The sequence below is a fragment of the Streptomyces alfalfae genome, assembly GCF_004127445.1.
In the GTDB taxonomy this organism is placed as follows: domain Bacteria; phylum Actinomycetota; class Actinomycetes; order Streptomycetales; family Streptomycetaceae; genus Streptomyces; species Streptomyces alfalfae.
The window spans coordinates 111,831-169,501 of sequence record NZ_QEXM01000051.1 but is presented as its reverse complement, the minus strand read 5'-3'; the positions used below and the strand labels follow the sequence as shown (position 1 = coordinate 169,501).

Sequence of the window (57,671 nt, the reverse complement as noted above, 5' to 3'; positions counted from 1 at the left end):
CTTTCCCTGGGACCGGCTCTCCGACGACCCGCTGGGCCAGTTCCTCGAACTGCGCGACGGCGTGCGCCTCGAAGTGGCGTCGATGACGCCGCTGCGCCCTCCGCGCGGACGCGGACGCTCCGACGACCATTAGGCTTGCCGGTCGTGACCATCCGGCTTCCGCTGTTTCCGCTCGACTCGGTGCTGTTCCCCGGCCTCGTGCTGCCGCTGAACGTCTTCGAGGAGCGATATCGCGCCATGATGCGCGAGCTGCTCAAGACGCCCGAGGAGGAGGGGCGCCGGTTCGCCGTCGTCGCCATCCGCGACGGCTCGGAGGTGGCGCCGAGCGCGCCAGGGCTCCCCGACCAGACGGCCGTGCCCGAACACGGCCCCGCCGCGGGCTTCGGCCCCGACCCCGCCAAGGCCTTCCACACCATGGGCTGCGTCGCGGACGCGACGACGATCAGGGAGCGGGACGACGGCGGCTTCGAGGTCCTCGCCACGGGCACGTCCCGCGTCCGGATCCGTTCGGTCGACGCCTCGGGGGCCTTCCTGACCGCCGAGGTCGAAGAGGTGCCCGAGGAACCCGGCGAGGAGGCGGGCCCGCTCGCCGAGGGCGTCCTGCGCGCCTTCAGGTCGTACCAGAAGCGCCTGGCCGGGGCGCGGGAGCGCTCGCTGTCCAACACCGGCGCCGAGCTGCCGGACGAGCCGTCCGTGGTGTCGTACCTGGTCGCCGCGGCGACCGTGCTGGACACCCCCACCAAGCAGCGGCTCCTGGAGGCGGCGGACGTCGCGGCGCGGCTGCGGGACGAGCTGGCCCTGCTGCGTTCGGAGACGGCGATCATCCGCAATCTGCCGTCCCTGCCCGCGCTGGACCTGACGCGCGGCACCACCAGCCTGAACTGACGTTCGCGAGGCGCGAGAGGGCGCGAGACTGTGGCGAAGAAGCAGAAGAAGCAGACGGGCGGCGCGGGCGGCACCCCGGCGACGGTCGCCCTCACCGCGGCCGGCGCCGCCTTCACGGTGCACTCCTACGAGCACGACCCGACCCACCCCTCGTACGGCGAGGAGGCCGCCGAGGCCATGGGCGTCTGTCCGGAGCGGGTCTTCAAGACGCTGGTCGCCGAGGTCGACGGCGAGCTGACCGTGGCCGTGGTGCCCGTCTCGGGCTCCCTCGACCTGAAGGCGCTGGCCGCCGCGGTCTCCGGCAAGCGCGCCGTGCTGGCCGACCCGGCGGCGGCCGAGCGGACCACGGGCTATGTGCGCGGCGGCATCTCCCCGCTCGGCCAGCGCAAGAGGCTGCGCACGGTCCTCGACGACTCCGCCGCGCGGCACCCCACGATCTGCGTCTCGGCGGGCCGCAGGGGCCTGGAGGTCGAGCTGGCACCGGGCGACCTGGCGGAACTCACCGCCGCGGTCCTGGCCCCGATCGGCCGCGCCTGACGGCCGGTCCGGGCCGCCCGCCGGGTACGACGTGAAAGCGCCCTCGACAGGGTCGCCGGGCGCGACTAGCACCGAGGGCATGTCGAAGAAGACGCGCATGCGGAAGTGGCGGGCGAAGAAGCGCAGGGCCAACCACGGCAGGCGGCCCGCATAGGCTCAGTCCCGCGGTCCCCGCGGGCGGCTGTCGTCGTCGAGGGGCTGCCCGTAGAAGTCCACCGGCGGATACGGCTCGGGGTCGCGCGGTCCGAAGAGCGCGGTGAGGCCGAGGTGCACGGCGAGCGCGGCCACCGGCCAGGCGAGGAGCGTGCCCTTGGCCTTCAGTTCGAGCGGGGCGTCGAAGACGACGCCCTTGCCCACGGCCCTGGCGTGCGCCACGACGTCCGTCTCCGGGCCGAGCCACACCCCGGCCCGCCACGCGAGCAGGGCGCCCAGCAGGCCGCCGAGCGCGAGACCGGCGACCAGGGGTATCCCGCCCTGCCTGCGCAGCAGGAAGACGACGACGCCGCTGAGGACGCCGAAACCGAGCGCGAGCAGGGTGAACGTTCCCTCGACCCCGATGGCCTGCTCGCCCTCGGTGTCCTTCAGATACACCGCCTCACCGTCGGAGACGAGCGGCACGCGCGGCGCCAGCCACATCCACGCGAGGCCGAGAAGCACTCCGCTGACGGCCACCACGGCCGCGATCACCGCGGCCTGCCGCACTTCCGTCTTCATGCCGGGCCCGTCCTCCTCGTGTCCGGAAGGAGCTGCGGCTCCCGACGGCTGCGCGGGGGCCTGCCAGGGGTCGTGCGGGGGTTGGGGTGTCAGCGGTGCGGTCACCCACACATCGTGCCAGTAGTACCTGTGCGGCGCGTCACCGGACGGCCGCCCGGCGGTACGCCCAGGTGGCGACGGCGAGCGAGGCCACACCGACGCCCGCGCAGACCGCCAGGTCCAGGGCGACGACGGCCCAGTCGGGGTCGGGTCCGAAGGTGTTGGCGAACGCCTCCACGCCGTACGTGGAGGGCAGCAGGTCACGCGCGTACTGCAGGAGCGTCGGCATGCGGTCTGCCGGCAGGACGCCCAGCAGCAGCGCCGCGGACATGCCCATCTGACCGAGCAGCGTGGCCAGTTCGGGGCGGGGCGCGAGCAGCCCGAGAGCGGCGCCGAGCCCCGAGAGGGCGGCTCCGGCGAGCGGGATCACCGCGATGAGCACCCAGAGGTGGGTGAGCGGCAGCCCGAAGAGGCCGCAGCCCACGATCGCCGTGACGATGGTGCCGGGCACGGTGAACGAGGCGTAGGCGGCCGCGGCGCCCAGGACCACGGCGGCGGGCGGCACGGGCAGCGTCGCGTAGTGGTCGAGGCCGCCGTCGGCGCGGAGCCGGCCGAAGTACTGGGCGAGCAGGTTGAGCGCGACGAACGCGACGACGAGCACGGCGGAGCCCGCGACCACGGCCCGCGCCTCACCGCCCCCGTCCACGACGCCCCGCATCAGGATCATGATGCCGACGGACTGGAACGTCGCCACGAAGAGCAGCGGGATCCGCGCGACCCTGGCCCGCGAGAGCTGGGCCCGGTAGACGGCCGAGAGGGCGGGAAACAGCCGGGCGGGCGGCCCGAGGGCCGCGGGGCCCGCGGGACGGGCCTCGGTACGCCCTTCCTCCCGCACCACGGCATCAAGCGGAACGGCACTCACCGCAGAACCCCTCTGTAACTGTCCGTACTCTCCGTACGCATACGAATCGACTCGGGCAACCCGGCTCCCTCACCCCTTCACCAGTCCCCGGCCGCTGCCGCCCAGGGCGAGGTACACGTCCTCCAGGCTGGGGGTGGCCAGGGTGAAGTCGTCGAGGGCGGCGAACGCGGCCCCGCCGGTGACCGCCGCGACGGCGGCACGGGCCTCGTCCGGCGCCAGTCGCAGGGCCCAGCGCCGCCCCGACTCCACCGCGGAGGACCGCAGCGCGGCGACCTCCGGGACGTCGAGCGGGGCCCGCTCGCGCCACACCAGCTCCACCCGCACCTCGTCCGCGACCTGCTCCTTGAGCCCGGCCGGGGTGTCGCAGGCGATGACCTTGCCCTCGTCGAGCACGGCGACCCGGTCCAGGACGGTCTCCGCCTCGATGACGTTGTGCGTGACGAGCACCACGGTCGTCCCGTGCTCGGCCCGCCGCGCGTCGATGGCGGCCCAGACGGCCCGCCGGGCCACGGGGTCCATCCCGGTGGTGGGCTCGTCGAGGACGAGCAGTGGGCGCTCCCCCACCAGCGCGGTGGCGAAGCAGGCGAGCCGCCGCTGCCCTCCGGAGAGCTTCTTCAGGGGCCGTGAGGCCAGCGGGGCGAGCCCCAGCTCGTCGAGGACGGCGTCCCGCTCGGCCCGCGCCCGGTGCACGTCGAGCCCGCGCAGCCGCCCGGTCGTCTCGACGGCGAGGGACACGGTCAGCTCGTCGAGGGCGGTGGAGTCCTGCCCGAGGTAGGCGAGGAGCCGCGCGGCCCGCTCGGGGTGGCGCACGATGTCGTGGCCGAGGATGTCGACGCCGCCGCTGTCGGGCCGCATCAGGCCGGTCAGCTGGCGTACGAGGGTGGACTTGCCGGCGCCGTTGGGCCCGAGCAGCCCGAAGATCTCACCGCGCCGCACGGTCAGGGTGATGCCGTCGGTGGCGCGGACCTCGGGGGTCGCGGGCCTGCCGCGCCTGCCACGGGCGGCGGGGTAGGTCTTGACCAGGTCGCGCACCGCGCAGACGGCGTCGATGCCGTGTTCCTTGCGGCGTTCCTGTCGGACAGCCGGTGCCGGGCGCGTACTCACGAAGGACGAGACTACGGGGTCCGCGGGCGCGGGTGACGCCCGGGGCGTCCCGTACGCCCCGAATCAGTCTCCTGCGCGGTCCCCCGCGGTGGCGTGCTCGGCGGCCGTGCGCGCGTCGACCTCCCGCCAGAATCCCGCCCGGATCGCGTACCGGTCGTGCTCGTCGATCTGGTCGTCCTTGTGGGCGAGCAGGCCGAACCGCGCGGCGTACCGGAGGAGCTCGCCGTCGACGCGGTGCGGGATGCGGGGGTACATCGCCGAGAGCTTCTGCAGGTTGTGCTGCTCGGGCAGGCGCGCCATCCAGCGCCGCGCGAACACCTGTCCGACCTCGTAGGGGTCGCCGCCGACCGTGGTGATGTCCTCCTCCCGGTCGGCCCAGCGCTGCTCGGCCGTCGTGAGCTGGGCGAGGGTCGGCAGGGCCGCGGCCTCGGGGCCCTCGGGTGCGCCGCCGGGCCGCTCGACCCAGCCCTTGTCGGAGGACCAGCGCAGCGTCGCGTTGGGCGGGTGCTGCGGGGCCTGGACGCCCGGGGCGCGCAGGGCCGCCAGGTCCTTGGGGGTGGGCACGGCCTTGCCCGCGGGGCCGCGGTGCTCGGCGGTCCCCCGGCCGTTGGCCCCGGCTTCGGGGGTGTGTCCGGCGGGGGGCTCCTCCTCGGTGTGCTGCGCGGCGGCGGCGAGGGCGGACTCCGGGAGCGGCGCGGAGAGGATGGCGGCGATCTCGGGGCGCGGCACGGGCGGCGGCGCGCAGACGCCGGTCAGTTCCTTGGGGCGGACGGCCTTGGTGATCCAGGCCCGGTCGAGCACGCGCCGCTCGTCGGCCTCGGCGACGAGGTCCTCGGACTGGTTGTAGTCGCCGTCGGCGGCCTGCACGGCCCAGAGGTGGACGGCGACGCCGTGCTCCTTGGCGGCCATCATGCCGGGCAGCAGATCGCCGTCACCGGTGACGAGCACGACGTCGGAGCAGGCGCGGTTGCGGGCCAGCTCGGTCAGCTCGGCGTGCATGGCGGCGTCCACGCCCTTCTGCGCCCAGCGTCCGTCGCTGCGGGTCAGGGCGCCGAGGCGGACCGTCACGCGCGGCATGACGCGCAGCCGCCGGTGTTCGGGCTGCGGCACGCGGTCGGGGGCCCCGTCGAACCAGTAGATGCGCAGGAGCGGGCGTTCGGTGTCGGCTTCCGCGCGCTCGCGCAGGCCCTGGACCAGGGCGGTGTGATCGACGGTGATGCGGGATCTGGAGGGCTCTCCCGCGAGGAGACTCGCGGCCGCGCCCAGCAGATACCCGGCGTCCACCAGGACGATGCAGCGGTCCACGCGATCCACCCTCTTTCCCTGGAGATTCCCCGGCGTTCCCGGAAGTTCCTTTGAAAAGTGCCCGGAGGTTCCTGGACGTTCCCTCGAAGGCCCACGAACACACCCTGTTACGGCGACGAATCAGGGGTGCGGGTCCGCGTCGGGTTCTCCTTCGAGTCTGCCCGACCCGGCGGAGGTTAACGGGCGGAACTCGATCTTCGGCGTGGCGTGTCCACGGTTCCCTCACCGACACCCCTTATCACGCAGGGTAATTCTCTGAAATGCGTCAATTGTCCTCATATGCGAGTCTGAACGCGTCATGGCCCCCAGATCCCCTTCAGGAGGAAGATCACCATGGCCAAGAACAAGAATCGCAAGCAGGGCAGCCAGCAGGACCGCGCCTCGGCGTCGGAGCGGGCCACGGAGCAGGCCAAGACGTCTGCCATGGAAGCCGACTCGCGCATCCAGTCGCAGGCCCAGGGCAGCCCCGCTGATGTTGCCCGTAAGCACCAGCGTCGCTTCGGCCACAACTGACGGTCGTACAGGCACGCGTGAGGGGCGCACCCGCTTTCGGGTGCGCCCCTCGTCACGTTCACACGCGCGTGCCTCGCGGCGGCGTCCGTCAGCCCGCCAGGCAGGACGGGCCGAGCAGCACCTTCAGGTCGCCGAAGAGCGCGGGGTCGGGCTTCACGCGGTGCCGGTCCAGGCGCAGGACCGTCGTCTTCTGGGCGCCCTGCAGCTTGATGCGCACCTCGCTGTTGCCCCGGTGGTGGCTGAGGACCTCGCCGAGGCGGGTGACCATCGGCGGGCTGACCTTGACCGTCGGGATGGTGATCACCACGGGCGCGTTGGCGCCGGCGTTCGACAGGTCGGGGACCTGGAGCTCCATCGCGACGAGGCGGGGCACGTCCTCGCGCTTGTCGAGCCGCCCCTTGACGAACACCACGGCGTCCTCGACCAGTTGCGTCGACACCAGCTGGTAGGTGGCCGGGAAGAACATGCACTCGATGGAGCCCGCGAGGTCCTCGACGGTGGCGATGGCCCAGGCGTTGCCCTGCTTGGTCATCTTGCGCTGGAGGCCGGAGATGATGCCGCCGATGGTGACGACCGAGCCGTCGGAGAAGTCGCCGCCGGTGAGCTGGCCGATGCCCGCGTCCGCCTTGTCGGAGAGCACGTGCTCCAGGCCGAAGAGCGGGTGGTCGGAGACGTACAGGCCGAGCATCTCGCGCTCTTGGGCGAGCAGGTAGGTCTTCTCCCACTCGTCCTCGGAGAACTCCACGTCGAGCCCGAAGCCCGGCTCGTCGCCGCCGGTCTCGTCGCCCATGCCGCCGAAGAGGTCGAACTGCCCCTCGGCCTCCTTGCGCTTGACCGCGACCACGTTGTCGATCATCGGTTCGTACTGCGCGGTGAGGCCCTTGCGGGTGTGCCCCATGGTGTCGAAGGCGCCCGCCTTGATCAGCGACTCCGTGGTGCGCTTGTTGCAGGCGGTGGCCTCGACCTTGTCGAGGTAGTCGGGGAAGGAGGTGAACTTCCCCTTCGCCTTGCGCGAGCGGATGATCGACTCGACCACGTTCGTGCCGACGTTGCGCACGGCCTCCAGGCCGAAGAGGATCACGTCGTCGCCCTGGGCGGCGAAGTTGTGCACCGACTCGTTCACGTTCGGCGGGAGGACCTTGATGCCCATGCGCCGGCACTCGTTCAGATAGACGGCCGACTTGTCCTTGTCGTCCTTCACCGAGGTGAGCAGCGCGGCCATGTACTCGGCCGGGTAGTTCGCCTTCAGATAGGCGGTCCAGTAGGTGACCAGGCCGTACGCGGAGGAGTGCGCCTTGTTGAACGCGTATCCGGCGAAGGGGACCAGGACGTCCCACAGGGCCTGGATCGCCTCGTCGGAGTAGCCGTTCTTCCTGGCGCCCGCCTGGAAGAGGACGAAGTTCTTCTCCAGCTCCTCGGGCTTCTTCTTGCCCATCACGCGGCGCAGGATGTCGGCTTCGCCGAGGCTGTAGCCCGCGACGATCTGGGCGGCCTTCTGCACCTGCTCCTGGTACACGATGAGGCCGTAGGTGAGGCCGAGCGTCTCCTTCAGGGGCTCTTCGAGCTCCGGGTGGATCGGCGTGATCTCCTGGCGGCCGTTCTTCCGCTCGGCGTAGTTGATGTGCGAGTTCATGCCCATCGGGCCCGGCCGGTACAGGGCCGATACGGCGGAGATGTCCTCGAAGTTGTCGGGCTGCATCTGGCGCAGCAGCGAGCGCATCGGGCCGCCGTCGAACTGGAAGACGCCCAGCGTCTCACCGCGGCAGAGCAGTTCGAAGGTCTTGGGGTCGTCGAGCGGGAGCGAGAGCATCTCCAGGTCGATGCCCTTGTCGTTGCGCACCATCTTGACGGCGTCGTCCATGATGGTGAGGTTGCGCAGGCCCAGGAAGTCCATCTTGAGCAGGCCGAGCGACTCGCACTGGGGGTAGTCCCACTGCGTGATGGTCACGCCGTCGGTGTGCCGCGTCCACAGCGGGGCGTGGTCGACGATCGGCTCGCTGGACATGATCACGCCGGCCGCGTGCACGCCCATCTGCCGGACCAGGCCCTCCACGCCCTTGGCGGTGTCGATGACCTTCTTCACGTCCGGCTCGTTCTCGTACATCCCCCGGATCTCGCCCGCCTCGCTGTAGCGCGGGTGCTTGGGGTCGGTGATGCCGGAGAGGTCGATGCCCTTGCCGAGGACGTCGGCGGGCATGGCCTTGGTGAGGCGGTCGCCCATCGCGTACGGGTATCCGAGCACGCGCGCGGAGTCCTTGATGGCGTTCTTCGCCTTGATCTTGCCGTACGTGCCGATCATGGCGACCTTGTCGGCGCCGTACTTCTCGGTCACGTACCTGATCACCTCGACGCGCCTGCGCTCGTCGAAGTCGATGTCGACGTCGGGCATGGAGACGCGCTCGGGGTTGAGGAACCGCTCGAAGATCAGTCCGTGCGTGATCGGGTCGAGGTCGGTGATGCCCATGGCGTACGCGACGATCGATCCGGCCGCGGAGCCTCGGCCGGGGCCGACCGCGATGCCGTTGTTCTTCGCCCACATGATGAAGTCGGCGACGACCAGGAAGTACCCCGGGAACCCCATCTGGATGATGATGTCCATCTCGTACTCGGCCTGCTTCTGCCGGTCCTCGGGGACGCCGCCCGGGTAGCGGCGCTCCATGCCGCGGCGGACCTCCTCCTGGAACCAGGTGACCTCGGTGAAGCCCTCCGGGATGTCGAACTTCGGCATCAGGTCGCGCTTCTCGAACATGCCGGTGGTGTCGATCTGCTCGGCCACCAGGAGCGTGTTGCGGCAGCCCTCCTGCCAGGCGTCGGAGGAGTCGATGGCGTACATCTCGTCCGTCGACTTGAGGTAATAACCCGTGCCGTCGAAGCGGAAGCGGTCGGGGTCGGAGAGGTTCTTGCCGGTCTGGATGCAGAGCAGGGCGTCGTGGGCGGTCGACTCGTGCGCGTACGTGTAGTGCGAGTCGTTCGTCACCAGGGGCGGGATGCCGAGCTTCTTGCCGATCTCCAGGAGGCCGTCGCGGACCCGGCGCTCGATCTCGATGCCGTGGTCCATCAGCTCCAGGAAATACCGGTCCTTGCCGAAGATCTCCTGGTACTCCGCGGCGGACTTCAGCGCCTCGTCGAACTGGCCGAGGCGGAGCCTGGTCTGGAGCTCGCCCGAGGGGCAGCCGGTGGAGGCGATGAGCCCCTCCGACCACTGCGAGATCGTCTCCTTGTCCATGCGGGGCCACTTCTGCAGCCAGCCCTCCGCATAGGCGTCCGAGGAGAGCCGGAAGAGGTTGTGCAGCCCCGTCTTGTTCGCCGCCCAGATCGTCTTGTGGGTGTAACCACCCGAACCGGAGACGTCGTCGCGCTTCTGGTGCGGCTGGCCCCACTGGATCTTCCGCTTGTTCCTGCGGGACTCCGGCGCCACATAGGCCTCGATGCCGATGATCGGCGTCACGCCGGCCTTCTGCGCGGAGTGGAAGAAGTCGTACGCCCCGTGGAGGTTGCCGTGGTCGGACATGGCGATGTGCGTCATGCCCATTTCATTGGCCGCATTGAACATGTCCTTGAGCCGCGCGGCACCGTCAAGCAGCGAGTACTGGGTGTGCACGTGCAGGTGCGTGAAGGGCGGCTTGGTCACGGCGGAAGGCCTCCGAAGGAATGCTGCGGCGCGAAGCGGCGCCTCGGTCAGGGGTGGCGGTCGGGCGACGGGTGGGAGACAGCCTGCGGGCGGTCTGGGGGGACAGCGACGAAGTCTAATCCGGGGCGCCGACAACGGACGGGCACTCGGGAGTACGGTCGTGCGTTGGAAGGGCGGGAGGACCGCCCCCGGGGGGTGAAAAAAATCTCCGCCCCGCACGCACGTCCACCCCGCCCACAGGTTCTGTCCCGTAGCCCCGTCCCACCCCTTGTCACCACCCCGTATCAGGAGGCACCCAGCGATGTCGGTCCCGCAGCCCACGGCTGAGCAGCGCGGCGAGGAGATCCTCGCCGTCTTCGGCACGGCGTTCGGCGAGCTGCTTGCCGCGGACCCCGCCGCTTTCCGGGTCAAGTTCCGGAAGATGGCCTCCTCCGCCTTCGCGTTCTACCGCGGCACGGCCTCCCTGTTCTACGCCGACCTGGAGCGCGAGCAGCACGGCGGGCCCTACCTCGACGACCGCACGGGCCGGGTGTGGATCCACGGCGACCTGCACGCCGAGAACTTCGGCACGTACATGGACGCCCAGGGCCGCCTGATCTTCAACGTGAACGACTTCGACGAGGCGTACGTCGGCCCCTTCACCTGGGACCTCAAGCGCTTCGCCGCCTCCATGGCCCTGATCGGCTACTCGAAGGCGCTCAGCGACGAGCAGATCACCGACCTGGTGCGGATCTACGCCGCGGCCTACCGCGAGCGCATCCACGACCTCGCCACGGGCGCCAAGAGCGACGAGGTGCCGCCCTTCACGCTGGACACCGCCCAGGGACCCCTCCTGGACGCCCTGCGCGACGCCCGCTCCCTGACCCGCTTCGGGCTGCTCGACTCGATGACCGAGATCCGCGACTTCGAGCGCCGCTTCGCCGCGGGCGGCGGCTCCATCGAGCTCGACGCCGCCACGCGGTACAAGGTGCTCGCCGCCTTCGACGGCTATCTGGAGACCCTGCCGGAGTCCTCCCTGACCCGCCCCGACTCCTACCGCGTCAAGGACGTCGTGGGCCGGCGCGGCATCGGCATCGGCTCCGCGGGCCTGCCCTCGTACAACATCCTCCTGGAGGGCAACAGCGACGCCCTGGAGAACGACGTGGTGATCTACCTCAAGCAGGCGCAGACCCCGGCGGTCTCGCGCCACATCACCGACCCGGCGATCCGCGGCTACTTCCAGCACGAGGGGCACCGCACGGTCATCTCGCAGCGCGCGCTCCAGGCGCACGCCGACCCCTGGCTCGGCTGGACCGAGCTGGACGGCGCGGGCCAGCTCGTCGCCGAGGTCTCGCCGTACGCGGTGGACCTGGACTGGTCCGACATCGACGAGATCGAGGAGATCGCGTCCGTCGTCGCCGACCTGGGCCGCGCCACCGCCACGATGCACTCCGCCGCCGACGACGAGAGCGGGCACTCCGAGCTGGTGCCGTTCTCCACGGAGCGCGCCATCGACGCCGCCATCGCGGCCGACGAGGCGGGCTTCGGCGACCTGCTGGTGGACTTCGCGCACGCGTACGGCGCGCGGGCGCGGTCCGACCACCAGATCTTCGTCGACCTCTTCCGCAACGGCCGCATTCCGGGCCTGTAGGCCTCCGGAGGCGGCCCCGGGGGCCCATGCGGAATTCATAGGCCCCCTTTAAGGACCCCCTACAGGAACACGTGACACACTCCTGTCGCGATGGACATATCCGGGACCCAGCTACGAGCCGTGCGCGCGGCGCTCTTCACGGCACTCGCCGTGACGCTCTCCGCCGCGTCCCACGTGCTGCTCTCCCGGGTCCCTCTGCCGCTGACGACGGTCGCGGCGATCGCCGCCGCCGTCTTCGTCCTCGCGTACGCGCTGGCGGGCCGCGAGCGGGGCTTCGGGCGGATCGCCGCCCTGCTGATCCCGCTGGAGCTGGCCGCGGACACGGTGTTCACCGCGGGCCAGCACGTCTGCTACGGCGAGGCGGGCGGCCCCGTGGCGGGCCCCCTGCGCTCCGTCGGCTTCGACGTGCTGTGCGGCGGTACGCCCGTCGGCACGCCGCTGGCGCGAATGACCGCCGAGGGGCACGGCGGCGCCGCGGCCCTCATCGCCGACGCCGACCCGGGCGCCGCCTGGCTTCTCCTCGGGGCGCACGTCGGCGTGGGCCTCCTCGCGGCGGCCTGGCTGCGGCGCGGCGAGCGGGCGCTCGGCCAGCTGCTCGGCGCCGTCGCGGCGGCCACGTTCCGGCCGCTGCTGCTCGCGATCGCCCCGGTGGCGACCGCCCGGCCTCCCCTGCGGCGGCTGCCGCGCCCCGAGCGCCGGGCCCACGCCTTGCGCACGCGGCTGCTCGTGCACTTCGTCGGGCGGCGTGGACCGCCGTGCCGGGCCCTCACCGCCTGAGCACGTCACACCCCACGCAGTCATCCACACGGAGAAGCACATCATGAGCAAGCGCAACAGCCAGGCCGCCAAGTCCGCCGCCCGCGAGCGGATCCGCGCCCAGCAGGAAGCCGAGCGCAAGCGCGAGAAGCGCAAGCGGGCGACGATCGTCGGCGTCTCGATCGTCGCGGTCCTCGCGATAGCCGGCGGCGTCGGGTACGCGGTCATGCAGTCCAACGCGCCCTCGAAGTGGGAGGAGGCCGCCGACGCGAAGGTGGTCACCCCCGCGAACTCCTCGGGCAAGGACGGCACCACGGTCACCATCGGCGAGTCCGACACCAAGAACACGGTCCACCTGTACGAGGACCCGCGCTGCCCCGGCTGCGCCGCCATGGAGCAGTCCATCGGCTCCGCGATCGACAAGGGCATGAAGGACGGCGACTACAAGCTGTCCTTCACCATCGGCACGTTCCTCGACAACAACCTCTCGGGCGAGGGATCCAGGAACGCCCTCAGCGCGCTGGGAGCCGCCCTGGACGTCAGCCCCGAGGCGTTCCTGGAGTACAAGACCGCCCTGTACTCGTCGAAGTTCCACCCCTCGGAGTCCACCGACGACTTCGCGAAGGACGACTACCTGATCAAGGTGGCGAACTCCGTGGACACCCTCAAGGGCAACAAGAAGTTCAAGAGCGCCGTCGAGAAGGGGACCTTCGACCCCTGGGCCCTGAAGATGAGCGACTCCTTCCAGTCGGCCAAGGGCGTGGAGTCCACCCCGACCATCAAGGTCAACGGCAAGGTGATCGAGACGCCGAAGACCCCCGATGACTGGAAGGCCGCCCTGAAGAAGGCGGGCGTCACGAAGTAGCGGCCCGGGCGTCCCCGGTCAGGGGCGTGGCATCAGGGGGGCGAACTTGTCGAGTTCGCCCCCCCGGAGCGATTACCGCTGCGTAAGGTGATCGCCCGTGACCAGTCGAAACGATCTTCACCAGTCGCTCAACTCCCCGGCTCCCGACCGCCCGAGCCGCCGTACCGTCGTCAAGGCCGCCGCCGCCACCGCCGCGCTCGGCGTCCCGCTCGCCGCCGCCGTCCCCGCGCAGGCCGCGGCGGGGCCCGCCTTCCACCACGGGGTAGCCTCCGGGGACCCGCTGCCCGACGGCGTCCTGCTGTGGACCCGGGTGACGCCCACCCCCGACGCCGTGCCGGGGTCGGGCAAGGGGCCCGACGTCACGGTGCGCTGGGAGATAGCCGAGGACAAGGGGTTCACCCGGGTCGCCGGCCGCGGCAGCACCACCGCGCGGGCGGCCTCGGACCACACGGTCAAGGCCGATGTGAGGGGCCTGCGCCAGGCGGCCACCTACTACTTCCGGTTCTCCGTGAGCGGCGCGGACGGCGCCGGGGACGTCCACTCCCCCGTCGGCCGCACCCGCACCACCCCCGCGCACGACGCCGCCGCGCCGGGCGTCCGCTTCGGCGTGGTCTCCTGCGCCAACTGGGAGGCCGGCTACTTCTCCGCCTACCGCCACCTCGCGGCCCGCACCGAACTCGACGCGGTCCTCCACCTCGGGGACTACATCTACGAGTACAAGAGCGGCGAGTATCCCTCCGCCGAGAACGTCGTACGGCAGCACGAGCCGCGGCACGAGATCATCACGCTCGCCGACTACCGCACCCGGCACGGCGCCCACAAGACCGACCCCGACGCGCGGGCCATGCACGCCACGCACCCGGTCATCGCGATGTGGGACGACCACGAGTTCGCCGACAACGCCTGGTCCGGGGGCGGCGTGAACCACTCGCCGGAGACCGAGGGCCCCTGGGAGCGTCGCATGGCGGCGGCCAAGCAGGCGTACTTCGAGTGGATGCCCGTGCGCCCCTCCACCGAGGGCACCGTCTACCGCCGCGTCCGCTACGGCAAGCTCGCCGACCTGCACCTGCTCGACCTGCGGTCCTTCCGCTCCGAGCAGGCGGGCACCGGCAGCGGCGAGGTGGACGCCCCGGACCGCACGATCACGGGCCGCGCCCAGCTCGACTGGCTGAAGGCGGGCCTCGCCTCGTCCGACGCCGCCTGGAAGCTGGTCGGCACCTCGGTGATGATCTCGCCGGTCGCCTTCGGTTCGCTCCCGGCCCACCTCCTCGAACCGCTCGCGGAACTGCTCGGCCTGCCCAAGGAGGGCATCGCCGTCAACGTCGACCAGTGGGACGGCTACACCGACGACCGCAAGGAACTCATCTCCCACCTGCGGGACAACGACATCCGCGACACGGTCTTCCTCACCGGCGACATCCACATGGCGTGGGCGAACAACGTGCCGGTGAAGGCCGCCACGTACCCCCTGTCGCCCTCGGTCGCCACGGAGTTCGTGGTCACCTCGGTGAGCTCCGACAACGTCGACGACATGCTGCGCGTCGCCCCGCACACGGTCTCGCTGGTGGCCGTGGCCGCCGTCAAGGCCGCCAACCGCCATGTGAAGTGGCTGGACATGGACTCGCACGGCTACGGGGTCCTCGACGTCACCGCCGAGCGCTCGCAGATGGACTACTACGCCCTCTCCGACCGCACCGACCCCGACGCGACGTCCTCGTGGCTCCGCTCCTACCGCACGCTCAGCGGCACGCAGAAGGTCGAGCGGGTGCACGCCCCGGTGCGCTGAGGCTCCCGGGGAGCGGTCAGAGCGTCTCCAGGAAGCCGAGCGCCGTGCGCCACGTCACCTCCGCGGCCTGGGCGTCGTAGTCGTCCAGGCCGGGGTCGGTGTAGAGGTGCCCGGCGCCGGCGTAGCGGTAGACCTCCACGTCGGCTCCGGCCCTGCCCATCCGCAGGTACCAGGCGCTCAGCCAGTCGTCGGTCTCGAACGGGTCGGGCTCCGCCACGTGCAGCTGCACCGGCAGGTCGTCCACCGAGGCGTTCTCCGCGATGTCGGAGGTGCCGTGCAGCAGGAGCAGGCCGCGCGCTTTGGCGTCCCCGAGCGCCAGGGTCTGCGCGGTCGCGGCGCCGAGGGAGAAGCCCGCGTAGACGAGTCCGCGCTCGGAGTAGGGCGCGGCGGCGAGGATCGCCCTCTTCAGGAGCTCGTCCTTGCCGACCTCCGCGCTGTACGCCCTTCCCGTCTCGACGTCGTCGAACGTGCGGCCCTCGAACAGATCGGGGGTCCACACCTCGTGGCCCGCGGCGCGCAGCCGGTCGGCGGCCTCGTGCACGGCGGGCCGCAGGCCGTACGTCGAGTGGAAAAGCATGATGTTCATGAGGCCATCGTGCCATCCGGGACGACCCCCCTCCCGGGCCAGGCTTCGCGTCGGTGCCCCTACCCTCGAAGGCATGGAGAACGTACTGCGTCCGTTGATCGTGATCGGCGGCTCGGTCGTGCTCACGGTGGTCGTCGGCTGGCTGGCCGACGTGCTGTTGCGCCGAGCCGACGAACGGCATCACGAAACCCCGCTCTGGGGGCTGCTGCGCCGCTGCCGCGTGCCCCTCCACCTCACCCTGTGCACCGCCCTGCTGCGCGGCTCCTACGACCAGGCCGATCTCACCCGGCAGAACTCGAAGGCCGTGGGCCAGATCCTGACCCTCGTCCTCATCGGCTCCGCCGCCTGGCTGGTGATACGCATCTCCGCCGCGGTCGTCGAGTCCTCGTACGCCCGTTACGCGGCGGCCCACCGCGACCCCGCCCGGGTCCGCCGGGTGCGCACGCAGGTCACACTCATCCAGCGCGTGGTCGCGGCCATCGTCGGGACCGTGGCCGTCGGCGCGATGCTGCTGACCTTCCCCGCGATGAAGGCGGCGGGCACCTCGCTCCTCGCCTCGGCGGGCATCATCGGCATCGTCGCCGGTGTCGCCGCCCAGTCCACCCTCGGCAACCTCTTCGCCGGCCTGCAGATCGCCTTCGGCGACATGGTGCGCATAGGCGACACCGTCGTCGTGGACGGCGAGTGGGGCACCGTCGAGGAGATCACCCTGACCTTCCTCGCCGTGCGCACCTGGGACGAGCGCCGGATCACGATGCCCGTGTCGTACTTCACCTCGAAGCCCTTCGAGAACTGGTCGCGCGGTGGCGCGCAGATGACCGGCACCGTCTTCTTCCACCTGGACCACTCGGCGCCGGTCCACCAGATGCGCGAGAAGCTCAGGGACATCCTGCGGGACTGCGCGGCCTGGGACGGCCGCGACTGGGGCCTCGCCGTGACGGACACCACGCCGACCACGATGCAGGTACGCGCCCTCGTCACCGCGAAGGACGCCGACGACATCTGGACGGTGCGGGTCACGGTGCGCGAGCAGCTCATCCAGTGGCTGACCGCGCACCACCCCTACGCGCTGCCGCGGGTCACCACGGCCTTCGCCGAGCCGTCACCGGGCGCGAGGCCCTCCGACAACGGCCACGGCCCGCGCTCCTTCTACGAGCAGGCGCCGCGCACGGGCCGCGGCTGACCGCCCCCGCCGCCCGCGGTCCACGCCTCAGCGCAGACTGCGCACGTCCAGGTGGTGCAGCACCCGGTCCACGACCTCGGGGTCGGCGCCGGGCTCGCTGCGCGCCGCGAGGACCTCGTGGCGGGCGGCCGACATCATCTCGCGCTGGATGCGCTGCACGGCCTTGATGCGGTCCGCGCGCTTGGCGTACCGCTCGCGCCGCTCGTCGTCGATTATGTCGGGGCTGATCCTGGCCCCGATGTCGAAGGCGCCGCGCTGCAGCCGCTCCGAGACGTCCTCGGGCAGCTCCTCGACCTCCTCGATCTCCTTGAGGCGGCGCTTGGCGGCGCGGGCGGCGCGCAGCGCGAGGTCACGCTCGATCTCCCGCTCCACGTCGCCGTCGGCGCGCACCCCGAGCTTCTTGACCAGCAGCGGAAGCGTGAGGCCCTGCGCGACGAGGGTCGCCATGATGACGCAGAACGCGATGAAGACGATCTCGTCGCGGGCCGGGAAGGGAGCGCCGTCGTCCGTCGTGAGCGGAATGGCGAGCGCCAGGGCCACGGACGCCACGCCGCGCATGCCGGCCCACCACATCACGACGGTCTCGCGCCAGGTCGTCGGGATCTCCTCGTCGATGTCCCTGCGTTTGTGCAGCCGCTTGGCGAGCCACGTCGCGGGCAGCAGCCACAGCAGCCGTACGCCGACGACGACGCCCACGATCGCCGCGCCCCAGCCGGCCATCTCCCACTCACGGCCGCTCGCGACGCCGAAGACGTTGTGCAGTTCCAGGCCGATGAGGCCGAAGGCGGCGCCGGTCACCAGGGTGTCGACGATCTGCCAGAAGGTCTGGCCGGTGATGCGGCCGAGCACGTCGTCGGCGTCGGCGGCGTGCTCGGCGAGGTAGAGCGCGGTGGTCAGGACGGCGAGGACACCGGAGCCGAGCAGTTCCTCGGCGAGGACGTAGCTGACGAACGGCACGAGCAGGGACAGCCCGGTCTGCAGCGTGGCGTCGCCGAGCAGCCCCATGACCTTGTTGGTGATCCAGCCGAGGACGAGCCCCACCAGTACGGCGACCACGGCGGACAGCACGAGCTGGCCCACGGCGGACGGCCAGGAGAAGGTGCCGCTCACCGCCGCCGCGATCGCCACGTGGTAGAGGACGATCGCCGTCACGTCGTTGAAGAGGCCCTCGCCCTCCAGGATCGACACGAGCCTGCGGGGCAGCCCGAGCGAGCCCGCCACGGCGGTCGCGGCGACCGGGTCGGGCGGTGCGACGAGCGCCCCGAGCGCGACGGCCGCGGCGATCGGCAGGCCGGGCACGACGGCGCTGGCCACCGCGGCGACCACGGCGGTCGTCACGAACACCAGCGCCACGGCGAGCAGGAAGATGGGCCTCCGGTTGGCCGCGAACTGCCGCCAGGAGGTGCGCTGCACGGCGGCGTAGAGCAGCGGCGGCAGCACCAGCGGCAGAATGTAGTCCGGCGGGATCTCCACGTTGGGCACGAACGGCAGCAGGGCCATGCCGATGCCCGCCAGCGTCATCAGGACCGGCGCGGGCAGCCCCAGCCGGTCCCCGAGGGGCACGCTGACGACGGCACCCAGCAACAAGATGAGCAGCAGCGCCAGCTGGTCCACGGTGCGCCCTCCGGCGGTTCGTAACAGGGACGATCAGGACCTCAACCCTGCCACGCGGCGCCCGCGAACCGGATCAATGCCCCCCGTTTCCCCCCACGCGCCGACGGCCCGCGTTCGGGAGCCTCGGCCCCCTAGACCAGCGGCTTGCGCATCGCCCGGTGCGGGATGCCCGCGTCGGGGAAGACCGGGCCGTACACCTCGTACCCCAGACGTTCGTAGAAACCCAGGGCGTGGGTCTGGGCGTGCAGGTCCACCGCCGTCAGGCCACGCGCGCGTGCCGCGTCCTCGATGGCCGCGACCAGCCGCGCGCCGACGCCGAGCCCGCGCGCGGTCCGGCGCACCGCGAGCCGGCCGAGCGCCCCGATGCCGCGCTCCCCGCCGTTCTTGGCGGCAGCGGCGGCGCCGGTCAGGAGGCGGCCCGTGCCGAGCGGCGTGCCGTCGTCGCGCACGGCGAGGACGTGGACCGCGCCGGCGTCGTATGCGTCGTACTCCAGGTCCTGGGGGACCTGCTGCTCGACCACGAAGACCTCCTTGCGGACCGCGAAGCAGGCCTCCAGGTCGTCGGGGCCCTCGGCGACGCGGACCGTCACCTCGCTCACGAGCTCTCCGCCCGCACCCGGTCGAGGGCCTGCTGGAGGTCGTCGGGGTAGCTGCTCTCGAACTCGGCCCACCGGCCGTCGCCCGGGTGCTCGAAGCCGAGCCGGACGGCGTGCAGCCACTGGCGGGTGAGGCCGAGCCGCTTGGCGAGCGTGGGGTCCGCGCCGTACGTCAGGTCGCCGACGCAGGGGTGGCGGTGCGCCGACATGTGGACGCGGATCTGGTGGGTGCGGCCCGTCTCCAGCTTGATGTCGAGCAGGGAGGCGGCGCGGAAGGCCTCGATGAGGTCGTAGTGCGTCACGGAGGGCTTGCCCTCGGCCGTGACCGCCCACTTGTAGTCGTGGTTCGGGTGGCGGCCGATGGGGGCGTCGATGGTGCCGCTCATGGGGTCGGGGTGGCCCTGCACCAGCGCGTTGTACCGCTTGTCGACCGTGCGCTCCTTGAACTGGCGCTTCAGCGACGTGTACGCGCGCTCGGACTTGGCGACGACCATCAGGCCGGAGGTGCCCACGTCGAGGCGGTGCACGATGCCCTGGCGCTCGGCGGCGCCGGAGGTCGAGACGCGGTACCCCGCGGCGGCGAGGCCGCCGATCACGGTCGTCCCGGTCCAGCCGGGGCTCGGGTGCGCGGCCACGCCGACCGGCTTGACGATCACGACGATGTCGTCGTCGTCATGCACGATCTCCATGCCCTCGACGGGCTCGGCCACGATCTGCACCGGCGCGGCCGCCTGCGGCATCTCCACTTCCAGCCAGGCGCCGCCGTGCACCCGCTCGGACTTCCCGACCACCGAGCCGTCGACCGAGACCTTCCCCGCCGCGGCGAGCTCGGCGGCCTTCGTGCGGGAGAAACCGAACATGCGCGAGATGGCGGCGTCTACGCGCTCGCCCTCCAGGCCGTCCGGCACGGGCAGGGTACGGATCTCGGGAATCGTGCTCACCCATTGAGTATGCAGGAGCCCACCGGCACTCCCGCACCGCAGGCCTTGGCGGCGGGCCCGCCGCTGGGCCGCGCCGGGGGCCTCAGCCCTCGCGAACGGCGCCGTCAGTCCTTGTGGACGGTGCCGTCCGGGTCGAGTCCGCGGAAGGAGAGCAGCACGATCAGGATGCCGCCGCAGACGATCGCCGAGTCCGCGAGGTTGAACACCGCGAAGCCCTTGGGGGCGATGAAGTCCACCACCGCGCCCTCGAACACGCCGGGTGAGCGGAAGATCCGGTCGGTGAGGTTGCCGAGCGCCCCGCCGAGCAGCAGGCCGAGCGCGATCGCCCAGGGCAGGCTGTACAGCTTGCGGGCGAGCCGGGCGATCACCACGATGACGCCCGCGGCGATGCACGTGAAGATGATCGTGAAGGCCTCGCCGAAGCCGAAGGCCGCGCCCGCGTTGCGGATGGCGTTGAAGCGCAGCCACTCGCCGAAGACGTCGATCGGCTCGTGGTGCTCCAGCTTCGCCACCACGATCATCTTGCTGATCAGGTCGAGGGCGTACGCGACGACGGCCACGGCGAAGAGCACGGCGATCCTGCGCCTGCCCCTGGCCGCGGGGCGGTCCTCGCCCGAGCCCTCGCCCGGCTCCCGGGCCTCGGCGTCGCCGGAGGCGCCCGCCGCCGTCTCGTCCGCGTCCGGGCCGGACCGCTCCGGCTCGGGCCCGGACGCCTCGGAGATGTCCGGCGTACCGATGATGCGCTCCGCCTCTGCCACGTGAGTCCCTCAACCGTTAGGTACCTGACTGGGGACGAGGGTACGGCACACGCGTACGGGCGCAGGCGTCAAGGCCGCGCTCAGGAGCGCCGTTCCTGCTTCTGCTTGCACTCCACGCACAGGGTCGCGCGCGGGAAGGCCTGCATGCGCGCCTTGCCGATGGGGTTGCCGCAGTTCTCGCAGAGTCCGTACGTGCCCGCGTCGAGCCGTTCCATGGCGCGCTCGGTCTGCTCCAGCATCTCGCGCGCGTTGGCGGCCAGCGCCATCTCGTGCTCGCGCGTGATGTTCTTCGTGCCGGTGTCCGCCTCGTCGTCGCCCGCCCCGTCGCCCGAGTCCCGCATCAGGCCCGCAAGCGCCGTCTCCGAGGACGCGATCTCGCTGGTCAGCCGCAGGGTCTCGCTCTGCAGCCCCGCGCGCGCCTCCTCGACCTCTTCCGGGGTCCACGGGTCCTCGCCCGGACGGACCGCGAGCTCGCCGGGTTCCGCCGCGGCGGCACGCGCCTTGGGGACCGCCGTCGGCTTCTTCGCCGCGGTCGCCGTGCCCGGAGTCTTCTTCGCAACCACTGTCGCGGCTCCCGTCGTCTCCGCGGCCTCAGCCGCACCTTCGGCCGCGGACGCGGCCGACTTCTCCGGGCTCGGCCCGGCCTCACGTGTCCTGCCCGCGCCCTGCCCGGCCGTGTCCGGCTCCGGGGCGCCCCTCTCGACGTCCGCCTTCTTCACGGGGCCCGGCTTCCCGTCGGCGTCCCCGCTTCCCGCCTCGCGGAGGGCGGCTTCCCAGGCCGCTTCCCTCGCCGCCTCCTCGGCCTCCGCTTCCCCGGCCTCCGCCGTGGCGCCCGCTTCCCTGGCCGCCGCCTTCTTGGCGGGGGCCTTCTTGGCGGCCGTCTTCTTGGCGGCCGTCTTCTTTGCCGCCACCTTCTTGGCGGCCGTCTTCTTCGCCGCGGTCTCCTTGGCCGCCGCCTTCTTGGCCGGGGCCTTCTTCGCCGCCGCCTTGGTGGCCGTCTTCTTCGCGGGGGTCTCCTCGGCCGCCGCCTCCTCGGCCGGGGCGGACGCGGACCTCTCGCCCGCACCCCCGTGCGCGGACCCGCGCGGCGCCCCGTCGCCCGCGGTGGATCTGCCGGACGCCGACTGCTGTACGGCGGTCTTCTTCGCCACCATGGCCGCGGCCCCTTCACATATTGTGATCTTGCACGCGAATCGTGCTGGGACGATAAATCGACTCCAGGCCCGCGGCAACGGGGCACGCCGCCCGATCCGCCCGCCCCGCGGCTCCCGCGCGGCGAGTCTGCAAGCGTTGTGCCCAGCTCTCCGGCGGGTAATCCGCCGCCGGGCGCCCGCGGCGATCACCTCGCCCCGCATGTCGCCATTCGGGTCACCCGGCGCCACGGCCCCCGCGCCCCGCACGGCTTCCGGAAAACCGGTCGGCCACGCCTCCCGGAGAGCCGTACACTGGGCGGCAGCGAGAAGCGTGGATGGGGACGAGTAGCGGCGTACGCAGCCATGAGCGACCCGGGGACGGTGCGAGCCCGGGGGCCGGCGCGACGTGAAGATCACCCCGGAGCCGCCGGAAGAACGCCGAAGCGCCACAGCGTCAGGCCAGTAGACCCGGTTTCGCGACCCCAATGAGGGGGCTCACCGGCACGGACCCCGTGCCGGAGGGCCAAGGAGGGTGGTACCGCGGGAGCGCGCCGCACGAGGCGCACACGGCTCTCGTCCCTCCGACGGAAGGCAGCACATCCGCCGGAGGACTCGTTGAACACGCCGCCGCAGTACCGCCAGGTGCCCGCCCAGGTCGACCTGCCCGCCCTCGAGCACGCCGTGCTCGACTTCTGGCGCGAGCAGAAGATCTTCGCCAAGAGCCTCGACCAGTCCGAGGGCCGCCCCGAGTGGGTGTTCTACGAGGGCCCGCCCACCGCCAACGGCATGCCGGGCGCCCACCACATCGAGGCCCGCGTCTTCAAGGACGTCTTCCCGCGCTTCCGCACCATGCGGGGCTATCACGTCGCCCGCAAGGCCGGCTGGGACTGCCACGGCCTCCCCGTGGAGCTCGCGGTCGAGAAGGAGCTCGGGTTCAACGGCAAGAAGGACATCGAGGCGTACGGCATCGCCGCGTTCAACGCCAAGTGCCGCGAGTCCGTGACCCGGCACACCGACGCCTTCGCCGAGCTGACGACCCGCATGGGCTACTGGGTCGACCTCGACGACGCGTACCGCACGATGGACCCCGAGTACGTCGAGTCGGTGTGGTGGTCCCTGAAGGAGATCTTCGACAAGGACCTGCTCGTCCAGGACCACCGCGTCGCCCCCTGGTGCCCGCGCTGCGGCACGGGCCTGTCCGACCACGAGCTGGCCCAGGGCTACGAAACGGTCGTGGACCCTTCCGTCTACGTCCGCTTCCCCCTCACCTCCGGGCCCCTCGCGGGCGAAGCCGCCCTCCTGGTCTGGACGACGACCCCCTGGACCCTGGTCTCGAACACCGCCGTCGCCGCGCACCCCGACGTCACGTACGTCGTCGCGACGGATGGCACGGAGAAGCTGGTCGTGGCCCAGCCGCTCGCCGAGAAGGCCCTCGGCGAGGAGTGGACGGTGACCGGCGAGACCTTCACCGGCGCCGAGATGGAGCGCTGGACCTACCAACGTCCCTTCGACCTCGTCGAGTTCCCGGCTCCGGCGCACTACGTCGTGAACGCCGAGTACGTGACGACGGAGGACGGCACCGGTCTGGTCCACCAGTCCCCCGCCTTCGGTGAGGACGACCTCAAGGTCTGCCGGTCGTACGGTCTGCCCGTCGTCAACCCGGTGCGTCCCGACGGCACCTTCGAGGAGGACATCCCCCTCGTGGGCGGCGTCTTCTTCAAGAAGGCCGACGAGGCGCTCACCAAGGACCTGGACGAACGCGGCCTGCTCTTCCAGCACATCGCGTACGAGCACAGCTACCCGCACTGCTGGCGCTGCCACACGGCCCTGCTCTACTACGCGCAGCCGTCCTGGTACATCCGCACCACGGCCATCAAGGACCGCCTCCTGGAGGAGAACGAGAAGACCAACTGGTTCCCCGACTCGGTCAAGCACGGCCGCTTCGGCGACTGGCTGACCAACAACGTCGACTGGGCCCTGTCCCGCAACCGCTACTGGGGCACCCCGCTGCCCATCTGGCGCTGCGAGGAGTCCCACCTGACCTGCGTCGGCTCGCGCGCGGAGCTTACCGAGCTGACGGGCGCCGACCAGTCCGCACTCGACCCGCACCGCCCGTTCATCGACGCGATCACCTTCGCCTGCCCGCAGGAGGGCTGCGGATCGACGGCCACGCGCGTGCCCGAGGTCATCGACGCCTGGTACGACTCGGGTTCGATGCCGTTCGCCCAGTGGGGCTACCCGTACAAGAACAAGGAGCTGTTCGAGAGCCGGTACCCGGCGCAGTTCATCTCCGAGGCCATCGACCAGACGCGCGGCTGGTTCTACACGATGATGGCCGTCGGCACCCTGGTCTTCGACGAGTCGTCCTACGAGAACGTGGTCTGCCTCGGCCACATCCTCGCCGAGGACGGCCGCAAGATGTCCAAGCACCTGGGCAACATCCTCCAGCCGATCCCGCTCATGGACCAGCACGGCGCCGACGCGGTCCGCTGGTTCATGGCGGCCGGCGGCTCCCCGTGGGCGGCCCGCCGCGTGGGCCACGGCACCATCCAGGAGGTCGTCCGCAAGACGCTCCTGACGTACTGGAACACGGTCGCCTTCCAGGCGCTGTACGCCCGTACGTCGAAGTGGGCCCCCGGCGACGCCGACCCGGCGCCCGCCGACCGCCCGCTCCTGGACCGCTGGCTGCTCAGCGAACTGCACGCGCTCACCGACCAGGTCACCCAGGCCCTTGAGGGCTACGACACCCAGCGCGCGGGCAAGCTCCTGTCCGTCTTCGTGGACAACCTCTCCAACTGGTACGTGCGCCGCTCGCGCCGCCGCTTCTGGCAGGGCGACAAGGCGGCCCTGCGCACCCTGCACGAGGTCGTCGAGACGGTCACGCGCCTGATGGCCCCGCTGACACCGTTCATCACCGAGCGTGTCTGGCAGGACCTGGTCGTGCCGGTCACCCCGGACGCGCCGGAGTCGGTCCACCTGTCCTCCTGGCCCGAGGCCGACCTGTCGGCGATCGACCCGGAGCTCTCGAAGCAGATGGTCCTCGTGCGCCGCCTGGTGGAGCTCGGCCGTGCCACGCGTGCGGAGTCGGGCGTCAAGACGCGCCAGCCGCTGTCCCGCGCGCTGGTGGCGGCCTCCGGCTTCGACTCGCTGGGCCCGGAGCTGCGCGCCCAGATCACCGAGGAGCTGAACGTCTCCTCCCTGGCGTCGCTCTCCGAGGTGGGCGGCTCCCTGGTCGACACCACCGCGAAGGCCAACTTCCGGGCGCTCGGCAAGCGGTTCGGCAAGGGCGTCCAAGCGGTCGCCAAGGCCGTGGCCGAGGCCGACGCCGCCGCGCTCTCCCTGGCGCTGCGCGAGGGCGCCGCCTCGGTAGAGGTCGACGGCGAGACGGTGACGCTCGCCCCGGACGAGGTGATCATCACGGAGACCCCGCGCGAGGGCTGGTCCGTGGCGTCCGACTCCGGGGCCACGGTCGCGCTCGACCTGGAGATCACCGAGGAGCTGCGCCGGGCGGGACTGGCCCGTGACGCGATCCGCCTGATCCAGGAGGCCCGCAAGAACAGCGGCCTCGACGTCGCGGACCGCATCGCCCTGCGCTGGACCTCGACGGACCCGGCGGTGCTCACGGCGCTGTCCGAGCACGCCGAGCTGATCGCGGACGAGGTCCTCGCGACCGACTTCGCCCAGGGCGAGGCGGACGAGACGTTCGGACAGCCGTTCACGGATGACTCCCTGAAGCTGACCTTCCGCCTCCGCAAGGCGTAAGCGCTCGCACGACAGGCCCGGTCCCGCGGGACCGGGCCTGTCGCGTGGCCGGCCCGGGACGCCGGGCAGCCGCCCGCGCCCGGCAGCCCGCACGCGCAAAAGGGCCGGGCCCCCAGAGATCTGGGGGCCCGGCCCTGAACGCTGCCGACGCCTCTACGGCGTGGGATCGCCCGTCAGTTGTCGTCCTCGTCGATGAGGAAGCCACGCATCGGCGACGGAGCCTGCTGCATCGGCTGCTGGCCCTGCGGCCGCACCGGCGCCATCGGCTGGGTCATCGCCGGGGACATCTGCTGCTGGCCGCCGTACGACGGGCCGCCGGCGCCCTGGTTGCCGCCCATGGACTGGTTGCCGCCGTAGGACGGGGCACCCGCGCCGGCCGGAGCCATCGACGGCGCCGGGGACGGCGGCAGCGAGGCGGTGGCCGGAGTGCGCGGCGGGGCCAGCGAGTCGTCGGCCTGGGTCTCCAGCTGACGGAGCTGCGACTCCAGGTAGGACTTCAGACGCGTGCGGTACTCGCGCTCGAAGCCGCGCAGGTCCTCGACCTTGCGCTCCAGCGTGGCGCGGGCGGACTCCAGGGAGCCCATCGCGACGCGGTGCTTCTCCTGCGCGTCCCGCTCCAGGGCGTCGGCCTTGGCACGGGCGTCACGCTCGAGACCCTCGGCACGCGAGCGCGCCTCGCCGACGATCTTGTTGGCCTCGGAGCGGGCCTCCGCGATCGCCTGGTCGGCGGTCTGCTGCGCCAGGGAGAGCACCCGGGCGGCGCTGTCGCCACCGGGGCCCTGACCGGGCTGCGGCATCTGCGGAGGACCACCGTGGCCGCCCATGGGACCACCCATGGGGCCACCCATCGGACCCTGGCCCATCGGACCGGGACCCTGCGGACCGCCCTGGGGGCCGTGACCGCTCGGACCTGCGGGCAGCTGCGGTGCGCCGCCGGGCAGCTGAGGCGGGCCGCCCATGGGGCCACCCATCTGCTGCTGCGGCGGGACCGGCTGCGGACCCGATATAGCGGCGGGCACCGGGGCGCCGGCGGGACCTCGCTGGTCCTGCGGCGGCCCGTCGGGACCCTTGCGCATTCCGCCCTGCTGCTGGTTCTGAGCGGCGGCACGGGTGGCCGCGGCCAGCTTGGCGCGCAGGTCCTCGTTCTCGCGGAGCAGGCGGGTCAGTTCGGCTTCGACCTCGTCGAGGAAGGCATCGACCTCGTCCTCGTCATAGCCTTCTCGGAGGCGGACGGTCGTGAACTGCTTGTTCCGCACGTCCTCGGGGGTCAACGGCATCTCTTCACCTCAACGTAGTCGTCGGCATTCGGCAAGAACGTAGCTGACATCGAGCTCACAGCTGCCTCACGACGGAGATCAGGATGTAGACGATGATCATCAGTACGAAGAAGGACAGGTCGAGCGCCACGCCCCCGAGACGCAGCGGCGGAATGAACCGCCGCAGAAGCTTGAGCGGTGGATCAGTGACAGTGTAGGTGGCCTCCAGAACGACCACCATCGCCTTACCGGGTTGCCATGAGCGGGCGAACTGGAAGACGTAGTCCATGACCAACCGGAAGATCAGCACGATGAGGAAGCACATCAGCGCGATGTAGAGCACCTGCAAGAACACGCTCATGTCCGCGTTTCCCTCTCCCCTGCCAACTCGTGCTTCGTCGTTCCGGTACTGCGTCTGCGGCAACCACTGGGACCACTGTGCCTCAGCTCTGGTTGAAGAACCCGCCCTCTGCGATGCGAGCCTTGTCCTCCGCCGTTACATCGACGTTAGCAGGCGACAACAGGAACACCTTCTGCGTCACGCGTTCAATGCTGCCATGGAGACCGAAGACGAGACCGGCGGCAAAGTCGACAAGTCGCTTCGCGTCCGTGTCGTCCATCTCGGTCAAGTTCATGATCACCGGAGTGCCCTCGCGGAAGTGTTCCCCGATGGTACGGGCCTCGTTGTACGTCCGAGGGTGCAGCGTGGTGATGCGGTAGGGCTCCCGCTCGGACACGACCTTGGGCATGATCACCGGTGCGTTCTTCTCCAGGCTCTGGCGTTCAGGTGTGATGGATGCCACGGGGGCGATTCGTGCCGGACGTCCCGATTCCGCGGCGAGTGAAGTGGAATGGGCCGCCGGTTCACGAGGGGCGGGGGGCTGCACCACTCGTACCGATTCGTCCCGTTGGGGCTGATGCGGCTGACGCGGCGGGTCGTGCCGCCTGCGCTCCCGCTCGGGCTCCGGCTCGGGCTCGAACTCGTCATCGGGGTCGAACCCCGGACCGTCGTACCCATCGTCCTCCACGAGGCCGAGGTAGACCGCCATCTTGCGCATCGCGCCGGCCATGCTCTGAGTCCTCCGCTCTGTGGTGGATCGGCTGTCGTCACCAACTGCCCGCGATCCACGAGGTATCCCCGCCGGATCAGCGGGAATGACCATATTTTCTGCTGTGGTCCGACTTCTTGGCGACGTTACCCGAGCCCGGGTCGGACTCCGAGTACCGCCGTACCGACGCGTACATGTGTCGCTCCCGCCGCTACGGCCTGTTCGAGGTCCGCACTCATCCCTGCCGACACCATGTTCGCAGCCGGATGAGTCGCGCGCATGACGGTTGCCAATTCCCCCAGCCGCTCGAACGCCGCCTGCTGCCGCCCGGCGTAGGGCCCGGTGAGCGGCGCGACGGTCATCAGACCGTCGAGACGCAGCCCCGGCGCACCGGCCACGGCCGCGGCCAACTCCTCGATGCCACCGGCCCCGACGCCCCCGCGCTCACCGCGGCCGTGCTCCTCGGCGTCGAGCGCCACCTGGATCAGGCAGCCGATCTCACGCTCCGCGCGAACAGCGGCCGCCGAGAGGGCAGTGACCAGCTTGAGGCGGTCAACGGACTGCACCAGATCGGCATAACCGACCACAGAACGTACCTTATTGGTCTGCAACTGGCCCACGAAGTGCCAGGTGAGTGGCAGGTCCGCGCACTGCGCGGCCTTGGGCGCCGCGTCCTGGTCGCGGTTCTCCGCGACATGGCGCACGCCCAGTTCCGAGAGGATGCGCACATCACTCGCGGGGTAGGTCTTCGTGACCACGATCAGGGTCACTTCCTCGCGCTCGCGGCCTGCCGCGGCGCACGCCGCGGCGATGCGCTCCTCGACCTGCGCCAGATTCGCCGCGAGTTCGCTTCTACGGTCCGTCATGCCCTATCAGTCCAGCCAGACATAGCCCGCCAGACGACCGGTCGTGCGGTCGCGGCGGTACGAGAAGTGGTCACCGGATTCCAGCGTGCACGCCGGGGAGCGCCCCCGGTCGTGCACCCCGAGCCGTTCGAGCTGGGCGTGCACCCCCGCGGTCACGTCGACCGCCGGCGTGCCCCAACTCGTCTCGGCGTACGCCGCGGGCTCGACGGCGGCGACGTCGGCGCGCATCGCTCCCGGGACTTCGTAGCAACGCCCGCAGACGGCGGGCCCGGTGCGGGCGACCACGCGGGCCGGGTCCGCGCCGAGCTCCACCATCGCCTCGACGGCGGCGGGAACGACGCCCGCCACCATGCCGGGCCGCCCGGCGTGCGCCGCCGCGGCCACCCCCGCCACCGGGTCGGCGAGCAGGACGGGCGTGCAGTCGGCGGTCAGCACGGCGAGGGCGAGGCCCCTGCGGGCGGTGACCACCGCGTCGACGGCCGGGATCTCGGCGTCGTCTCCCCAGGGCCCGTCGACCACGGCGACGTCACGGCCGTGCACCTGGTTCATCCAGACCACGTGACCGGCTTCGATGCCGAGGGACGTGGCGGCGAGTGCGCGGTTGGCGCGTACCGCCTCCGGGTCGTCGCCGACCGCGCCGCCGAGATTGAGCTCCTCGTACGGAACGGCGCTCACCCCGCCCCACCGGTCGGTGAAGGCGAAGTGCGCGCCGTTCGTGGTGCTGTGCTCGCTTATCACTTCGTGAAGTCCGGTATCACTTCAGGAAGTCCGGGACGTCCAGCTCTTCGGCCTGGCTGTCCTGGTAGGGACGGGCCGGCGGCACCTGCGGCGGCGCCACCGGCGCGGACGGGGTGTCAGCGGACGGCGCCGTCTCCACGGGCTCCGGGGCGGACGGCTCGTCGCGCGGGGTGACGCTGCCGAGGCCGCCGAAGGCCGGACGGGATGGTTCGGCGGGCCTGGCGGGAGCGGCCGCGGGCGGCGCCGGCTCCTCCCGCTTGGCGGGACCGGAGGCCGAGCCGAGAACGGTGTCCCGCTTGGACGGCGGCTGCCCGCCGTCGAACCCGGCCGCGATGACGGTGACCCGGACCTCGTCGCCGAGCGCGTCGTCGATGACCGCGCCGAAGATGATGTTGGCCTCGGGGTGCGCTGCCTCGCTGACCAGCTGGGCCGCCTCGTTGATCTCGAACAGACCGAGGTCGGAGCCGCCGGAGATGGAGAGCAGCACGCCGCGCGCGCCGTCGATGGAGGCCTCCAGGAGCGGCGAGGAGATCGCCATCTCCGCGGCGGCCACCGCGCGGTCGTCGCCGCGGGCCGAGCCGATGCCCATGAGCGCCGAACCGGCCTCGGACATGACCGACTTGACGTCGGCGAAGTCGAGGTTGATCAGGCCGGGCGTGGTGATGAGGTCGGTGATGCCCTGGACACCGGAGAGCAGGACCTGGTCCGCCGACTTGAAGGCGTCGAGGACGGAGACCTGCCGGTCCGAGATGGAGAGCAGCCGGTCGTTGGGGATGACGATGAGGGTGTCGACCTCTTCGCGCAGCTCCGCGATGCCGTCCTCGGCCTGGTTGGCGCGGCGGCGGCCCTCGAAGGTGAAGGGCCGGGTGACCACGCCGATGGTGAGGGCGCCGAGCGAGCGCGCGATGTTGGCGACGACGGGTGCGCCGCCCGTGCCGGTGCCGCCGCCTTCACCGGCGGTGACGAAGACCATGTCGGCCCCCTTGAGGACCTCCTCGATCTCCTCGCGGTGGTCCTCGGCGGCCTTGCGGCCGACGGCCGGGTTGGCGCCGGCGCCGAGTCCGCGCGTGAGTTCACGGCCTACGTCGAGCTTGACGTCGGCGTCGCTCATCAACAGGGCTTGCGCGTCGGTGTTGATGGCGATGAACTCGACGCCCTTGAGACCGACCTCGATCATCCGGTTGATGGCATTGACACCACCGCCGCCGACACCGATGACTTTGATGACTGCGAGGTAGTTCTGCGGTGCTGCCACGTCGAAGGCCTCTCGCCTCGAGTTACGTGTCGCCGTTTCGCTCTGGGGCGATGCGACGACTGATGCCGAATGGGACGGTCCGAACGCCGACCCGAACCCTAACGCTGAAGTTTAGGGTTACCAGTGTGCCTGTTCCCTGGACTCTTCCGAACAGGACACTAAGTCGACAAGTGGCGCACGTTCAACGAACACGCCGAACCTCCCGTTTTTCTTTTCACCCTATGTGATCAGCCGTAGCGCTGCCGAATCAGGGTGCTGGCCTGCGATGACGGCCGTCAACTCGCTGCCGATGCAGGGGCGGTGGGGACACTCACATCGAAGTGCCGGGCCTTCGGCGTCGCTTTCATCAGCGCCACGAGCGTGGCGGCTTTCGCGCGCCCCTTCTCACCGCTGCCCCACTCGACGACGCGGTCGCCGCTCAACTCCAGCGAGATGGAGTCGTACGAACGGACCTTGACGGTGCGCGTGTCGCGGGCGACGGATTCCGGCAGGTCGCCCGCGACCTCGACCGCCTCGCGCAGCAGCCGGTCGGCGCCGAACCGGCGCAGGCTCGCCGCCCCGCTCTCGCGGTCGAGCGCCCATTCCAGCTTCGGGATGCCCTTGGGCGCGCGCTCGACCGTGGCGAATCGCACCCCCTTGGCGTCCACTTCGATGAACTTTCGTCCCTTTTCGAGGAGGAGAACCGGCTTGCGCTCCGTCACTTCGAGGCCGATTTCGTGCGGCCATGTCCGACTGACGTCAACCGAGTCGATTCGGGGCAATTCCGAACGGATCCGCTCTTCAAGAGCGCTCGTGTCGACCGAAATCAGCGGGGCGTCGACGGGGGCGTCCGCCGCGTCGAGGACCTGCCGCGGCGTCAGCACCTCGGTGCCCGAGACCTCCACCCGCTCCAGGCGCAGCCACGGCGAACCGTAGAGCACCCAGAGGACGCCGGTCGCGAGGAGGGCGACGAGGAACAGGACCACGAGGAGGCGGCGGGCGCGCGGCGGGCGGGGCGGGCCGGACTTCTTCTGCTGCCGTTCGGCGGTGGTCGGTCCGGCCACGGTCCCCTGCCTTCTCACGCGTTGCGGCGTGACGCAATCGCCTCGTACACCATGCCGACGAGCAGTTCGTCGGCGTCCCTGCGGCCGAACTCGGAGGCGGCGCGGGACATCTCGTACAGCCGGTGCGGGTCGGCCAGTACGGGCAGGACGTTGCCCTGCACCCACTCGGGCGTCAGTTCCGCGTCGTCGACGAGCAGTCCGCCGCCCGCCTTGACCACCGGCTGGGCGTTCAGCCGCTGTTCGCCGTTGCCGATGGGCAGCGGGACGTAGGCGGCCGGGAGCCCGACGGCGGAGAGTTCGGCGACGGTCATCGCGCCCGCGCGGCAGAGCATCATGTCGGCCGCGGCGTACGCGAGGTCCATCCGGTCCACGTACGGTACCGGGATGTAGGGGGGCATCCCCGGCATCTGCTGCACCTGCGGCAGTTCGTTCTTCGGGCCGACCGCGTGCAGGATCTGGATGCCGGCGCGCTGGAGCACCGGCGCGACCTGCTGGACGACCTCGTTGAGCCGCCGGGCGCCCTGGGAGCCGCCCGAGACGAGCAGGGTCGGCAGGTTGGGGTCGAGGCCGAAGGCGGCGCGCGCCTCCGGGCGGACCCGGGCCCGGTCGAGCGTGGCGATGGTGTGGCGCAGCGGGATGCCGATGTAGCGGGAGTTGCGCAGCTTGCTGTCGGGGGTGGCGACGGCCACCCCGTGGGCGTACCGCGAACCGATCTTGTTGGCCAGGCCGGGCCGCGCGTTGGCCTCGTGCACGACGATGGGCGTGCCGGTCCGCTTGGCCGCCAGGTAGCCCGGCAGGGCCACGTAGCCCCCGAAGCCCACGACGCAGTCGGCCTTCGTGCGCTCCAGGATCTGCTCGGCCGCCTTGATGGTGCCGCGCAGCCGTCCCGGGACGGTGATCAGTTCAGGGGTGGGCTTGCGCGGCAGGGGTACGGCCGGGATCAGCGCCAGTTCGTAGCCCCGCTCGGGTACGAGTCGGGTCTCGAGTCCACGCTCCGTGCCCAGGGCCGTGATGCCCACGGTGGGGTCCTGCCTCCGCAGGGCGTCCGCGAGGGCGAGCGCGGGCTCGATGTGGCCGGCGGTCCCCCCGCCGGCGAGTACGACATGCACCGAAATTCACCGCTCTCCGGACGAACGCGCCTTGACGCGCCGTCGCATCGTGTTCCATCTCACCCGAGGTTGCCGCATGGCCAGGGCCGCCTTCGCAGCGGGGTCCGATCGCGCGAAAGCGATGAGGAGCCCGACGGCGAACATGGTCGGCAGCAGCGCCGAACCCCCGTAGGAGAACAGCGGGAGCGGGACACCGGCGATCGGCAGCAGACCGAGCACCGCACCTACGTTGATCACGGCCTGCGCCGTGATCCAGGTGGTCACGCCTCCCGCGGCATACCTGACGAAGGGGTCCTCCGTGCGTCCGGCCACGCGGATACCCGCATAGCCTAGAGCCGCGAAGAGGGCGAGCACCGACAGCGTCCCCGCCAGGCCGAGTTCCTCCCCGGTGATGGCGAAGATGAAGTCGGTGTGCGGTTCCGGCAGTTGACCCCATTTTTCCACACTCGCGCCGAGACCGGAACCGAAGAATCCGCCGGAGGCCAGGGCGTAGATGCCGTGCACGGCCTGCCAGCACTGGTCCGAGGGGCCGGGGTCCGTGGCGCCGATGCAGGCGAGTCTGGCCATGCGGTTGGGGCTCGTCTTGATGAGGATCACACCGAGGAGCACGGCGACGCCGAGCACGCCGGCGAAGAGCCGGGTGGGCGCGCCCGCCAGCCAGAGCAGGCCGAAGAGGATCGCCGTGAGAATGATCGCGGTTCCCATGTCGCCGCCGAGCATGATGAGGCCGAGCAGCATGAAGGCGACCGGGACGAGCGGCACCAGCATGTGTTTCCACTGCGTCAGGAGCCGTTTGTCGTATTTCCGTGCCAGCAGATCGGCGCCCCACAGGACCAGGGCGAGCTTGCCGAACTCGCTGGGCTGGAGCTGGAAGGGGCCGCCCAGGTAGATCCAGTTCTGGTTGCCGTTGACGCTGCGCCCTATCCCGGGGACCTGGACGAGCACCATCAGGAAGACGGACACCGCGAGTATCGGATAGGCCAGCGCCCTGTGCAGCTTGACGGGCATCCGCATCGCGACGAGCAGCAGTCCGGTGCCGAGCACGGCGGCCACGAACTGCTTGCGGAAGAAGTACGACGCGGGCAGGTCGAGCTGCAGCGCCTGGATCATCGAGGCCGAGTAGACCATCACCAGACCGAGCACGGTGATCAGCAGGCTGCTGCCGAAGATCAGGTAATACGCGGTCAACGGCCGGTCCCAGGCCCGCCGGAGCCTGGTGACGAGCCGCCGCGGCCCGCTCTCGCCCGGCGGGTGGGAGGCGCCTCTGGCGCGTACGGGAGCCGGTCGTTTGGCGACCCGCACGGAAGACCTGGCCACGTTCCCTCCCAAGGATGTGCCCGGCGCCCGCCGGACCTTCGGACCCGGTCAGGCGCGCGTGGAGCCGAGTTCGCGGACCGCGTCCGCGAACGCCTCCCCACGCTTGTTGTAGTTGGTGAACATGTCCATCGACGCGCAGGCCGGGGCCATCAGGACGGTGTCCCCGGGCTCGGCGAGCTCCGCCGCCCGCCGTACCGCCTCGGACATCGCCCCAGTGTCGGTCCGGTCGAGGTCGACGACAGGGACCTCGGGGGCGTGTCGCGCGAGGGCTTCGCGGATGAGCGCCCGGTCGGCGCCGATCAGGACGACCCCGCGCAGCCGCTTGGCGGCGCCTTCGACAAGCTCGTCGAAGGTGGCGCCCTTGGCGAGGCCGCCGGCGATCCAGACGATCGGCTCGTACGCCGCCAACGAGGCCTGGGCCGCGTGGGTGTTGGTGGCCTTGGAGTCGTCCACGTAGGCGACGCCCGCCACGTCGGCGACGTGCTCGATCCGGTGGGCGTCGGGGCGGAAGGCGCGCAGCCCGTCGCGGACGGCCGTGGCCCGCACGCCGAAGGCGCGCGCGAGCGCCGCCGCGGCCAGGGCGTTGGCGATGTTGTGCGGCGCGGGCGGGCGCACGTCGGAGATCTCGGCGAGCTCCTGGGCCTGCTTCTGGCGGTCCGGTACGAACGCGCGGTCGACGAGGATGCCGTCCACGACGCCGAGTTGCGAGGGGGCGGGCGCGTTCAGCGTGAAACCGATGGCGCGGCAGCCCTCTTCGACGTCGGCCCCGCGGACCAGGTCCTCCGTCGACGGCTTGCCGGTGGCGTAGGCGTTGTAGACGCAGGCCACCTGGTTGCCCTCGTAGACGCGGCCCTTGTCGGCCGCGTAGGCCTCCATGGAGCCGTGCCAGTCGAGGTGGTCGGGGGCGAGGTTCAGGACGGCCGCGGAGTGGGCCCGCAGGGAGGGCGCCCAGTGGAGCTGGTAGGAGGACAGCTCGACGGCGAGCACGTCGTACGCGTCGTCGCCCTCCAGGACCACGTCCACGATCGGGGTGCCGATGTTGCCGACGGCGGCCGTGCGCAGGCCCTCCGCCTCCAGGATCGAGGCGAGCATCTGCGTGGTCGTCGTCTTGCCGTTGGTGCCCGTGACGGCGAGCCAGGGCGCGGCGTCGGGGCCGCGCAGCCGCCAGGCGATCTCGACGTCGCCGACGACGTCCACGCCCGCCTCGGCCGCCGCCGCGAAGAGCGGCGCCGACGGCGGCCACCCCGGAGAGGTCACCACCAGGTCGGTGCCGGGCGGCAGCGTCGCCGCGTCCCCCAGGCGTACGGAGATGCCGTCGGCCCGCAGCGCGGTGGCGCGCTCCTCGTGCCCCGCCGACGAGCCGCCGTCCACGACGGTCACCGACGCGCCGAGGCCGGCCAGGGCGCGGGCGGCGCTGACGCCGCTCACGCCGAGGCCGGCGACGGTGATGTTCTTGCCCTGCCAGTCGGACCCAGTGGTCACTTTTCGGCTGCCCATCCCGCGTAGAAGAGTCCGAGGCCGACGATCACGCACATGCCCTGGATGATCCAGAAGCGGACCACGACAAGGACCTCGGACCACCCCTTGAGTTCGAAGTGGTGCTGCAGTGGCGCCATGCGGAAGACGCGCTTGCCGGTCAGCTTGAACGAGCCGACCTGGATGACCACCGACATGGTGATCATCACGAAGAGGCCGCCGAGGAGCGCGAGCAGCAGCTCCGTGCGGGAGCAGATCGCGAGGCCGGCGAGCGCGCCGCCGAGGGCGAGCGAACCGGTGTCACCCATGAAGATCTTGGCGGGCGAGGTGTTCCACCACAGGAAGCCGAAGCAGGCGCCCATCAGCGCGGAGGCCACGACCGCGAGGTCGAGCGGGTCCCTGACCTCGAAACACGCCTGGGGGTTGGTCAGCGTCGTGGCGTTGGCGCAGGACTCCTGGTACTGCCAGACACCGATGAAGGTGTACGCGCCGAACACCATCACCGAGGCGCCGGTGGCGAGGCCGTCCAGACCGTCGGTGAGGTTCACGCCGTTCGACATCGCGAGGATCATGAACAGCGCCCAGACCACGAACAGGACCGGGCCGATCGACCAGCCGAAGTCCGTGACGAACGACAGCTTGGTGGAGGCCGGGGTCTGGTTGCGGTTGTCCGGCCAGTTGAGCGCGAGCACGGCGAAGCCGATGCCCACGATGAGCTGACCGGCCATCTTCGCCTTGGCGCGCAGACCGAGCGAGCGCTGCTTGACGATCTTGATGTAGTCGTCGAGGAAGCCCACGAGGCCCATGCCGGCCATCAGGAAGAGCACCAGGAGGCCGGAGAGCGTCGTCTCCGTGCCGGTGATGATCTTCGTGAGGAAGTACGCGATGAGCGTGGCCAGGATGAAGGCGATACCACCCATGGTCGGCGTGCCGCGCTTGCTGTGGTGCTCGCGCGGGCCGTCGTCCCGGATGAACTGGCCGTAGCCCTTGCGGGCGAGCAGCTTGATCAGCAGCGGGGTTCCGACCAGGGTCAGGAAGAGCCCGATCACACCCGCGAAGAGGATCTGCCTCATCGGCCGGAGACCTGCCCCTCAGAAGACCCTGCGGCGTCGTCGAGCAGCGCCGTGGCGACCTTCTCGAGACCGACCGACCTGGACGCCTTCACCAGCACGACGTCTCCTGGGCGCAGCTCGCTGCGCAACAGGTCGATCGCCGCCTGTGCGTCGGACACGTGCACCGACTCCTCACCCCACGAACCCTCGTTGTATGCGCCCAGTTGGAGCCAGGACGCTTCCCTGCCCCCGACTGCCACGAGCTTGCTCACGTTGAGCCGGACGGCAAGGCGTCCGACCGCGTCGTGCTCGGCGAGACCCTCGTCCCCGAGCTCGGCCATGTGACCGAGCACCGCCCACGTACGACGTCCCTTGCCCATGGCCGCGAGCGCGCGCAGCGCCGCTCGCATGGACTCGGGGTTCGCGTTGTAGGCGTCGTTGACGACCGTCACACCGTCCGGGCGCTCGGTGACCTCCATCCGCCAGCGGGACAGCGTGCCCGCCTCGGAGAGCGCGAGGGCGATCTCTTCCACGGACATGCCCAGCTCATGGGCGACGGCGGCCGCGGCAAGCGCGTTCGACACGTGGTGCTCACCGTACAGCCGCAAGGTCACGTCGCTGCACCCGGAGGGTGTGTGCAGCGTAAAAGAAGGCTGTCCGTTGCCCGTGAGCCGGACATTCTCGGCACGTACGTCGGCGTCGTCGGCCTCTCCGAAGAGGATCACCCGGGCCTTCGTGCGCGAGGCCATGGCGCGCACCAGCGGGTCGTCGGCGTTGAGGACGGCGGCCCCGTCCTCGGGCAGCGCCTCGACCAGCTCGCCCTTCGCGATCGCGATCTGCTCGCGGCCGCCGAACTCGCCGATGTGGGCGGTCCCGACGTTCAGGACGAGGCCGATCTTCGGTGGCGTCAGTTCCGCGAGGTAGCGGATATGGCCGATTCCGCGCGCCCCCATCTCCAGGACGAGGAAGCGCGTCTCGTCGGTGGCGCTCAGCGCGGTCAGCGGCAGGCCGATCTCGTTGTTGAGCGATCCCGGCGTGAAGACCGTGGGCGCCTTGCGCCGGAGCACCTGCGCGAGCAGGTCCTTGGAGCTGGTCTTGCCGACGGAGCCCGTCAGCGCCACGAGGGTCGCGCCGAGCCGCTTCACCACGTGGCGGGCGAGGGCGCCGAGCGCGGCCTGCACATCGTCCACGACGATGGCGGGCACGCCGACCGGGCGGGAAGCCAGTACGGCGACCGCGCCCGCGGCGACCACGTCGGCCGCGTAGTCGTGGCCGTCGACGCGCTCGCCGACGAAGGCGACGAAGAGGCTGCCGGGCGCCACTTCGCGGGAGTCACGGACGACCGGTCCGGTCACCATGATGGCCGGATCCGGTATGTCGTACGTCTGCCCGCCGACGACGGTGGCGATCTCGGCGAGGGAGAGGGCGATCACAACTTCATCCCTGGGTTTGCTCGATGGCTTCGCGAAGCACGAGGCGGTCGTCGAAGGGACGCACCACCCCGGCGATGTCCTGTCCCTGCTCGTGGCCCTTGCCCGCGACGAGCACGGTGTCGCCCGGCCGTGCGCGGACCACTGCCGCGCGGATCGCGGCGGCCCGGTCCTCGAAGACGGCGACGTCGCCGCGCTCGTGGGCCGGCACGTCGGCGGCGCCGGCGAGCATCGTGGCGAGGATCGCGAGGGGGTCCTCGCCACGGGGATTGTCGGAGGTGAGCACGGCGGTGTCGGCGAGGCGGGCCGCGGCCGCGCCCATCGGCATCCGCTTGGTCTTGTCGCGGTCGCCGCCGCAGCCGAGCACGATGTGCAGCTTGCCCTCGGTGACCTTGCGCAGCGCGCGCAGGACCGATTCGACGGCGTCCGTCTTGTGGGCGTAGTCGACGACGGCGAGGTAGGGCTGGCCCGCGTCGACGCGCTCCAGGCGGCCGGGGACGCCCGGCACCGCGGCGACGCCGTCGGCGGCCTGCTGCGGGTCGATGCCCGCGACGGCCAGCGAGACGATCGCGGCGAGGGTGTTGGCGACGTTGAAGGGGCCCGCGAGCGGCGACTTGGCGGTGATCCGCTCGCCCTTGGGGCCGACCGCGACGAACGTGGAGTCCAGCGGTCCGACCTCGACGTCCTCGGCGCGCCAGTCGGCGTCGGGGTGGCCCTCGGCGGAGAACGTGGTGACGGGCACCTCCGACTCGGTGATGAGCCGGCGCCCGTACTCGTCGTCGAAGTTGACCACGCCGAGGCGCGAGCGCCGCTCGGTGAAGAGCTGCGCCTTGGCCTGGAAGTAGTCCTCCATGTCGGAGTGGAACTCCATGTGCTCCGGGCTGAGGTTGTTGAAGACGGCGACGTCGAAGACGCAGCCGTCCACCCGCCCGAGCACCAGCGCGTGGCTGGAGACCTCCATCGCGACGGCCTCGACGCCGCGCTCGCGCATCACCGCGAACAGCGCCTGGAGGTCGGTGGCTTCGGGGGTCGTGCGCTCCGACTTGATGCGCTCGTCCCCGATGCGCGTCTCCACCGTGCCGATGAGCCCGGTCGACCGCACGCCCTTGAGGCCGCCCTCGATGAGGTACGCGGTCGTGGTCTTGCCGGACGTGCCGGTGATGCCGATCTGGAGGAGGTCGCGGCCCGGGCGCCCGTAGACCGTGGCCGCCAGCTCGCCCATGACGGCGCGGGGGCTGTCGACGACGAGGACCGGCAGACCGGTCGCCGCGGCGCGTTCGGCGCCCGTCGGGTCGGTGAGGATGGCCGCGGCGCCGAGGTCGGCGGCCTGCGCGACGAAGTCGGCTCCGTGCATGCGAGCGCCGGGCAGCGCGGCGTAGACGTCACCGGGGCGCACCGCGCGGGAGTCGTGCGTGATGCCCGTGATCTCCGCGTCGCCCTGGACGTCGACGCCCAGATGGCCCGCGAGCTCCGTCAGTGAGGCCGCGGAGACCTGCTCAGGCCGCGGCGGTCCCGGGTAGGTCACGGGAGCGCCCTTCTGGATGTTTGGGGACTGATCAGCGTGTGGCACGGCGGTGAGCGTACCGGGCGCACCCCCCGCCAGGCGAAGCGGGCGGTGTGGCGGGGGCTGGTTCCCGGAAGCGGGAGTGATCGTTGTCACGGGCGGTTCCTGGTCGGTCTGCGGGTTGGGTCCGCGGGGGCGGTCCGCGGCTTCAGAAGGTCACCGGCAGGCGGGCCGGGCCCTTGCCGGTGGGCGGGACTTGGAGCGTCTTGAGGGCGAACTCCATGACTTTCTTGTGGATGGGGCCGCAGATCTGGCCGCCGAAGTAGCTGCCCCGGGTGGCGTTCTGGATGGCGCAGTAGACGGTGACGCGCGGCTTGTCGGCCGGCGCGAAGCCGGCGAACGACGAGGTGTACCCCTTGTAGCGGCCGGTCACGGGGTCGACCCGGTTGGCCGTGCCCGTCTTGCCCGCGACGCGGTAGCCGGGGATGCGGGCCTTGTTGCCGGTGCCCTCCTCGTCGTCGACCACCGACTCCAGCATCCGCGCCAGGGTCTTGGCGGTCGTGGCGCTCACCACGCGGGTCTTCTTCGGCTTCGGCGCGGGGGTGAAGCGGCCGTCGGGGCCCTTCGTGCCGCGCACGAGCGTGGGCTGCACGCGTACGCCGTTGTTGGCGATGGTCGAGTAGACCGAGGTCGCCTGCATGGCGTTGATCGAGAAGCCCTGGCCGAACGGGATCGTGTACTGCTGCGACGTCGACCACTTGTCGGCGGGCGCGAAGATGCCGGACGTCTCGCCGGGGAAGCCGAGGCCGGTCTCCCTGCCGATGCCGAACTTGTGCAGATAGGAGTGGAGGACCTCGTTGGCCTTCTTCTGCGTCTTGCCCAGTTCTCCGGTGGCGAGGATGGTGCCGATGTTGGAGGACTTGGCGAGCACGCCGTTGAGCGTGAGGTGCCAGGTGGGGTGGTCGATGTCGTCCTGGAAGAGGCGGTCGCCGCGGTGCAGCCGGTTGGGCACGGTCACATGGGTGCCGGGCGTGGCCGCGTTCTCCTCGAGGACCGCGGCCATCGACATGACCTTGGCGGTGGAGCCGGGCTCGAAGGCGTCCTGGAGCGCGGCGTTGCCGAGGGCGGCCCCGTCGGCCCGCGAGAGGTCGTTGGGGTCGAAGCCGGGCGCGTTGGCCATCGCGAGGACCTCGCCGGTCCGCGTGTCCTGCACTATCACGTAGCCGCGGTCGGCCCCGGACTTCTCGACCTGCTGGCTGATGGCGTTCTGCGCGGCCCACTGGATGTCGCGGTCGATGGTGAGCTCGACGTCGGAGCCGGGCACGGCGGGCGTCTCCGTGGAGCCCGCGGTCGGCACGCGCCGGCCACCGGACTGGGCGTAGCGGACCTTGCCCGCCTCGCCTGCGAGCTCCTTGTTGAGCTTCTGTTCGAGGCCGCCCGCGCCCTTGCCCTCGGCGTTGACCCAGCCCAGTATCCCGGCGGCCAGCTCGTCGTTGGGGTAGACCCGCTTGCTGCTGGGGTCCGCGAGGACGCCCGCCAGCACGTTCGGCGAGCCGGGGTCGGCGGTGGCCTTCTCGGCGAGCGCCCCGCGCAGGTCCTTGATCTGCTTCCACACCTGGGGGGTCTGGCGGCGGGCCAGCAGGACGTAGCGCGTGTCGGGGGTCTTCAGCTTCGCGGTGATCTTGCCCGCGTCCATGCCGAGGATGGGCGCCAGGAGCGCGGCCGCCTGCTCGGGCGCGTCCTTGGTCCCGGCCTCCTTCGGCGTGAACAGCGAGGGGTCGGCCGTGATGTCGTACGCGTCCACGCTGGCGGCGAGTTCCACGCCGGCGCGGTCGGTGATGCGCCCGCGCTCGGGCGTCAGGGTGTGGGTGAAATAGCGGTTCTTCTCGGCCTTGGCCGCGTACGCGTCGGCGTCGACGGCCTGCACCTGGAGCAGCCGTACGACGAAGGCGAGCATCACCAGGGTCAGGCCGAGGCTGACCATGCGCAGCCGGGGCCGCGGGCTGCCGAGGCGGATGGTGCGGGCCCTGCCCTTGCCCGCGGGGCGGCGCGCGGCGGGGCGCTTGCCCGGCGCGGGCCGCTTGCCGGACGCCGGGCGGCGGGACGCGGCGGGGCGCACGGGCTTGGCGGGTCCTGGCACGCGACGCCGCGGGGGTTCCCTGTCGGACACTTGTCATCACCTGCCGGGGGGCGTCGTGGGCGGGGGCGCCGGGAGGGCGGCCGGCCGCGGGGCGGGCGGGGCCGGTGCGGTGGCGACCGGGGCCGCCGCTCCCTGCGGGCGGGGCGCGGGTGGGCCGGCGGCGGCGCCGGGCGCGCCGCGCACGGTTCCGTCGGGGTCGAGGAAGGCGGGGTCGCCGCCGGGGACCATGCCGAGCTCGTCGGCGCGGCGCTGGAGGGCCTCGGGGGCCGCGAAGCCGTCCACCTCGCGCTTGAGCTGCTGCTCCTCCTCCGTGAGGTCCTTGGTCCGCTTCCTCATCTCGCTGAGCTGGAAGGAGCCTTCGTTGAGCGAGGAGTTCAGGATGAGCAGCACGATCAGGCCGCCGCCGAGGAGGAGCACGACGAGGAGGACGAAGGGGGCCCGCGCGGCCTGGGCGGCCGGGCCCTGCGGCAGCAGTCGCGCGAGGCGGGCGGCCCTCCCCCGCAGCTCGGGTTTCTTGCTCATGGAGCCTCCTCGCGGACTCTGCTTCATGGGGCCTGGCCTTACGGCCCGGCGCGCCTCGTGCGGGCCTTGCGGCTCACCCGACGTCTTCGCGCACGCGCTGGGCGCCGCGCAGCCGGGCGGGCGCGGCCCTGCGGTTCTCCGCGACCTCTTCCTCTGTGGGCAGTTCGGCGCCGCGGGTCAGGAGCTTGAGCCGCGGCTGGTAGCGCTCGGGGACCACGGGCAGGCCGGCGGGGGCGGTGTTCGCCGCGCCCGCCGCGAACACCTGTTTGACCAGCCGGTCTTCGAGCGAGTGGTACGACAGGACGGCGATGCGGCCGCCGACGGCGAGCGCCTTCACGGCCGCGGGGACGGCCCGCTCCAGGACGCTCAACTCGCCGTTGACCTCGATGCGCAGGGCCTGGAAGGTGCGCTTGGCGGGGTTGCCGCCGGTGCGCTTGGCGGCCTGCGGCAGGGCGTCGCGGATCAGTTCGACGAGGCGGGCGCTGTTGGTGAACGGCTCCTTCTCGCGCTCGCGCACGACGGCGCTCACGATCCGCTTGGCCTGCTTCTCCTCGCCGTAGGCGCGCAGGATCCGCACCAGTTCGCCGGGGGCGTAGGTGTTGAGGACCTCGGCGGCGCTCATGCCGGTCGTCTGGTCCATGCGCATGTCCAGGGGCGCGTCCTGGGCGTACGCGAACCCGCGGTCGGCCTCGTCGAGTTGCATGGAGGAGACGCCGAGGTCGAACAGGACGCCCTGCACGCGCGGGACGCCGAGACGGTCGAGCACCTCGGGCAGTTCGTCGTAGACGGCGTGCACGAGGGTGGCCCGGTCGCCGAAGGGGGCGAGCCGCTCACCGGAGAGGCGCAGGGCCTCCTTGTCGCGGTCCAGGGCGATGAGGCGGGCGGCGGGGAAGGTGGAGAGCAGGGCCTCGCTGTGGCCGCCGAGGCCGAGGGTGCAGTCGACGACGACCGCGCCCGGTTCGGCGAGCGCGGGGGCCAACATGTCCAGGCACCGCTGGAGCATCACCGGGACGTGTCGGCTGTTCTCGGTCAAGGGGCCCTCTCAGGTCCGGCGCGGCGTCGTCACGCACTGCCGGGTCCCCGCCCGCTCCGTGAAGGGGAATGGCCTGCCGGCGCCGGGGAAGTGGCGTCAGCCGACCGGAGCGGGAGGAGGCCGAGCCGTACGTACGCGCCGCGCACGTGGGGGTTTCGGGAAACCCCCGGGATGTGCGGTCCAGCAGGGAGCAGGTCGCGTCTCCCGCTTCGCGTCACTTTAGTCCACCGTGTCTCGCGGTCAATCAACCGGGATGCGCGTCGCGTACCGCGCCGATGAAGGGGAGGAAAGGGAGAAAATACCTGATCATCACTTGATCGACGGCCCTCGCGGCACTCCTGTGCTTTACCTCACAACAAGAGTCTTTGGCATTCTTTGTCCCTTCTCACGAGGCCCCGGGAGGATCAGTGCGGACTAACGTCATCTCCATGTCGACTTCCGCATCTCCCTCGGGCCCCACTCCCGCAGAGCCGCACGGCGACATAGCCGTCGGCACGGTCACCGACCGCCTGGTCGAAGCCAACAAGAGGTACGCCGCCGACTTCACCGACCCCGGCATGGACGCCCGCCCCGTCCTGCGGGTCGCCGTCGTCGCCTGCATGGACGCGCGCCTGGACCTGCACGAGGCGCTCGGCCTCGAACTGGGCGACTGCCACACCATCCGCAACGCGGGCGGCGTCGTCACCGACGACGTCATCCGCTCGCTCACCATCAGCCAGCGCGCCCTCGGCACCCGCAGCGTGGCCCTGATCCACCACACCACCTGCGGCCTCGAATCCCTCACCGAGGAGTTCCGGCACGACCTGGAGATGGAGGTCGGGCAGCGTCCCGCCTGGGCGGTGGAGTCGTTCCGCGACGTCGACCAGGACGTCCGGCAGTCCATCCGCCGCGTGCAGACCTCGCCCTTCCTGCTCCACACCGACGACGTACGCGGTTTCGTGTTCGACGTGAAGACGGGCCTCCTGCGCGAGGTCGCCCCCGCGTGACACCGCGCGTGACCGACAAAGAGTCGTAAGACCCGACAAATCGGCGCGACTTATCCACAGGCGAGTGACACGACCCCGTATGCCAAACAACAATGCGGGGGTGGCGCCACGCGGAACCATCACGCGTGGCGCCGGTGAATTCGGGGTGGACCGGGCCGCGCGCGACGAGCGGCCCGGAAATGGGGTAATCCCTGCTCCTTGAGAGCGTGGGGAAGGGCCGAGGAGGGCCGGGTGACGACCTATGACGATCGAGCGAGCCTCACTGATCTGACCACCACCGCGGAGCGCGTCCGCGGATCGGTGGAGGGTGTGATCGAGGGCAAGCCGGAGGTCGTACGGCTTTCGCTGACCGTGCTGCTCGCCGAGGGGCACCTGCTCATCGAGGACGTGCCGGGCGTCGGCAAGACCATGCTGGCCAAGGCGCTCGCGCGGTCCATCGACTGCTCGGTGCGGCGGATCCAGTTCACGCCGGATCTGCTGCCCTCGGACATCACGGGTGTGTCCATCTTCGACCAGCAGCGCAGGGACTTCGAGTTCAAGCCCGGCGCGATCTTCGCGCAGATCGTGATCGGCGACGAGATCAACCGCGCCTCGCCGAAGACCCAGTCGGCGCTCCTCGAGTCCATGGAGGAGCGCCAGGTCACCATCGACGGGCAGACCTACGAACTGCCCAGTCCGTTCATGGTGGTCGCCACCCAGAACCCGGTGGAGATGGAGGGCACCTACCCCCTGCCGGAGGCGCAGCGCGACCGCTTCATGGCCCGCGTCTCCATCGGTTATCCGGGCCCGGAGGCCGAGCTGCGGATGCTCGACGTCCACGGCGGCGTCTCCCCCCTCGACGACCTCCAGCCGGTGGCGCACGCCCACGAGATCGTCAAGCTCATCGACGCCGTCCGCACCGTCCATGTCGCCGACACCGTGCGCAGATACGCGGTGGACCTGGTCGCGGCGACCCGCAGCCACCCGGACCTGAGACTCGGGGCCTCCCCGCGCGCGACGCTGCACCTGCTGCGCGCCGCCAAGGCCTCCGCCGCCCTCAGCGGCCGGGAGTTCGCCCTCCCCGACGACGTGCAGGCGCTGGCCGTCGCGGTCCTCGCGCACCGCCTGCTGCCCACGGCCCAGGCCCAGTTGAACCGGCGCACGGCCGAGCAGGTCGTCCTGGAGATCCTTCGGCACACCCCGGTCCCCGCCGCCGCCCAGCCCGCCCCCGGCGGCTACTTCGACCAGCAGCCGCCCGGCGCCCGGAGGCTCTGATGGCCGCCGGGGGGCGGCCCGACGGCCCCGCCGACGACGACAAGGGCGGGCTGCGCACGGCTCTCGCGGGTCTGACCACGCGCGGGCGCTCCTTCCTCGCGGCCGGTGTCGCCGCCGCCATCTGCGCCTATGTCCTCGGCCAGAGCGACCTGCTGCGGGTCGGGCTGCTGCTCGCCGTGCTGCCGCTGGTCTGCGCCGTCGTCCTCTTCCGCACCCGCTACCGCGTCGCGGGCAGCCGCAGGCTCTCCCCCGCGCGCGTGCCCGCAGGCTCCGAGGCCCGCGTCCACCTGCGGATGGACAACGTCTCCCGGCTGCCCACCGGGCTCCTGATGCTCCAGGACCGCGTGCCGTACGTCCTCGGCCCCCGGCCCCGGTTCGTGCTCGACCGCGTCGAGGCGGGCGGCCGCCGCGAGGTGTCCTACCGCGTCCGCTCCGACCTGCGCGGACGCTATCCGCTCGGCCCGCTGCAACTGCGCCTGTCCGACCCGTTCGGGATGTGCGAACTGACGCGGTCCTTCTCGACGTACGACACCCTCACCGTCATCCCGCGTGTGGAGGCGCTGCCCCCGGTGCGGCTCACCGGCGAGGCCAAGGGGTACGGCGACGGGCGCAACCGCTCGCTGGCCCTCGCCGGCGAGGACGACGTCATCCCGCGCGGGTACCGCCACGGCGACGACCTGCGCCGGGTGCACTGGCGCTCCACCGCGCGCTACGGCGAGCTGATGGTCCGCCGCGAGGAGCAGCCGCAGCGCGCCCGCTGCACGGTGCTCCTGGACACCCGGGGCGCCGGCTTCCGGGGCGCGGGCCCCGACTCCGCCTTCGAGTGGGCGGTGTCGGGCACCGCGTCCACGCTGGTGCACATGCTGGAGCGCGGCTTCTCCGTCCGGCTGCTCACCGACACCGGGACCTCGGTGCCCGGCGAGGGCTCGGACGGCTTCGCGGGCACCGGCCAGGAGTCGGCGGACGCGGCCGGGCTGATGATGGACACCCTCGCGGTGATCGACCACTCCGACGGCGCCGGACTCTCCCGCGCCTACGACGTCCTGCGCGGGGGCAACGAAGGCCTCCTCGTCGCCTTCCTCGGCGATCTCGACGAGGAGCAGGCGGCGGTGGTCGCCAAGATGCGTCGGCGCAGCGGCTCCGCGGTCGCCTTCGTCCTGGACGGCGCGGCCTGGGCGCAGGGCCCGGGCAGCAGCTCCTCCGACGCCGGTGACGCGCGCGTGCGGATGCTGCGCGAGGCGGGCTGGACGGCCCTTTCCGTGCCGCCCGGCGCGAGCCTGGCCGACCTGTGGCGCCAGGCCGACCACGCCCGCACCAGCACGGGCCCCGCGCCCGCCACGGGCACGACCACCGGGGGCTGGGCATGACGGGCCCGGCCGCGCAGAGCGTACGTACGACAGTGGGGGGACGGTCATGAGTGGACGCGCGCGGCTCGCGCTCTGCGCCACGGCGGCCACGCTGATGGCGTCGAGCGCGCTGCTGCCGCTCGTCGAGCCCGCGACGTGGTTCCTGCAGGCGGCGTTCCTGCTGGCGCTGCAGAGCGGGGTGGGCGCGCTGGCCCGGCGGGCGCCGCTGGCCAGGCCGCTCACCGTGGCCGTGCAGGCACTGGTGACGCTGCTGCTGCTCACCCTGGTCTTCGCGCGCCCGCAGGCCGTCGCGGGGTTCCTGCCGGGGCCCGAGGTGTTCCGCCACTTCGGGCTGCTCCTGGAGGCGGGCGGCGCCGACGTCGGCCGGTACGCGATCCCGGCGCCGCTCAGCGACGGCATCCGGCTGATGCTGGTCGGCGGCGTCCTGGTGATAGGCCTCGCGGTGGACGCCCTCGCGGTGACCTTCCGCACGGCGGCTCCGGCCGGGCTCCCACTGCTCGCGCTGTACTCGGTGGCGGCGGGCCTCTCCGGCGACGGCGCCGGCTGGCTGTGGTTCCTGCTGGCCGCCTCCGGATATCTGCTGCTCCTGCTCGCGGAGGGCCGCGACAGGCTCTCGCAGTGGGGCCGAGTGTTCGGCGGCGCGGCGCGGGCCCCGGGGCGCGTCTCCGGGGGCCTGGAGAGCAGCACCGGGGCGATCGCCCCGGTCCGCACCGGACGGCGCATCGGCGCCCTGGCCCTCGGCATCGCCCTGGTGGTGCCGCTCGCGCTGCCCTCCCTCGACGGCGGCCTGCTGGGCGGTGAGGGCGGCCCCGGTGGCGGCGGCCCGGGCGGCGGCGGGACGATCTCCGCCGTGAACCCGCTGGTCGCGCTCCAGGACAGCCTGAACCAGCCGGAGGACCGCGAGGTCATCTCGTACCGCACGAACGCCGAGCAGACCAACGACCAGTATCTGCGCATCGTCTCGCTCGACAAGTTCGACGGCACGACCTGGAAGACGACCGTGCGGCAGATCGAGGACGTGCCCTCGCCCCTGCCGACCCCCCAGGGGCTCAACGCCGACGTGCGCAGGAGCGAGGTCGACACCAGCATCTCGGCCTCCGACGGGTACGCGCAGAACTGGCTGCCCATGCCCTTCCCCGCCAGCCGTGTGCGGATCGACGGCCGCTGGCGGTACGAGCCCGTGGGCCGCGCCCTCGTCGGCGACCGGGGCCAGACCACACGGGGCGCGAAGTACCAGGTCACGAGCCTGGTCGTGGAGCCCACGGCCCAGCAGCTCGCGAACGCCTCCGCGCCGCCCGAGGAGCTGCGGGAGGAGTTCACCGAGGTCCCCGACTCCCTGCCGGGGATGGTCGCGGACCGGGCCCGCCAGGTCACCAAGGGCGCCGCGAACCCGTACGAGCAGGCGGTCAAGCTCCAGGACTACTTCGCCTCCGACGGTGGCTTCACGTACAACACGCAGGTCAGGGCGGGCAGTGGTCCTTCGGCGATCCGGAGGTTCCTGGAGCAGAAGGAGGGCTTCTGCGTCCACTTCTCCTTCGCGATGGCCTCCATGGCGCGGACGCTCGGCATCCCGGCCCGCGTCGCGGTGGGCTTCACGCCGGGCTCCGCGCAGGCCGACGGCACCATGTCGGTGGGGCTGCGGGACGCGCACGCCTGGCCCGAGCTGTACTTCGAGGGCGTGGGCTGGACCCGCTTCGAGCCCACGCCCAACCGCGGCTCGGTGCCGGAGTACACCCGCTCCGACGTCGCCCCCGACGACACGAGCGACCCCGACACCCCGGAGCCCTCGGCCTCGGACGAGCCTTCGGCCGCGCCCTCGGCGTCGGAGAGCTGCTCGCGCGACCAGGCGCGGCAGGGCGGCTGCGCCGGCGCCGTTCCGGAGGCCGCGGCCGGTTCGGGCGACGACGGGCCGCCCGTGGGCAGGATCGTGGCGCTCTCGGTGGCCGGGCTGCTCCTGCTGTTCGCGTTCCTGTCGCCGCTGCTGTGGCGGACGCGGGTGCAGTCGGTGCGGCTGGCGGCCGGGCCGCACGCTCCGGGTCCGGGTGTCCGGGCCCGCGGGGGCGCCGGTCCCACGCCGGAGGCCGCGGCGGCCCGGACCCTCGCCGCCTGGCTGGAGGTGACGGACACGGCCTGGGACCACGGCATCCTGCCGGACGACTCCCTCACGCCCCGCAAGGCCGCCGCCCGGATCGTCCGCGTCGGCAGGCTGTCGGCGGAGTCCGCGGCGGCCGCGCACCGGCTGGCGACCGCGGTGGAGCAGGTGCTCTACGCCCCCGTCCCGCAGCCCGTGTCGGGGCTCTCCGACGACGTGCGGCGGATACGGCAGGGGTTGCGCGCCTCGGCGACCCGTGCCGTCCGGCTGCGGGCGACGCTGGCCCCGCGTTCGACCGCTCGGGTGGTGTGGGCTGCCTCGGAATGCTGGTCGGCCTTGACCGAGCGGTGGAGCGGGCGGATCACCAAGCGGTGGACGTCGCTGACGGACAAGCTGCCTCGCCGGGCCCAGCAGAGGGGCTGAGGGCCGGGCCCCGGCGAGGGGCCCGGCCGCCGCGCACGCGAGGGCCCGCGCATGCGTGGCCATCCACGCGAGGCCCCGCGCGTCCGTGGCCATACCTATGCGTGTCCATACATACGTGTGAGGGGTGACCGCCCGGTGGCGGTCACCCCTCACACATCACATCTCGGCGGGCCGGACCCGGTCCGGCCCGGTCCGGCTCACTGGCCGCCCTGCTCGTCGCGGCGGCGCTGCCAGCGCTGTTCGATACGGTCCATGACGGAGCGGCGCTGCCGTGTCTGCCGTCGGGCCTGTGGCCCGCCCTGCGCGGTGGCCGCGCCCTGACCCTGCTCACCGGGTTTCGGGGCCTTGCGCCAACCCGTGACGGCGAGGACCGCGCAGCCCAGCATGACGAGGAACCCCACCACGCTGATCCAGATCTGCTGGGCGACCATTCCGGCCATGAGAAGGGCGATGCCCACCAGGAAGCCCACGACCGCTTGGTAGACCCGCTTCCGGGTGTACGTACGCAGCCCGCTTCCCTCAAGCGCTGTCGCGAACTTGGGATCTTCGGCGTACAGCGCTCGCTCCATCTGCTCGAGCATGCGCTGCTCGTGCTCCGAGAGCGGCACGGAGTCCTCCTCATCGTGCAGTCGCCGGGGCGACCGGGGGTCCCCTTCAGGATAGGCAGGGAATCGCCCCCGTGAAACCCGCCCCTCTGCGCCAACTTCGCCAAACCGGACCTTCGTGCCCCTCCGGCTCGCTGAAGCGTGCATTCCCCAGCCGCCGGACTGTCATGCAGGCCGGTATCCCTCGATCATACGGCTCCGGTAGCCCGTTCGGGGGGCCTGTGGCGTACTCCATGTGCCGCTGCGCCGCTGATCAGCGGGGGCGGCCACCGGCGCACCCTCAGACTCCGGCCGCCTCACGGACCTCGCCGAGCACATGCAGCTGCGTGGCCACGGAGTGGAAGGCGGGCAGCTCGGCCGCCGCGGCCTCCAGCTGGAGGAGGGCTTCCATGGCCCCGGGCTCGGTGTCCACGAGGACGCCGGGCACCAGGTCGGCGAAGACCCGGACGCCGTGCACCGCGTCGACGCGGACGCCCGCGGCCTCGACGAGCGCGGTGAGCTGCTCGGCGGTGAAGCGGCGCGGCACGGGGTCGCCCTCGCCCCAGCGGCCCGCCGGGTCGGCGAGAGCCGTCCGCGCCTCCGTGAAGTGGCCCGCGAGGGCGCGCGCCAGCACGGCGCCGCCGAGTCCGGCGCCGAGCAGGCTGAGGATGCCGCCGGGGCGCAGCGCGTCGACGGCGAGGCGCACGCCCTCGGCCGGGTCGTCCACGTACTCCAGGACGCCGTGGCACAGGACGGCGTCGAAGCCGCCGCGTCCGACCACGTCGAAGAGGCCGAGCACATCGCCCTGGACGCCGCGCACCCGGTCGGCGACGCCGGCCTCGGCGGCCCGGCGCTCCAGCGCGAAGAGCGCGTTCGGGCTGGGGTCGACGACCGTGACCCGGTGCCCGAGGCGGGCGACGGGCACCGCGAAGTTGCCGCTGCCGCCCCCGGTGTCGAGCACGTCCAGCTCGGAGCGCGACTCCCGGCCCGTGACCTTGACGCGGCGGTCGAGGGCGTCCTTCAGGACGTCCCAGACCACGGCGGTGCGGAGAGAGGCGCGGGGACGGGAGGGGTCGGAGCGCAACGACGCCGTCTGCGGGTGGTGGTGGGAGACGGGCGGGCGCATCGGGTCCGACACGGCAGTTGACTCCTCGGCGCGTGGGGTGAGAACAAACCCCACCCTATTGCCTGCCGCCCGGTGCCCGGTCACCCGTCCCGCACCACGGGACGCCCGGTCAGCTCGCGTCGGGCGGCCCCTCTCCCGCCTCCGGCGGCTCCTGCCTCGGTTGGGGCAGCACGGGCTGGAGGACCAGCATCCGCTCGACCAGACGCAGGAACATCGCCACGTCCCGCAGCAGGTCGTCGGCGGCGCGGGCGGTGGCGGCGCCCCGGATGCCGGCCTCGGCGCGGGCCCTGCGGGCGGCGCCGGAGGCGAAGAGGGCGCTCCACTCGGTCAGTTCGGGTGCTATCTCGGGCAGGACTTCCCAGGCGCTTCGGATGCGCTGCCTGCGGCGCGGGGTCGTCTCGGGGCGGCCGCGCGCGGCGAGGACGGCGGCCGCGGTGCGCAGGGCGGCGAGGTGGGCGGTGGCATAGCGCTCGTTCGGGGCGTCGAGGCGGGCCGCCTCTTCGATCCCGGCACGGGCCTGGGCGAGCAGATCGAGGGCGGCGGGCGGGGCGGTCGCGCGGCGCAGGACGGGGTGGACATCGCTCGCCGGGCCGGTCAGTGAGGAAGCGGCCCCGCCGGCGCGGTGCCGGCGTGCGGCTGCTGCGGAAGAGCTGGCCATGACGAACCTCCTGTCGTCGTGTGACGGCACGGTGGCCGTATGTGCCCATAGTGGAGTACCCCACTGACAATCGGCCCTGACCTGGCATTTCACCCCTGCGGGCGGGGGGTGGTCAGGCCTGGGCCGGGTGCGCCCGGAGCCGGCGCCGCGGGGGCGGGCCGACCTGTGAGAATCGGGGCCATGGACAGCAGCACAGCCGGCAGCAGGCGAGAGGCCACCCGGCAGAAGCTCTACGAGGCCGCCGTCACCCTCATCGCGGAACAGGGCTTCTCCGCGACGACCGTCGACGAGATCGCCGAGCGTGCGGGGGTCGCGAAGGGCACCGTCTACTACAACTTCGCGAGCAAATCCGTCCTCTTCGAAGAGCTTCTGCGGCACGGTGTCGGCCTGCTGACCGCCTCCCTGAAGGAGGCGGCCGACGGCACGGACAGGGCGGGCGGCAGCAAGGTCGACGCCCTGGACGCGATGATCAGGGCGGGCCTGGTCTTCATCGACCGCTACCCGGCCTTCACACAGCTGTACGTGGCCGAGCTCTGGCGGACCAACCGGGCCTGGCAGTCCACCCTCATGGTGGTCAGGCAGCGGGCGGTCGCGGTCGTCGAGGACGTGCTGCGGGCGGGCGTGGGGAACGGCGAGCTGAGCGAGGAGATCGATGTCCCGCTGACGGCCGCCGCGCTCGTCGGCATGGTGCTGGTCGCGGCCCTGGACTGGCAGGCCTTCCAGCCCGAGCGCTCGCTGGACGACGTGCACGCGGCGCTGTCCCGGCTGCTCCAGGGCCGGGTGAGCGGCACGCGCGCGTAGCGGCACGCGCCGTGGTCCCGCCGGATGACCGCGCGGGGGGCGGAGGGGGACGGCGCGCCGGCGGAGAGCGGCGCGGAATGACAGCGCCGGTCCGTCGCCACCTGTTCTCCAGGCGGCGCCGGACCGGCGCCTCTCACATCCCCCGTGACCCCCGTGCGACCCCCGTGTGGTCGTCCCCCGAGTCACCCCCGTGCCTCGCCCCCGCCTCGCGGCGGGAGGAGCGGCCAAGGGTGCGGCGCCGTTCCGCCGCCCCGTGTCGGCGGTACCGGCGCCACGCCCTTCTCCGTGGCCCTCACTCTTCCGTCTTTGCAGGTGGGGGCCCATCCGCACGCGTACTCATCTCTTCTCCTAGGTACGGATACTCACGCGTGCGCGCGCACCCCCAGACCGGCCGGCCCGCGACTGGTTACGATCACGTCCGTGTCCGTACTCCCCCTGGTGTTCACCAGCGGCTGGGCGAGCGGGATCAACGCGTACGCCGTTGTCCTGCTGCTCGGCGTCTTCGGCGCGACCGGCGTCAGTGACGAGGTCCCGGAGGCGCTCCAGCGGACGGACGTCCTGATCGTCGCCGGAGCGCTGTTCCTCTGCGAGGCCGTCGCCGACAAGATCCCCTACGTCGACTCGGCGTGGGACTCCGTGCACACCGTGATCCGGCCGGTCTCCGGAGCCGTGGTCGGGGCGCTGCTCGCGGGCCAGAGCGGTTCGCTCCCCGATCTGGCCGCGGGGGCGGTCGGCGGCTCGACCGCGCTCGCCAGCCACGCGGTGAAGGCGGGGACGCGGATGGCGGTCAACACCTCGCCGGAGCCGTTCAGCAACGTCGCGCTGAGCGTCGCGGAGGACCTCGGGGTCGGCGGGGTCGTCTCCTTCGCGATGTTCTACCCGGAGGCCGCCGCCGTCATCGCGGGCGTGCTCCTGCTGCTCGGCCTCTTCCTCCTGTTCTTCCTCGTGTCCCGCATCCGCAGGTTCCTGCGGCGCAGGGCGCAGCGGCGCGAGGAGAAGCGGCTCGCGGGCCGGGCGGGACCGCCGCCGGGCTGATCACGGCGTCACGGGGCTCCGGCGGCGCTGTCAGTGGCGGCCGATAAAGTCCCTGGCATGGCACGGATTGTGGTGATCGGCGCCGGGATGGGCGCGATGACGGCCGCCGCCCGGCTCGCCGTCGCGGGCCACCGGGTGGTGGTGTGTGAACGCGGGGAGACATACGGCGGCGCGCTCGGCCGCTTCGAGCGGGACGGCTTCGCCTTCGACACGGGGCCGGGACTGCTCCCGCTCCCCGCGGTCTACCGCGACGTGTTCGTCAAGACCGGCAAGGAACCCCTGGAGCAGTGCGTCGAGCTCACGCAGGTCGAGCCCGCCGTGCGGCACGTCTTCGCGGACGGCACCGTGACCGACCTGCCGAACGCCTCGCGCGCGGGCATCGGCGAGGCCCTGGACAAGGCGCTCGGCGACGGTTCGGGCGCCCGCTGGGCGGCGTTCATGAACCGCGCGCGGGAGACCTGGGACCGCGCCCGCCGCCCGCTCCTTGAGGAGCCCCTCTTCGAGGACTGGCAGGTGCTCGGCGAGCGCGAGCCGTATCCCGCCGTGGTCCACAAGCGGCTGCTGCGCCGCGACCGCAGCGCGGCCACGCTCGCCGAGATCGGCGCTCTGGAACTGGGCGGCGACCCGCGGCTCGTGGCGCTGCTCGAACACTTCGCCCTGGCGCACGGCCTCGACCCGCGCACGACCCCGGCGAGCGCGGCCGTCCTGCCGTACATGGAGCAGACCTTCGGCGTCTGGGCGGTGCGGGGCGGCATGCGCGCGCTGGCCCGTGCGCTGTACGAGCGGTGCGTGGCCCGGCGGGTCGAGTTCGTGTTCGGCGCGGCGGTGACACGGATCGTGGAGAAGGACGGCCGCGCGGCGGGCGTCGAGCTGGCGGACGGCACGGCGCGGGAGGCGGACTTCGTGGTCGCGGGCGTCGCGTCCACCGCGCTGGACCGCCTGGCGCCCGGCGGCGTGGACCTGCGGGCGCGGGGCGACGTGCCGGGCCGCTCGGGGACCCCGAGCCGCCTGACGGTCCTGCTGGCCCTGTCCGGGGGCCGCCCCGGGTCCGCCCCGCACCGCACGGTGGTGCACGCGGCGGACCGCGGGGCCGAGCTCGACCGCCTCTTCGGGGAGCGTCCCGGCCTCGCCGCCGCCCCCACCGTCACGGTGCTGCGCCCCGACGACCCGGGCCTCGTGCCGGACGACGCGCACGAGGCGGTGACCCTCACGGTGACGGCGCCGGCGCATCTGGAGATCACCCCGGCCGAGGCGGAGCGTCTCATCGACCACGCCGAGGCCGCCGTCCCCGGCCTGCGGGACCGGCTCCTGTGGCACGAGGTGCGCACGCCGGCGGACGTGGCCGAGGCGACGGGGTCCGACGGCGGCGCGGTGCCCGCTCCGGCCCTCGCGGCGGCCGGCGGCGGGTTCCTGCACCCGGCCAACACCACGCGGCTGCCGGGGCTCTTCGCGGTCGGCGGCTGGTCGCATCCGGGCGGCGGTCTGCCCCACGCGGGCATGTCGGGGGCGCTGGTCGCCGGGCTGATCGTCGAGGGGCCGGGGTTCCGCGGCTCGCAGTGAGCCGGGCGACGCCCCCGGTGAGGGACGCCGCCCGGCCGCGGCGTCAGTAGCGGTACTGCTGTTCGTTGTGGTCCGGGTGGGGGCCCGGCCCGTCGTACCCCTCGCCGTGTCCGTACGGATAGGGCTGCTCCTGCGGGAGCTCCCCGCCGTACTGCGCGTCGGTGGTGCGCTGCTGGGGCACCCAGACGCCGCCGGGCGGGGTGTCGTTGTAGACGTCGCCGAGCCCGCCATAGGTGTCGCCGCCGTACGGGGCGTACTGCTGCTGGCCCGCGTAGGGGTCGTAGCCCTGGCCGGTGTCGTAACCCTGGCCGCCGATGTAGGGGTCGGAGTACGCCGCGTACTGCTGCTGGGCGTTCTCGTCGTACGCGTAGCCCTGCTGGTCATAGCCCGCGAAGGCCGCGGTGTCGTAGCCGTGGTGCTCGCTCGGGTGGGTCTCGCCCGCGGCCTGCGGGGGGTGCGCCGCCTCGTCGTAGACGCCGTACTGCCCGGTGTCGTCGGGCAGCGGCTGCGGTTCGTAGACCCCCGGGTCGTGCGCGGGCGGCGGCGGGACCGGCTCGAACGGCTGCTCGGCGGGCTGCTCGTACTCCAGGTCGGAGACCTGGAGCGTCGGCTCCTGCACGGTCGCCTGCTTGCCGGACGCCTTGCGGCGCTTGCTCGGGCCGGGCCTGCCGCCGAGCGCCCAGCCGGTGGAGAAGCCCTTGCGGAACGACAGCGTCACGTACGTCTGGCCGGTGGCGAAGGCGATGGCGCCGAGCCCGATGACCCATACCGACGGCAGCAGCACGCCGATGACCACGCAGAGGAAGCCCACGAAAGCCAGGAGCCGCCACCGCAGCCTGGCCTTGTACTGCAGCAGCACCTCTCCGAGCAGCCACAGCGCGACGCAACCGAACGCGATGTAGAGGACCGTCCAGCCCATTACGCCCCTCTCCCCTACGGCCGCCGCCCGTGGGCACGGGGGTAGGGCCGCTCAGGCCCGTCGGTGCAGGCCCAGATTCTCGTAGATTTCCAGCGTCGCCGTGGAGTTGTTGAGCGTGATGAAGTGCAGTCCCGGGACACCTTCGGCCAGCAACCGCGCGCAGAACTCCGTCGCGAACTCGATGCCAATGGAGCGTACAGCGGCGGGATCGTCTTTGACCGCGAGGATCCTCTCTTTCAGCTCGGCTGGGAAAACGGCGTTGCTGAGCTGGGGCAGCCGGTCGAGCTGGCGGACGTTGGTGACGGGCATCATCTCGGGGATGACCGGCGTGTCGCAGCCTGCGGCCTCGACGCGGTCGCGCAGCCGCAGGTACTCCTCGGGGTCGAAGAACATCTGCGTGATCGCGTAGTCCGCGCCGGCCCGGCACTTGTCGATGAAGTGCCGGGTGTCGCTCTCCCAGTCGGTCGAGCGCGGGTGCATCGCGGGGAACGCCGCGACGCCCACGCAGAAGTCGCCGGACTCCTTGATGAGCTCGACCAGTTCGGCGGCGTAGGTGAGGCCCTCGGGGTGCGCGACCCAGTCGCCGAGCGGGTCGCCCGGCGGGTCGCCGCGGACCGCGAGCATGTTCCGGATGCCGGCGTCCGCGTACTGCCCGATGATGTTGCGCAGTTCGGCCACCGAGTGGTCGACGGCGGTCAGGTGCGCGACCGGCGTCAGGGTGGTGTCGGCGACGATCTGCTGGGTCTCCTTGACCGTGCCGGTGCGCGTGGAGCCACCCGCCCCGTAGGTGACGGAGACGAAGTCCGGGGCGACCGCCTCGACCCGGCGCAGCGCGTTCCACAGATTCCGCTCGCCCTTCGGGGTCTTCGGCGCGGAGAACTCGAACGAGTACGTCGTCTTGCCGGTCGCGAGCATGTCGCGCACGGTGCGCGCGCGGTCTGTCCTGGTGGAAGCAGTGCCTAGGGCCATACGGGCAGGTTAGCCAGGCCTCGGCGGTCACCCAACCGGACCTTGGAAAATAGCCTGTTTTGCCGGTTTCTTGTCCACGGACCGGACAGCCGCGGCCGGGGCGGCCCGCCGGGGGCCGCGGACCGGCGGACCACGCTGCTCAGACGGCCGTGCGCAGCCGCTTCGCGAACTCCGCGGCGGCGGCTCCCGGGTCGTCGGCCTCGGTGATCGCCCGGACGACGACGACGCGGCGGGCGCCCGCTTCGAGCACCTGGTCGAGGTTGCCCGCGTCGATGCCGCCGATGGCGAACCAGGGGCGGTCCGTGCCGAGCGAGGCCGTGTGCCTGACCAGGTCGAGGCCGGGGGCGTGGCGGCCCGGCTTGGTGGGGGTGGGCCAGCAGGGACCGGTGCAGAAGTAGTCGACGCCGTCCTGCACGGCCGCCGCGGCGGCCTCGGACTCGGCGTGCGTGGAGCGGCCGATCAGCACGTCGTCACCGCCGCCGAGGATGGCGCGGGCCGCGGGGACGGGCAGGTCGCCCTGGCCCAGGTGCAGCACGTCGGCGCCGATGGCGTGCGCGACGTCCGCGCGGTCGTTGACGGCGAGGAGCTTGCCGTGCCGGCGGGCGGCGTCGGCGAAGACCCGGAGGTGCTCCAGCTCCTCGGCGGCCTCCATGCCCTTGTCGCGGAGCTGCACGATGTCGACGCCGCCCGCGAGGACGGCGTCGAGGAACTCGGGGAGGTCTCCCTGGCGCCTGCGGGCGTCCACGCACAGGTAGAGCCGGGCGTCGGCGAGCTGGGCGCGCTTGTCTGCGGGCATGGAGAGGTCCCCCCGGGGTTCGGTGCGGGGCGCGGGCGGCGTGGAGTGCGG

The 57,671-nt window shown here is 72.0% G+C and carries 50 protein-coding genes (1 of these 50 only partly in view); 17 read left to right on the top strand and 33 right to left on the bottom strand.

Features of this window, described 5'->3' with window-relative positions:
* The 3 genes in view from DCW30_RS32780 to ybaK are tightly spaced (at most 30 nt apart) and all read left to right on the top strand, a layout consistent with a single transcriptional unit that may run on beyond the window.
* Window positions 1-133, top strand: partial view of a hypothetical protein gene (locus DCW30_RS32780; RefSeq protein ID WP_062781221.1) — the 3' end only. 869 nt of this gene lie to the left of the window's left edge; only the last 133 of its 1,002 coding nucleotides appear in the window; its start codon lies beyond the left edge, outside the window; it ends in the stop codon at window positions 131-133.
* A gap of 2 nt (window positions 134-135) precedes the next feature.
* Entirely contained in the window at window positions 136-885 is a 750-nt protein-coding gene (locus DCW30_RS32775; protein ID WP_076686750.1) for an LON peptidase substrate-binding domain-containing protein, read from the top strand.
* A gap of 30 nt (window positions 886-915) precedes the next feature.
* Complete coding sequence (ybaK, locus tag DCW30_RS32770; protein ID WP_076686749.1) at window positions 916-1,422, top strand: Cys-tRNA(Pro) deacylase; 507 nt, start codon at window positions 916-918, stop codon at window positions 1,420-1,422.
* Window positions 1,423-1,578: 156 nt separating this feature from the next.
* Here the strand turns inward: ybaK and DCW30_RS32765 are convergent, their stop codons facing one another.
* The 4 genes from DCW30_RS32765 to DCW30_RS32750 form a co-directional block, all read right to left on the bottom strand.
* Window positions 1,579-2,241 carry a DUF2567 domain-containing protein gene (locus tag DCW30_RS32765; protein ID WP_076689431.1) on the bottom strand — a complete coding sequence of 221 codons (663 nt, stop codon included), beginning with the start codon at window positions 2,239-2,241 and terminating at the stop codon, window positions 1,579-1,581.
* Between the two features lie 34 nt (window positions 2,242-2,275).
* On the bottom strand, window positions 2,276-3,097 hold the full coding sequence (locus tag DCW30_RS32760) for an ABC transporter permease (RefSeq protein WP_079107699.1): 822 nt from the start codon (window positions 3,095-3,097) through the stop codon (window positions 2,276-2,278).
* Between the two features lie 69 nt (window positions 3,098-3,166).
* Window positions 3,167-4,201: an ABC transporter ATP-binding protein gene (locus tag DCW30_RS32755; protein ID WP_136240375.1), complete on the bottom strand. Its 1,035-nt coding sequence runs from the start codon at window positions 4,199-4,201 to the stop codon at window positions 3,167-3,169.
* Between the two features lie 63 nt (window positions 4,202-4,264).
* Window positions 4,265-5,506 (bottom strand): NYN domain-containing protein, encoded by a 1,242-nt coding sequence (locus DCW30_RS32750; RefSeq protein ID WP_076686748.1) that lies wholly within the window; start codon window positions 5,504-5,506, stop codon window positions 4,265-4,267.
* 333 nt (window positions 5,507-5,839) lie between these two features.
* Here DCW30_RS32750 and DCW30_RS32745 point away from each other — a divergent pair, with 333 nt between their 5' ends.
* A complete protein-coding gene (locus DCW30_RS32745) occupies window positions 5,840-6,019 on the top strand; it encodes a hypothetical protein (RefSeq protein ID WP_062781209.1) in 180 nt (59 codons plus the stop codon).
* A gap of 88 nt (window positions 6,020-6,107) precedes the next feature.
* On the opposite strand, the gene dnaE is transcribed toward DCW30_RS32745, so the two are convergent.
* Complete coding sequence (dnaE, locus tag DCW30_RS32740) at window positions 6,108-9,650, bottom strand: DNA polymerase III subunit alpha (RefSeq protein ID WP_062781207.1); 3,543 nt, start codon at window positions 9,648-9,650, stop codon at window positions 6,108-6,110.
* 301 nt (window positions 9,651-9,951) lie between these two features.
* On the opposite strand from dnaE, the gene DCW30_RS32735 reads away from it, so the two are divergent.
* The 4 genes from DCW30_RS32735 (at window position 9,952) to DCW30_RS32720 (ending at window position 14,687) form a co-directional block, all read left to right on the top strand.
* On the top strand, window positions 9,952-11,280 hold the full coding sequence (locus DCW30_RS32735) for a DUF2252 domain-containing protein (RefSeq protein WP_076686747.1): 1,329 nt from the start codon (window positions 9,952-9,954) through the stop codon (window positions 11,278-11,280).
* A 90-nt stretch (window positions 11,281-11,370) separates the two neighbouring features.
* Window positions 11,371-12,057 carry a hypothetical protein gene (locus DCW30_RS32730; RefSeq protein WP_076686746.1) on the top strand — a complete coding sequence of 229 codons (687 nt, stop codon included), beginning with the start codon at window positions 11,371-11,373 and terminating at the stop codon, window positions 12,055-12,057.
* A 43-nt stretch (window positions 12,058-12,100) separates the two neighbouring features.
* Window positions 12,101-12,901, top strand: coding sequence for a DsbA family protein (locus DCW30_RS32725; protein ID WP_062781201.1), 801 nt, complete (start codon window positions 12,101-12,103; stop codon window positions 12,899-12,901).
* A gap of 97 nt (window positions 12,902-12,998) precedes the next feature.
* Window positions 12,999-14,687: an alkaline phosphatase D family protein gene (locus DCW30_RS32720; RefSeq protein WP_076686745.1), complete on the top strand. Its 1,689-nt coding sequence runs from the start codon at window positions 12,999-13,001 to the stop codon at window positions 14,685-14,687.
* Window positions 14,688-14,703: 16 nt separating this feature from the next.
* On the opposite strand, the gene DCW30_RS32715 is transcribed toward DCW30_RS32720, so the two are convergent.
* Window positions 14,704-15,273 carry a dienelactone hydrolase family protein gene (locus tag DCW30_RS32715; RefSeq protein ID WP_076686744.1) on the bottom strand — a complete coding sequence of 190 codons (570 nt, stop codon included), beginning with the start codon at window positions 15,271-15,273 and terminating at the stop codon, window positions 14,704-14,706.
* Window positions 15,274-15,346: 73 nt separating this feature from the next.
* On the opposite strand from DCW30_RS32715, the gene DCW30_RS32710 reads away from it, so the two are divergent.
* Window positions 15,347-16,456: a mechanosensitive ion channel family protein gene (locus DCW30_RS32710; protein WP_076686743.1), complete on the top strand. Its 1,110-nt coding sequence runs from the start codon at window positions 15,347-15,349 to the stop codon at window positions 16,454-16,456.
* 27 nt (window positions 16,457-16,483) lie between these two features.
* Here DCW30_RS32710 and DCW30_RS32705 read toward each other — a convergent pair whose 3' ends face one another.
* From DCW30_RS32705 to DCW30_RS32685, 5 genes are all read right to left on the bottom strand, one after another.
* Complete coding sequence (locus tag DCW30_RS32705; protein ID WP_062781193.1) at window positions 16,484-18,070, bottom strand: Na+/H+ antiporter; 1,587 nt, start codon at window positions 18,068-18,070, stop codon at window positions 16,484-16,486.
* Window positions 18,071-18,201: 131 nt separating this feature from the next.
* Entirely contained in the window at window positions 18,202-18,669 is a 468-nt protein-coding gene (locus DCW30_RS32700) for a GNAT family N-acetyltransferase (RefSeq protein ID WP_076686742.1), read from the bottom strand.
* Window positions 18,666-19,607, bottom strand: coding sequence for an RluA family pseudouridine synthase (locus DCW30_RS32695; RefSeq protein WP_062781189.1), 942 nt, complete (start codon window positions 19,605-19,607; stop codon window positions 18,666-18,668). The genes DCW30_RS32700 and DCW30_RS32695 overlap by 4 nt, the downstream gene beginning before the upstream one ends.
* A 104-nt stretch (window positions 19,608-19,711) precedes the next feature.
* Window positions 19,712-20,365 carry a signal peptidase II gene (gene lspA, locus DCW30_RS32690; protein ID WP_076686741.1) on the bottom strand — a complete coding sequence of 218 codons (654 nt, stop codon included), beginning with the start codon at window positions 20,363-20,365 and terminating at the stop codon, window positions 19,712-19,714.
* A gap of 80 nt (window positions 20,366-20,445) precedes the next feature.
* Window positions 20,446-21,519, bottom strand: a complete 1,074-nt coding sequence (locus DCW30_RS32685) for a TraR/DksA family transcriptional regulator (protein WP_076686740.1) — start codon at window positions 21,517-21,519, stop codon at window positions 20,446-20,448.
* Between the two features lie 594 nt (window positions 21,520-22,113).
* On the opposite strand from DCW30_RS32685, the gene ileS reads away from it, so the two are divergent.
* On the top strand, window positions 22,114-25,260 hold the full coding sequence (gene ileS / locus DCW30_RS32680) for an isoleucine--tRNA ligase (RefSeq protein ID WP_198502391.1): 3,147 nt from the start codon (window positions 22,114-22,116) through the stop codon (window positions 25,258-25,260).
* Between the two features lie 173 nt (window positions 25,261-25,433).
* Here the strand turns inward: ileS and DCW30_RS32675 are convergent, their stop codons facing one another.
* From DCW30_RS32675 to rsmH, 16 genes are all read right to left on the bottom strand, one after another.
* A complete protein-coding gene (locus tag DCW30_RS32675; protein ID WP_062781183.1) occupies window positions 25,434-26,537 on the bottom strand; it encodes a DivIVA domain-containing protein in 1,104 nt (367 codons plus the stop codon).
* 55 nt (window positions 26,538-26,592) lie between these two features.
* Window positions 26,593-26,877 (bottom strand): YggT family protein, encoded by a 285-nt coding sequence (locus DCW30_RS32670; RefSeq protein ID WP_062781180.1) that lies wholly within the window; start codon window positions 26,875-26,877, stop codon window positions 26,593-26,595.
* Window positions 26,878-26,959: 82 nt separating this feature from the next.
* A complete protein-coding gene (locus DCW30_RS32665) occupies window positions 26,960-27,586 on the bottom strand; it encodes a cell division protein SepF (protein ID WP_062781178.1) in 627 nt (208 codons plus the stop codon).
* A 125-nt stretch (window positions 27,587-27,711) separates the two neighbouring features.
* Window positions 27,712-28,431, bottom strand: coding sequence for a YggS family pyridoxal phosphate-dependent enzyme (locus tag DCW30_RS32660; protein WP_076686739.1), 720 nt, complete (start codon window positions 28,429-28,431; stop codon window positions 27,712-27,714).
* Window positions 28,432-28,437: 6 nt separating this feature from the next.
* Complete coding sequence (gene pgeF, locus DCW30_RS32655) at window positions 28,438-29,169, bottom strand: peptidoglycan editing factor PgeF (RefSeq protein WP_076686738.1); 732 nt, start codon at window positions 29,167-29,169, stop codon at window positions 28,438-28,440.
* Between the two features lie 16 nt (window positions 29,170-29,185).
* A complete protein-coding gene (ftsZ, locus tag DCW30_RS32650; RefSeq protein WP_076686737.1) occupies window positions 29,186-30,424 on the bottom strand; it encodes a cell division protein FtsZ in 1,239 nt (412 codons plus the stop codon).
* A 275-nt stretch (window positions 30,425-30,699) separates the two neighbouring features.
* On the bottom strand, window positions 30,700-31,467 hold the full coding sequence (locus tag DCW30_RS32640; protein ID WP_076686736.1) for a cell division protein FtsQ/DivIB: 768 nt from the start codon (window positions 31,465-31,467) through the stop codon (window positions 30,700-30,702).
* A gap of 14 nt (window positions 31,468-31,481) precedes the next feature.
* Window positions 31,482-32,576, bottom strand: coding sequence for an undecaprenyldiphospho-muramoylpentapeptide beta-N-acetylglucosaminyltransferase (gene murG, locus DCW30_RS32635; RefSeq protein ID WP_055565236.1), 1,095 nt, complete (start codon window positions 32,574-32,576; stop codon window positions 31,482-31,484).
* Between the two features lie 6 nt (window positions 32,577-32,582).
* The gene (gene ftsW, locus DCW30_RS32630) at window positions 32,583-33,893 is read right to left on the bottom strand and encodes a putative lipid II flippase FtsW (RefSeq protein WP_062781168.1); all 1,311 of its coding nucleotides are present in this window, start codon (window positions 33,891-33,893) and stop codon (window positions 32,583-32,585) included.
* Window positions 33,894-33,941: 48 nt separating this feature from the next.
* Window positions 33,942-35,390, bottom strand: a complete 1,449-nt coding sequence (gene murD / locus DCW30_RS32625) for a UDP-N-acetylmuramoyl-L-alanine--D-glutamate ligase (RefSeq protein ID WP_076686735.1) — start codon at window positions 35,388-35,390, stop codon at window positions 33,942-33,944.
* The gene (mraY, locus tag DCW30_RS32620; RefSeq protein WP_030783859.1) at window positions 35,372-36,442 is read right to left on the bottom strand and encodes a phospho-N-acetylmuramoyl-pentapeptide-transferase; all 1,071 of its coding nucleotides are present in this window, start codon (window positions 36,440-36,442) and stop codon (window positions 35,372-35,374) included. The genes murD and mraY overlap by 19 nt, the downstream gene beginning before the upstream one ends.
* Window positions 36,439-37,854: a UDP-N-acetylmuramoyl-tripeptide--D-alanyl-D-alanine ligase gene (locus tag DCW30_RS32615; protein ID WP_062781161.1), complete on the bottom strand. Its 1,416-nt coding sequence runs from the start codon at window positions 37,852-37,854 to the stop codon at window positions 36,439-36,441. Before DCW30_RS32615 ends, mraY begins: the two co-directional genes overlap by 4 nt.
* A 4-nt stretch (window positions 37,855-37,858) precedes the next feature.
* Window positions 37,859-39,511 (bottom strand): UDP-N-acetylmuramoyl-L-alanyl-D-glutamate--2,6-diaminopimelate ligase, encoded by a 1,653-nt coding sequence (locus DCW30_RS32610; protein ID WP_076686734.1) that lies wholly within the window; start codon window positions 39,509-39,511, stop codon window positions 37,859-37,861.
* 52 nt (window positions 39,512-39,563) lie between these two features.
* The gene (locus tag DCW30_RS32605; RefSeq protein WP_076686733.1) at window positions 39,564-41,525 is read right to left on the bottom strand and encodes a peptidoglycan D,D-transpeptidase FtsI family protein; all 1,962 of its coding nucleotides are present in this window, start codon (window positions 41,523-41,525) and stop codon (window positions 39,564-39,566) included.
* 6 nt (window positions 41,526-41,531) lie between these two features.
* Entirely contained in the window at window positions 41,532-42,017 is a 486-nt protein-coding gene (gene ftsL, locus DCW30_RS32600) for a cell division protein FtsL (RefSeq protein WP_062781155.1), read from the bottom strand.
* A gap of 73 nt (window positions 42,018-42,090) precedes the next feature.
* Window positions 42,091-43,050 carry a 16S rRNA (cytosine(1402)-N(4))-methyltransferase RsmH gene (rsmH, locus tag DCW30_RS32595; protein ID WP_103557505.1) on the bottom strand — a complete coding sequence of 320 codons (960 nt, stop codon included), beginning with the start codon at window positions 43,048-43,050 and terminating at the stop codon, window positions 42,091-42,093.
* A 428-nt stretch (window positions 43,051-43,478) separates the two neighbouring features.
* Here rsmH and DCW30_RS32590 point away from each other — a divergent pair, with 428 nt between their 5' ends.
* The 4 genes from DCW30_RS32590 to DCW30_RS32575 all read left to right on the top strand — a co-directional run bounded on the left by DCW30_RS32590 (window position 43,479) and on the right by DCW30_RS32575 (window position 49,172).
* Window positions 43,479-44,036, top strand: coding sequence for a beta-class carbonic anhydrase (locus DCW30_RS32590; RefSeq protein WP_062781153.1), 558 nt, complete (start codon window positions 43,479-43,481; stop codon window positions 44,034-44,036).
* Window positions 44,037-44,267: 231 nt separating this feature from the next.
* Window positions 44,268-45,290, top strand: coding sequence for an AAA family ATPase (locus DCW30_RS32585; protein ID WP_076686731.1), 1,023 nt, complete (start codon window positions 44,268-44,270; stop codon window positions 45,288-45,290).
* The gene (locus tag DCW30_RS32580) at window positions 45,290-46,657 is read left to right on the top strand and encodes a DUF58 domain-containing protein (RefSeq protein WP_076686730.1); all 1,368 of its coding nucleotides are present in this window, start codon (window positions 45,290-45,292) and stop codon (window positions 46,655-46,657) included. Before DCW30_RS32585 ends, DCW30_RS32580 begins: the two co-directional genes overlap by 1 nt.
* A 46-nt stretch (window positions 46,658-46,703) precedes the next feature.
* Window positions 46,704-49,172 carry a transglutaminase TgpA family protein gene (locus DCW30_RS32575; RefSeq protein ID WP_076686729.1) on the top strand — a complete coding sequence of 823 codons (2,469 nt, stop codon included), beginning with the start codon at window positions 46,704-46,706 and terminating at the stop codon, window positions 49,170-49,172.
* 197 nt (window positions 49,173-49,369) lie between these two features.
* Here the strand turns inward: DCW30_RS32575 and DCW30_RS32570 are convergent, their stop codons facing one another.
* From DCW30_RS32570 to DCW30_RS32560, 3 genes are all read right to left on the bottom strand, one after another.
* Window positions 49,370-49,780 (bottom strand): DUF3040 domain-containing protein, encoded by a 411-nt coding sequence (locus tag DCW30_RS32570; RefSeq protein ID WP_076686728.1) that lies wholly within the window; start codon window positions 49,778-49,780, stop codon window positions 49,370-49,372.
* Between the two features lie 277 nt (window positions 49,781-50,057).
* Window positions 50,058-50,894, bottom strand: a complete 837-nt coding sequence (locus DCW30_RS32565; protein ID WP_062781144.1) for a methyltransferase — start codon at window positions 50,892-50,894, stop codon at window positions 50,058-50,060.
* 97 nt (window positions 50,895-50,991) lie between these two features.
* Window positions 50,992-51,540: an SAV_6107 family HEPN domain-containing protein gene (locus DCW30_RS32560; RefSeq protein WP_062781141.1), complete on the bottom strand. Its 549-nt coding sequence runs from the start codon at window positions 51,538-51,540 to the stop codon at window positions 50,992-50,994.
* 180 nt (window positions 51,541-51,720) lie between these two features.
* Here DCW30_RS32560 and DCW30_RS32555 point away from each other — a divergent pair, with 180 nt between their 5' ends.
* The 3 genes from DCW30_RS32555 (at window position 51,721) to DCW30_RS32545 (ending at window position 54,936) form a co-directional block, all read left to right on the top strand.
* Window positions 51,721-52,341 carry a TetR/AcrR family transcriptional regulator gene (locus DCW30_RS32555; RefSeq protein WP_062781139.1) on the top strand — a complete coding sequence of 207 codons (621 nt, stop codon included), beginning with the start codon at window positions 51,721-51,723 and terminating at the stop codon, window positions 52,339-52,341.
* Between the two features lie 420 nt (window positions 52,342-52,761).
* Complete coding sequence (locus DCW30_RS32550; protein ID WP_062781137.1) at window positions 52,762-53,376, top strand: DUF4126 domain-containing protein; 615 nt, start codon at window positions 52,762-52,764, stop codon at window positions 53,374-53,376.
* 57 nt (window positions 53,377-53,433) lie between these two features.
* The gene (locus tag DCW30_RS32545) at window positions 53,434-54,936 is read left to right on the top strand and encodes a phytoene desaturase family protein (protein ID WP_076686727.1); all 1,503 of its coding nucleotides are present in this window, start codon (window positions 53,434-53,436) and stop codon (window positions 54,934-54,936) included.
* 43 nt (window positions 54,937-54,979) lie between these two features.
* Here the strand turns inward: DCW30_RS32545 and DCW30_RS32540 are convergent, their stop codons facing one another.
* The 3 genes from DCW30_RS32540 to thiE form a co-directional block, all read right to left on the bottom strand.
* Window positions 54,980-55,855: a hypothetical protein gene (locus DCW30_RS32540; RefSeq protein ID WP_076686726.1), complete on the bottom strand. Its 876-nt coding sequence runs from the start codon at window positions 55,853-55,855 to the stop codon at window positions 54,980-54,982.
* A gap of 51 nt (window positions 55,856-55,906) precedes the next feature.
* Window positions 55,907-56,824, bottom strand: coding sequence for a methylenetetrahydrofolate reductase [NAD(P)H] (gene metF, locus DCW30_RS32535; protein WP_062781131.1), 918 nt, complete (start codon window positions 56,822-56,824; stop codon window positions 55,907-55,909).
* A 139-nt stretch (window positions 56,825-56,963) separates the two neighbouring features.
* Entirely contained in the window at window positions 56,964-57,620 is a 657-nt protein-coding gene (gene thiE / locus DCW30_RS32530; protein ID WP_076686725.1) for a thiamine phosphate synthase, read from the bottom strand.
* Between the last annotated feature and the right edge of the window lie 51 nt (window positions 57,621-57,671).

What these genes read in the sequence shown, in the direction of transcription:
- DCW30_RS32745 (WP_062781209.1), top strand. Translation starts at nt 5,840, where the DNA reads ATGGCCAAGAACAAGAATCGCAAGCAGGGCAGCCAGCAGGACCGCGCC.
- DCW30_RS32735 (WP_076686747.1), top strand. Translation starts at nt 9,952, where the DNA reads ATGTCGGTCCCGCAGCCCACGGCTGAGCAGCGCGGCGAGGAGATCCTC.
- DCW30_RS32730 (WP_076686746.1), top strand. Translation starts at nt 11,371, where the DNA reads ATGGACATATCCGGGACCCAGCTACGAGCCGTGCGCGCGGCGCTCTTC.
- DCW30_RS32725 (WP_062781201.1), top strand. Translation starts at nt 12,101, where the DNA reads ATGAGCAAGCGCAACAGCCAGGCCGCCAAGTCCGCCGCCCGCGAGCGG.
- DCW30_RS32715 (WP_076686744.1), bottom strand. Translation starts at nt 15,273, where the DNA reads ATGAACATCATGCTTTTCCACTCGACGTACGGCCTGCGGCCCGCCGTG.
- DCW30_RS32710 (WP_076686743.1), top strand. Translation starts at nt 15,347, where the DNA reads ATGGAGAACGTACTGCGTCCGTTGATCGTGATCGGCGGCTCGGTCGTG.
- DCW30_RS32685 (WP_076686740.1), bottom strand. Translation starts at nt 21,519, where the DNA reads ATGGTGGCGAAGAAGACCGCCGTACAGCAGTCGGCGTCCGGCAGATCC.
- DCW30_RS32675 (WP_062781183.1), bottom strand. Translation starts at nt 26,537, where the DNA reads ATGCCGTTGACCCCCGAGGACGTGCGGAACAAGCAGTTCACGACCGTC.
- DCW30_RS32670 (WP_062781180.1), bottom strand. Translation starts at nt 26,877, where the DNA reads ATGAGCGTGTTCTTGCAGGTGCTCTACATCGCGCTGATGTGCTTCCTC.
- DCW30_RS32665 (WP_062781178.1), bottom strand. Translation starts at nt 27,586, where the DNA reads ATGGCCGGCGCGATGCGCAAGATGGCGGTCTACCTCGGCCTCGTGGAG.
- DCW30_RS32660 (WP_076686739.1), bottom strand. Translation starts at nt 28,431, where the DNA reads ATGACGGACCGTAGAAGCGAACTCGCGGCGAATCTGGCGCAGGTCGAG.
- murD (WP_076686735.1), bottom strand. Translation starts at nt 35,390, where the DNA reads ATGGGCAGCCGAAAAGTGACCACTGGGTCCGACTGGCAGGGCAAGAAC.
- mraY (WP_030783859.1), bottom strand. Translation starts at nt 36,442, where the DNA reads ATGAGGCAGATCCTCTTCGCGGGTGTGATCGGGCTCTTCCTGACCCTG.
- ftsL (WP_062781155.1), bottom strand. Translation starts at nt 42,017, where the DNA reads ATGAGCAAGAAACCCGAGCTGCGGGGGAGGGCCGCCCGCCTCGCGCGA.
- DCW30_RS32590 (WP_062781153.1), top strand. Translation starts at nt 43,479, where the DNA reads ATGTCGACTTCCGCATCTCCCTCGGGCCCCACTCCCGCAGAGCCGCAC.
- DCW30_RS32580 (WP_076686730.1), top strand. Translation starts at nt 45,290, where the DNA reads ATGGCCGCCGGGGGGCGGCCCGACGGCCCCGCCGACGACGACAAGGGC.
- DCW30_RS32575 (WP_076686729.1), top strand. Translation starts at nt 46,704, where the DNA reads ATGAGTGGACGCGCGCGGCTCGCGCTCTGCGCCACGGCGGCCACGCTG.
- DCW30_RS32560 (WP_062781141.1), bottom strand. Translation starts at nt 51,540, where the DNA reads ATGGCCAGCTCTTCCGCAGCAGCCGCACGCCGGCACCGCGCCGGCGGG.
- DCW30_RS32555 (WP_062781139.1), top strand. Translation starts at nt 51,721, where the DNA reads ATGGACAGCAGCACAGCCGGCAGCAGGCGAGAGGCCACCCGGCAGAAG.
- DCW30_RS32545 (WP_076686727.1), top strand. Translation starts at nt 53,434, where the DNA reads ATGGCACGGATTGTGGTGATCGGCGCCGGGATGGGCGCGATGACGGCC.
- DCW30_RS32540 (WP_076686726.1), bottom strand. Translation starts at nt 55,855, where the DNA reads ATGGGCTGGACGGTCCTCTACATCGCGTTCGGTTGCGTCGCGCTGTGG.
- metF (WP_062781131.1), bottom strand. Translation starts at nt 56,824, where the DNA reads ATGGCCCTAGGCACTGCTTCCACCAGGACAGACCGCGCGCGCACCGTG.
- thiE (WP_076686725.1), bottom strand. Translation starts at nt 57,620, where the DNA reads ATGCCCGCAGACAAGCGCGCCCAGCTCGCCGACGCCCGGCTCTACCTG.